This is a genomic window from Shewanella decolorationis S12 (assembly GCF_000485795.1).
Lineage (GTDB): Bacteria > Pseudomonadota > Gammaproteobacteria > Enterobacterales > Shewanellaceae > Shewanella > Shewanella decolorationis.
This window is the reverse complement of the sequence record NZ_AXZL01000060.1, coordinates 57,672-105,586: the sequence shown is the minus strand read 5'-3', so window position 1 is coordinate 105,586 and position 47,915 is coordinate 57,672. Positions and strand designations below refer to the sequence as shown.

Here is a 47,915-nt window from a genome sequence, read left to right as displayed (position 1 = left end):
CCGTGTACAAACTAAAAGAATTTATACATGGCAAACCAAGATTTTCTCAATGAAATCAATAAGCGAAGGACCTTTGCTATCATTTCGCACCCTGATGCCGCCCAGCCTTTCAACGCTTAAAACCACCTTTCATTGCACACCACAATCACATCTCTACGTACTGAATTTAAAGGCTTTTTGTCTTTTTCTCGTTTCTTTGCTTTTCAATGATGTTCAAGCGTAACCTCGGAAAATGTGTACAAACTTGAGTACAAATCGCCATATTTACCGTTTTTAGCCAAATTCCATGACACAAACCTAGCTGTAGGCCTTGTTCCTACTGGGTTTCAGCCAAAACTTGCCTATATTTTTTATGCCAAAAATCGAGAAATGATGGTAAGACGTTCGCGATTATCTCTAATTGTTTGCCGGTTGAGTTGGTTACCGGTTGCTTTCTTGCTGTCCTAAAAGTTCATTTGTATGGACCTGATCTTCTGAATAAATCATGCATCTTTCTGACCATCAACAAGTGATGAATCAGGCGATGATAGCTTTACATTGATTTTCAGGAGAATGCAGATGACAGCAGTAGCGCACCAATTAACCCCTTTTCTAACGTCTTACGAAGTGATGGCTCGTTACCACATTAGCTATACGACGCTCTGGCGAAGAATAAAAGATGGCAGCTTGCCGCAACCTCGTATCAACCGAAATACACGAAACAAGCTGTGGCACATTGAAGACTTGGAGGAGTATGAGAACAGTGAAGGTTGAGCAGGGTTTAGAGTGTTAAGGGCAAAGCACCGCCCTTAACCTCTTAACAATATTATTCGTTGATGTTGTCAGGCTTGTCGTGATTTGGATTGTTTCGGGCGTACTCCACACCATTGCGCTTGTAAATGTGTGTGTCTGGATGTTTACCTTCCTTAACTTCACGAACCAGTGTTTTTCGACTTACTTCGCCGCGCCCTGTAATTGTGTAGCTATCATTTCCACTATTTTTACCGCCATTGCCGTTGATACTTGAACCTTTCGCCATTTGGAACCCTCAATAAAATGAATCTAACTGTAGGTGCATTCAAGAACAGCAATGGAACCCAAGGTTTCACTTCCTAAAGCACTACAAAATAAATGTGGTTTCAAACTGAGAAACTCAAGAGTTCAGGCTGAAAAATAACCAGATTAAGCCCTGATGATAGCTAGGCGGCTTAAGCAAGTTTTAAAGCGACCAGTCAAAAAACAACATTGAGAAGGTTTTTGACTGGTCACAATAAGGAATTCCATCTCCCGGTAGCGGTAGCGACAAATTCTTACTGTCCGAAACGCCAGTTGAATGGAAAGCCAGTCGGCTCGATGATGGTCTCTAGCTGTTGATACCAAACGTCGTAAGCATGACGCATTTCATCCAGGTACTGATATTGATTGTAGATAGCATCCAACCCTTTTTTGCTGTGGCCAATCATCAACTCGGCAACTTCTTGCGTCGTGATGGCCGACATTCGTGTTCGCATCGTTCTGCGAAGATCATGCATAGACCAATGTTCCATCTCAATACCAAGCGACCTGCGAGCCCAGATTTTCACATTGTTAGGAATAGTGGTATCAAAGCCATTTGTGGCAAGCTCTTCTTGTCCGTTCGCGGGAAACAGGTAAGTTGATTTACTCATCTGCATCGCCAGTTCAATCAGCTCTATAGCAGGTTTAATCAATGGCCGCATGATCGGCGCTCCAATTTTCTCACCTTGTTTACGGATCTCTATAGGCACTGTCCACATTGCAGATTGCAAGTCAAAGTGATGCTTTTCAGCTTGAATGAGTTCTCCCTTGCGACCGCCCAATAGCAGAAGCAATTTTATGTAGATGCGGTTCTTCTCAGTAATTTTTGACTCGTGCAAATAGCGCCAAAGTATCCTGATCTCGTTGTCATTTAGCACCCGAGTTCGTTTGCCTTTTTTACCGCCAACCTTTTTTGCTGTGATCCCAGCGGCAGCGTTAATTTCCAAAATTTGTTCATCAATCAGCCAGTCATAGAACTTATGCAGTACAGACACTAGGCGCTCTGTGTTTGACGGAGACGATTCCGAAACCTCACGAAGACAGTTTCTTAAGGACAATTCATTGATGTCAGTTAATGGATACTTGCCAAGTCGGGGCAGCAAATATATTTCACTGCTACGTTTTTGGAAGTGCCACGTTTTCTCCTTTAGTCCTTGCTTACCGGCAGAGTCTATCCAGTCTCGAAAAATCGATTCGAAGCTTTGGTTGGCAGAATACTTAGCCCGTTCCTGCTGTAGGTAGAGCTTGGGGTTTCTGCCCTGGTCGAGTACCGCCCTTAACCTATCCAACTCATTCCTGGCTTCAGCAAGCTTCATAAGTGGGTAAGTACCTATGTCTACCCGCTGTTGCTTGCCATCGAAACGATAACGAAACTGAAAAACAATTTTGCCCTTGGGCGATACCCGAGCACTTAGCCCGTCTCGGTCGGCTTTTACTACGGTTTCTTTTGCTTCTTTATTTAACCTGGCATCGAGCCAGCTAACTGATAACGCCATGTTATAAGCCCAGCCCTAGTTTTGATTTTAAAGATTGTTTACGTGATTCTGCTTTGGGTTCTGGCGCTGTACTCATAGAAGTAACTTCACCATCTGGTGCATGGCCATCCACCGGTACAGATGTCGTGGATAGATTGGGTTGGCTCATTTGAATTAAGCCAAAGGTGGCCAGCATCCTCAGACGCTCAGCACGTTCCCGTGGCGGCGTCTTTTCCAATTCTTTGAGCAGTTCAGGGTGGCTCCCTGGGGGAATGTTGACGACAACTCTCATGATCACGCCCCATAAAACCAGAAGCCTCGGACGTTCGCCAAAACAGACTGTTCCGGCACGATGATCTTGCTTCGTGAAAAAATCTCCTTGGCCGCTTCCTTATAAGCCAAGGCTCCACCTCCGGCGATCAATACCAAGTCCGCATTGATGCTTTCGTCACGCATGGATTGGCGCATGGCTGTAAGCGCAACAGGCGCTACCTTTTTCATGGCAGCATTCAGATAAGGTGAAATATCGACTTTTTCTCCAAACAGCAGGACCTGCAAGTCGCCGGTTCTCATGGCTTTTTCAAGTCGATCCATACCTACTTTGGCACCGTGATCTTCCGAAATCAGCTGATCAATGGTTTCCAGTAGCACGGACATTGCCTGAAGACTGGTTCCTGATGAGCTGTAGCGAATTTCTCCGGCCTCAAGGGCAACCCAGTCAACAGAAAAAAAGCCGGGATCTATGACGACGACGCGACCTTCTTCAATCAAGCCCAAATCTCCACCTGTTTGAACCAGATCCATATAGGCACCGGCAGGCTGCGGCAGCACTTTGACGTCATGAACAGTGATGCTGCGCTTAGGCGTCACTTGATGGACACCTTTTAAACGCTGCACAAGGTCAGACTTACGTTGTGGTTCATGAAACTGGGAAACCGGTAATCCAGTGACAACCAAATCGATGGACTCAGTTTCAGCCATCAACAAGGCAGCATGAAAAAGCGCCTTATAGGTTTTTGTGGTCGGATATTCCGGGTGGAGCTCTCGTTCCCAGCCTTGAAGGCGTCCAGCAGGCACACCAGCGGCCCAACGCTCATTATCGACAGATACATACAAACAAGTTTCATCATCGCCACCACCGATACGCTCTGGCATACGATCCGCAGGACCGGCACCCGCAGGTAGAATAATGGTTTTCGGTTCACTGCCTGATTGGCCAATTGCCAGCTTCAGGTTTGAGTAACCGATATCTACGCCTAGTACAAACATACTTATCTCCTGTGCACTCAAAGTGCTCTAACGGTTTTCAATCAACCGCGCTGTTCACGCTTGGGCATTTCCAAGTGCTCTGGCGGTTTACTCAAATGTCATTATCAGGATTCGGTGCACTGGCGGTGGGCAGAAAGGTGACAAATCCTTTCATCTATCTGCCTATTGCATTTTCGCAAAAGTATGAGAATAGGCTCTGTTTGGCGGCTGATGACCTAGCCAAAAAAATCGAGACGCCAAACGTCGTTTGCATTCTGGCCTGAACTTGCCAAACGGTTTGTATCTTCATGGCGATACGTCTTTTTAGGTGTTTTTAAGTGAAATCGGGCTGTATCCCTTGTCAGGTATGGGATTGCGCGAGTTGATTTATATCGAGACGCCAAACAGCGATTGTTAGGGCAGTTTTACGTTTGGCGTTTCGATCCAAAAGCCAAACGGATAGTGGTTTTGGCTTTTGGGGTTAATTGGGTGAGGAAATTGGTTTGGTAGAAATCGTCAATGAACAATGGAAAGCAGAGGTATCAGATTTACTTCAGCAAGAAACGGACAGACTAAAAGCGCTGGCACGAGCTGAAGTTGATGACTTTTGGGTTACCCATTACAAGGTTCGAGAGAATGAGCCCTTTAAAGACTGGGGTCTGCTTGGTGTCCGTATCAGAGACTTTAAGTATGGCTTTGGCATAGAGTGGTACATCAACAGTTTTCACGGTCAACGAGGCAAACGCGTGGTCTTTAGCAAGGGACTGCGTATTTCAAAGACGAAGCTGAGATATTCATTTTTGGACTGCCAAGGTCTAGCCAAAGAATGGGAGCTAGCGCTGGCCATGGAGAAAGAAGAATTCTTCAGTGATGTTCGACGCCAGGTTGATAAGCTCAACATGTTGCGTCGAAGGGTTAATGCATATTGAGATCGTAATCTTCGTAATAGTTGTGAACTAATTAACTAAGATTACGACCCACAATTATGCCCAATAACTATTGCTGGATAGTAATTGGTACATTTACTACAACTGGGTTTAGTATCCAGCCATTAGTCTTTAGCAATCTCACAGCATCACTGTAAAGATTTGTTCCTTCTTTGATTGATTTTATTGTAACAAGTAAAACTGTTTTTTGAGGCGTCGCCGGATTTTGTTCTTCTGCCCTGATGGTCGATTCCATCTTGAGCTTCCATGCAGCAACTCCAGTACCTTGAGGATATCTTTTCTTGTGAGCTTTTGTAGGTGACCACTTAAAGGAGTTCTTTAGCTGGTTAATTTCATATAAGTCTTTTTTCTCAGAAGGCAAAGGCGGTACTTTTCCCTTAAATATAGTTTTTAGCTCCCCTGTTTTTTCGTCCAGAATCTCTTTTGTTTCCCCCATTGAGACGCTAATGTTTACACGACTGTATTCTGAACCAAAAGATCTATCAAAAGGAGGCGAATAAACCAGTGTCATGGCTACTTCTCCCTTAAACATTCCAGCTTCTTGAACTGAAGTTGGCAATGGAATTGGACTTCGCTCAAACTCAACTAATCCATGCCTAACATCGACTTCAAACATCAGTGTGATCTGATCATCTGTGCAATAGAGTAAGTTGTCGATATCTCCAGGCTTTCCAAACCCTGTAGAATACTCGTAACCATTGCAGCCAAGTACTGCTGAATGAATTACTAGTGCTTTTACCTTCTCTGGTGTAGCGACAATTGTTCCGTCTATTGATTTCCATGCATTTGCCGCGATAGAAGAAACTATAGGGGTAGCAAAACTAGTCCCAACAGATTCGAACATTTGGTTGTCTGGTCCACATGATAAGACTCCTATTTGTGCAAAACTTCCGCTGGGAGTGCAGTTTCCTCCATAATGGATAACTTCTGGTTTTGGAGTAAATGCAGGTCCTGGGCCGATTCTCGAAAATGGTGAACATTGGCCTGTTTCAGAAGCGGACAGAGGGTTTTCCTTATGAGCCATTGATCCAACAGTTAATGCTCTTAATGAATCTCCTGGTGAAGATACTCGACTTTCACGGAGCTTTTCTTCTTCAGGTTTGCTCGAAGTAAACGAATTATGATTTCCTGAAGCAACAACAAACAAAATACCATGCTTCTCACTGAGGTCATCAAGGAAGCATCCAAAGTCCGAAAACGTATTAAGTGGAGTTGGCTCTGACCGACCTATTGATAAATTCCAAATTTTGATCTCGGGAAACTCTTCAACTGCTTCTGAGATCATATCCATCAGATCGTCTTCGGAAGCGCTTCCTGATGTATCAAATACGGTAATATCAACTAGTTTTGCTTGCGTGTTAGGGAAACCGCTACCTTGATAATTGAGAGAGCTTGGAGAGGCAATTAACCCTCCTACCATTGTGCCATGAGATGTATCAAGCAGGTCTTCAGGTACAAAAGACTTTCGACCTACGACCCACTTATTAATCTGTATTGATTTTCGGCAAATACCCGAGTCAACAACAGCTACCACCGGATAATCAACGCCTGTTGTTGGGTCGGGTAGCAATAAATTGTCAATCGGACCAACTGGGCTTGTCGCTAATTTATAGTCAGTAGGAGTGTAGGTTGGCATTTCTTCGATAGAGCGCACAGCAACGTTATTTGCCAAGTTTTGAATAGAGAGTTTGCTCTTAGCTTTTACCGTGTGAAATCTGGTATGCGGCGAAAACTCTCTAAAAGTGATATCGAGAGATTCGTTTGCAGTTGATTCATCAAAGTAGTTCTTAACAACAGCGTTCTGGCTGTCTTTTAAGTGATCAAATAGATGAATTTTGTATTTCTGAACACCAGAATCATCGTCATCTAAACTGCTAACTTGAAGCCTATCTTCACTTGAAAATACGCTAATCTCTTCAATTGCTGCGATATCTGGTTGAACTGTTTTTGCCCTAGATTGAACTCTCTGTCTGAGTTGGCCTAACCCCTCCTCATTAGCGCTAACGAGCAAAATTCCAAAATCAGCGCTTCCAATGATAGGGCAAGTATTATCTTTAAATACATTGTCTGGTCTGTGCGATTTAGCCAATGCATTCTCTAGTAACCTGACTTTTAGAACAGCTGGCACGTTGGGATGCGATTGAAAGTGCTGTTTTAGTTCTAAAGTAGACTTATCTATATCCGATTGCAGTTTATCAACCAGCTCTTTGGTAACTTCGCGAAGTGGCTTTGGTCCGCTTTTGGGAGGTGGCGTTTCCCTGAAATCGCGTTGCGTAATTTTTACAGCTTGTATTGGGTTATTTTTATTGCTCATTTTCATCCCTATTTAGCAAGTTTGATATTTTTCCTGTAGACATTCCAAATATTTTTGAAAGCAGTCGCACTGTAAAAAGTTCTGAGTTTAGATTTTTCAACTCTACTAGTTTGTCCGTGGCTTCTTTTTCAGACTCAATTACATTTGAGTATCGAACCATTGCAATCCGATACAACAACTCTTGCTCAGTAGTCTGATTTTCATCATTCAAAATCGCTTTTCTTTTTGCTGCAACGCATATTTGAGCAATGATTGCTCCCGATAGTCCAACTGAATGCTCAACTGTTTTCTGTAGCTTAGATGGAGAAAACTCTGCTAACTCATTACGGTAAATCTGTTCTCTTGTAACAGAATCTGGAGCATTTAGTTTAATTCGAAGCTCGAAGCGTCTCCAAACAGCAGGATCCAACAATTGTTCGTGATTTGTTGCGGCAATGATTATTGTATCTTTAGGAAGTGCATCGATATTTTGAAGCAGACTGACTACCACACGTTTTAACTCTCCCAACTCATGTTGATCGTCTCTTGCTTTAGCTAAAGCATCAAACTCATCTAAAAACAAAACGCATGGCTGCTGCGATGCAAAGTCAAAAAGTGATCTTATATTCTTAGATGTTGAGCCAAGAAGCGACGATACCAAAGAATCGCAACGAGCAGTGAACAACGGTAGTTCAAGTTGTGCGGCTACATTGTGAGCAAGTAGTGTTTTACCGCAACCAGGAGGACCATACAACAATAGGGATGGGGCACTACTTAGGCCTGCATCAGCTAATTTTTCTGCTTTTAAAACAAAGGAAATAAATTCATCAACTTGAGCTTTAGTTGTTGCATCAAGAACTGCCATGCCAGAATGATTAGACCCTGGATAGGTAATATCAGCTAACGCCATATGGCTATCTTTATCAACAGGTGCTCTCAACTGCCTTGCTGGCTGTGCCGATGCTAAGTTATAGCCAGAAGCCAGAAGACTATCGGACATGGAAGTTCTTAATCGTTTGGCAATCTTATGCTCTCCATCACTTTCTAATTTGTCTGCAAGAAATTCTGTATAAGCTTTTACCTGATTGATCTTTCCAAGCACTCCACCTTCAATAATTTTTGATAACTCTCTCGCATACTTCATTTTTAGGCCTTTATGTGAACATAGGTGCTGAATTTTGAACATAATAGCACTTAATTGAGTTTTAGTGTAGGTTTTGTGAACACATTATTGTGGGACTTCGTCAGTAGTTACGTGAAAAAACTTAATTCAATCCCCCGTTACACAGAGGTGGTACGTTATGCCAACAGGGGCTTAAGCCTGAGACAAATCTTGAATCGTCACATTGTGTAGGACTTCAGCTTTTTCTGGGTATCCGTGTTCAAAAGCTCCCATGGAGATCTCTCAGTCCAGAACCCTTTTCAGTAGTAAAATCGAGTTTTTGATCATTTTTTCTTTTATGAATAGTCAATGTCTTGCGCTTGAAGTCGGCGTCCTGTTCATTCAATACACAGTTCTACACTGCATTGGACCCGGCATAAGAAATAGGTTCTAAGATGGTTAGCTTTCTCTGGCCATGGAGAAAGAAGGTTTCTTCAGTGATATTCGACGCCAGGTTGATAAGATCAACATGATGCGTCGCAGAGTGAATGCGTATTGAGTCAACTGCACTACTTCACTCGCGGTAACTGGTCCCAGCGTGTTGTGTAGGCGGGAGACAAATGCTCTCGCTTCATCGACCAATCTTTCTTCGTACCTTGTCCAGCAAAGAAAACCTTTCCGGCACCGCTTTGATTAATGGTGTCCAATACAGACATTAACTGTTGGCTATTAGAGCGGGTTGATACGTCATCGAATAGTCCTGGTTGAAACATGCCGGGATCGTAAAAGTCAGACAGCATGACGCCCGCTTTGGCATAACGAAAACCATCCTTCCAAATCCGCTTGAGTAAGTGATTGGCCAGCTCGATAAAATCCCGTGTATCGCAACTGGGGATCAGCAACTCACCTGATGCAGAGCTGCTGTATTGCGGCTCGTTGTCCTTAAAGGGGCTGGTACGTATGAACACGGTCATCACTTTGGCTTGCTGCTGTTCTTTGCGAAGCTTCTCAGTGGCGCGGGTTGCGTATTCACATACGGCCTCACGTAACAATTCAAATTGCGTTACTTTTTCGCCAAATGAACGGCTACAGACGATTTGTTTCTTAGTTGGTGGGATCTCTTCAAGTTCAATGCACGACTCACCATTGAGCTCTCTGACAGTTCTCTCTAAAACCACTGAAAACTGGTCTCTGATGGCTCTAGGAGAGGCATTGGCTAGGTCTAAGGCTGTGGTGATACCCAACGCATTTAAACGCTTAGAAAGCCGTCTACCAACGCCCCAAACATCATCAACCGGGACTAATGCGAGCAATCGACGTTGCCGATCTGGATTGGTCAGGTCTACAACGCCCTGAGTGGCGGGATATTTCTTGGCGGCATGGTTCGCCAGCTTGGCGAGTGTTTTAGTTGGTGCAATGCCTACACAGACGGTGATCCCAATCCAGTGGCCTATGCGCGCTCGCACTTGTTGTCCGAACTCGACAAGGGATATGGCAGACTCAATACCGGTTAAGTCCAAAAACGCTTCGTCAATGGAGTAAACCTCTACTCGTGGTGCCATCTCTTCCAAAGTGCGCATCACTCGACTGCTTAAATCCGCATACAGCGCGTAATTGGACGAGAATGCAAAAATACCATGACGCTGCATTTCAGCTTTGATCTGAAAGACGGGTACGCCCATTTTAATACCGAGTGACTTAGCTTCACGTGACCGTGCAACCACGCAGCCGTCGTTATTGGACAGCACCACAACCGGCGTATCTTTTAAATCAGGACGAAACAGCTTCTCACAACTGGCGTAAAAGTTGTTGCAGTCCACCAAGGCAAATACAGGCATGGGATAGTTACGACTTACGGCGCATGTTTCGCACCACATTGGTGACCACACCAAATATCTCTAACTCTGCCCCTTCAGGAATATGAATGGGCTCATACGCCTGGTTTCTTGGGATCAGCTTGACGCACGGCCTTAGTTGAAGCTCCTTTACCGTGAGTTCTCCATGGATTCCCGCGATGACAATGTCACCGTGTTCTGCTTGGACAGAGCGATCAACCACCAAAATATCATCTGGGTGAATCCCGGCATCAATCATTGAATCACCTTCAACACGCACAAAGAACGTTGCAGCCGGTCGCTTGATGCACAGCTCGTTGAGGTCGAGCGTTTGCTCAACATAATCCTGCGCTGGTGAGGGAAAACCAGCAGAAACACGTTCCATGAACAATGGAATACGAAGGCGCTTGGCTTTGATGAAAGCAAGTGCGCCGCTACGGCCTATCAGCGAGACACTCATGACGAACCTCGAAAAATTACAATTGATACTGTTTGTTTATACAGTATCTAATGCTATGCTGATTTCTACAAGTAAAATTGTAGGTAAAACTGTAGTTGTTCGAGTAAGACGTTGTGTCGTGGGTGACTTCTCTTTTGTGTTGAAAAGCTTGATGTGGGGGATCGCTCGCCCTCGTCAAAGCCTGCAAGGCTTGGACAATACTGCTTCTGCCTACTGCTCTTGTTTCTGTTACTGATCCTGTTACTGCTACTGGTTAACGCATGGGTCGAGTAACCGTCAGATAAGGCTTGTTGAACCCTTTGCAAAGGGTTTAAAAACAGTTAGTAAAATTCTGCTTCGTATTGAATTTACTGGCTTAAAGCGAAGTCAGGAGCATCATTAAAATGCTCAGTCGAACTCAGTTAAAGCCTTTTTCAACCGTTTGAAAAGGGGTTGGCTAAGCCATACGTAAAGGGTATCGGTAAGGGTTACCTAAACGGTTTAGCTAAGACTTTCTGAAAGGATTAACCAAAGCCTTCATACATGGGTTCACCCAGTAGAAAGATTAAAAAATGCTGAGGTATCCAAGGTGCATTTTGTACAAATGCGTTTATAAACGAACAGGGCACAATGAAATAACCCAAAGCGAACAATAGAATTGAAGAGGAACCATCAATGACAAGAGCCCCTACGCCATTTCCGCTAGAGCGCCTCGCGGATATCCCAGAAAGACCAGAAGATTTTAGATTGCTGGAGCGTATTCCATTAACGCGTGAGCCGCAGTCCTGGCCACTTGAACTTTCTCCTATGGTAGGCGATGAACAGCCAATGGTGCTGCTCGATACAGAGACAACTGGACTGTCTGCCGATGACGAGTCCATTATTGAGCTTGGTATGGTTAGGGTGCTTTACAGTCCCTCGGCTAAGCGGATTGTGTCGATTGTTGATGTGATCAGCTTGTATGAAGATCCCGGCAAGCCAATCCCCGAGCTGATTACCGAGTTAACCGGCATCACCGATGAGATGGTGCAAGGCCAGCACATTGATGATTCACTGGTAGCGAGTTGGTTATCCGATGATCCGCTGGTGGTTGCACACAATGCACAGTTTGATCGTCCTTTCTTTGAAAAGCGGTTTGCTGCATTAGGACATCTATCTTGGGCCTGTTCAGCCAGTGGCATAGATTGGAAGGCGCTGGGCTTTGAAAGTAGAAAACTTGAGTACCTGCTGCTTCGCTTAGGTTGGTTTTATGAAGGACACCGAGCTGCAACCGATTGTTTGGCGATGGCCTGGTTGTTTCATTTGTTGCCCGAGTCCGTTGCAAACTTGTTGTCTGAAGCAGACAGGCGAACTGTGTTAGTTCGTGCGTTTGGTGCGCCGTTTGACGTAAAGGACTATTTAAAAGAGCGTGGTTACCGCTGGCATGACGGTGTTAAAGGTGCCAACAAACATTGGTGGCGCGAAATCAGCGAAGACGAGTTGCCGCAGGAACAAACTTACCTGGATGATTTGTATCATCGTGGCTCAGAACATGCCCACTATGACTACAAAGATGCCCGCAATCGATTTAAAGCTTTGTAGCTCTTCACAAGGTAAGCCTTGCATATTTGAAAACCTCTGGAAAATGGAAAGTGAACTTACGTTATACCCAAACTACTTGGTGTTGCAGCTAGGCGGCAAGTGAGCGAGTCCCCATGAGCATAGATCTTCTATGTGATTGGGGTGAGCGAATGCAGGTAACACCGCTGCGGCTGCAAGTAGGAAGGGTATATAACCAACAAGAGGAATCTTTCCATGTACCAAGACACCTACATTGAATACTGGGGCGAAATCTTCGTCTCTGCCCGCATCATTGAATTTGGCATCACGTTCGAGCGCTTTCTTAAAGATCCATGGAAGCACTTGATGTCCTGTGGCCAAGAGTCTGCACCGGACGCGATTGCTGAAGGGATGCTGCCATTGCTACCAGCCCAGGCAGAAGTTGCCAGGCGCATTCGGGAGAGTGAGCAACGAGCCCTGATGTCTACAGAGTCGGACAAAGGGGTATCGCATCGCGGTAACATCGTGGTGCCACTGGTTCGGGTAGCGCATTGATAGCGGCTATCAGCATTGGCACAAAACAAGGTCTTCACGCTCATGACTCAGCGACAATTGTAATCCAGATCAAAAAGTTGCCGCTTAGTCTTCCCTACAAAATAATTTGTGATAGGATGATACCTAATAAAATTAATTAGGTTGAAGCCTATTCAGTGTTTTATGGCCATCTGTTCAGCTTCAACCGGTAGAGATTGATTAGCCATTGCGGATGAATAGCAGCTTTATGCCATGCCGTTCAATGTGATTACGTGATGTCTGACCGAACTTTATAAACAGAGTTTTAAGAATCTGGTTGAATTGGATAAACAAGACGCATGACAAATGATGGTCTGAAAAAAACGGTAGTGGCGAAGCCAGATAGGCTTTCGCAGATAGCGCAGTTGCCGCAAGCAACCAGGGATCGCATTGCCCATATCGATTTCACCTTGTTGTTTAAGGGAGAAGCGGTACGGGCAGACTTAGTAGATCGGTTCAGCATTGCCGCCGCACAAGCAACGAAAGACTTCACAATGTACCGAGAGCTTGCACCAGGCAACATTGAGTATGACCAAAAGCTCAAGTTGCATAAGCGCGGTGAAGCTTTTGAGCCCTTGTTCGACTATGACGTTGTGAGAACATTGGCAACTATTAGCCAAGGGTACGGTGATGGCTTCACTGGCAAGGTAAAACCACCCCTTGCTTGTGAAGCGCCTTATCACCTCAACAAGCCGAGTTTATCGATAGTGGCGAAAGTCACCGAGGCCATACACAAAGGCAAAGCCTTGCGTATCACCTATGTATCGTTATCGAGCGGTGAAACCACGCGTGAAATTGTACCGCATACGCTGGTGGACAATGGCCTGCGTTGGCATGTTCGTGGTTTTGACCGCAAGCATAGCGAGTTCCGTGACTTTGTACTGACCCGCATTAAAGCAGCGGTTGTGATTGAGGATTCGACGTTGTCTGAAACGGAGCTCGAAACCCAAGACCGGCAATGGAATCGCTTTGTAGAGCTAGAGTTAGTGCCGCATCCTCGTATTGAGCACAGCGAAGCGATAGAGTTGGACTATGGCATGAAATGTGGCGTTTTAAAGATTGAGATTAGAGCGGCAACGGCAGGCTATTTACTCAGACAATGGAATGTGGATTGTTCTTCCAACGCCACACTAAAAGATGGTGGAGCTCAATTGCATTTAAAGAACAGAGCAACACTTTATGGAGTTAAAAACATCATGCTAGCTCCAGGGATTGAAAAAGAACTTGGTAACTAATGCACAAAAACGAACTTGGCGCAGGGAATAAATTTTGATGAAAATAATCGATAACCTTAACAACCTATTAGGTGACGAGCTTCAACAGACGCTGACACCGAATACAAAGTTAAAGATTGCTGCGTCTTGCTTTTCTATTTATGCGTATGAGGCTCTCAAAAAGGAGTTAGCGAAGATAGACTCACTTGAGTTCATCTTCACATCACCTACTTTTGTCGCAGATGAAGTTACCGATAAACTCAAAAAAGAAAAACGAGAGTTCTTTATTCCCAAAGCAGGGCGTGAACGCAGCCTTTACGGAACTGACTTTGAAATACAGTTAAAGAACAAGCTCACTCAAAAGGCGATCGCCAAAGAGTGTGCAAACTGGATCAGAAAGAAAGCGACATTCAAATCAAACAAAACTGATTCTCCAATGCAGTCGTTTGTTGTGGCGGAAGCACCTAGACAGCAAACAGAGACAATGAGTGCAGTTTTTGCTCCGGTTAGCGGGTTTACGGCGGTTGATCTAGGGTATCAGCGAGGAAACGCTATTTCGAATTTTGTGCAAAAAATCGATGAGCCAAATTTCACAGCGCAGTACTTACAGTTATTCGACCAAATTTGGAAAGACCCTGCGAAGCTTCAAGATGTTACTAAAACAATTTGCGAGCATATAGAGTCTGTCTACCAGGAAAACTCGCCTGAAAAAGTCTATTTCATTATTTTGTATAACATTTTTAATGAATTCCTTGATGATATTACAGAGGATGTATTACCAAATGATCGAACCGGCTATCAGGACACCTTGATTTGGAACAAGTTATTTAACTATCAAAAAGATGCTGCGACCGGGATCATCAATAAGTTAGAGACCTATAACGGCTGCATTCTGGCTGATAGTGTTGGTCTTGGTAAAACATTTACAGCGTTAGCTGTCATCAAGTATTACGAGCTCAGAAACAAATCAGTGCTGCTTCTATGTCCGAAAAAGTTAGCGGATAACTGGCTCAACTTTAATCGAAACCTAAAAACAAATATCTTTGCTAAAGACCGTTTTAGTTACGATGTTTTGTGTCACACAGATTTGAGCCGAACCTCTGGCGAATCCTTCGGTACTCCGTTGAATAGAATCAACTGGGGTAACTATGACCTGGTCGTCATTGATGAGTCGCATAACTTTAGAAATAACGATGCAGTGAAAGATCGAGAAACTCGATATCAGAAACTGATGAATAAAGTTATTCGCGCTGGCGTGAAAACCAAAGTCCTGATGCTATCAGCTACACCAGTGAATAACAGATTTACTGACCTAAGAAACCAGCTTGCGCTAGCTTATGAAGGTGAGTCGAGCAATCTCACAAAGCATCTTAAAACCACAAAAAGCGTAGAGCAGATATTCAACCAAGCACAAGCTGCATTTAACGCTTGGTCCAAACTAGATCCAGAGACACGAACAGCTAAAGCCATACTCGATGCCTTGGATTTTGACTTTTTTGAACTGCTTGATAGCGTCACTATCGCTCGCTCACGAAAGCACATCACAACTTTCTATGACACAACAGATATTGGCCATTTCCCAGAACGTAACAAGCCAATCTCGTTTCATTGTCCGCTTACTACTCGTTCGGATGTAGTTAGCCTGAATGAGATCTTTGAACAGCTTAAGCTACTCAAACTATCTGTTTATGCGCCAGTGAGTTATATCCTCCCGAGTAGATTGAAGAAATATGAGGAGATGTATGACACGGAAGTTGAAGGCGGAAAAGGTAAATTAAAGCAAAGCGACCGTGAAAAAAGTTTGGTTGCATTGATGACAACGAACCTCCTAAAGCGTCTTGAGAGCTCCGTATACTCGTTCAGAAGCACCTTGCAATCTCTCCATGATAACCATGTTCGTGTTCTAGGTATTATCGACGAATTCTATAAGCGAGACGGGCAAACCGAAGTGAGCAGTCTCGTTGAAGCGCTAGAGTCTATTGAAGCAGATGAAGACGATATGCCTTCTTATCACGATATGGAAATCGGTAACAAAATCAAAATTAAGCTAATGGATATGGATCTTCCATCCTGGCAGCAGGATTTAGATGGCGATTTGGAGCTGATCAAAGGGTTACTAGATTCTGTTAGCAAAATTAAGCCAGAAGAAGATGCTAAGTTGCAGCATCTGAAATCACATATTGCTGCAAAAATAAATAATCCGATAAATCCTGGAAACAGGAAAATCATCGTGTTCACGGCGTTTGCTGACACCGCTCAGTATCTGTACGAGCAGTTGTCACCTGTGATGTTAAGCGAGCATAGAATCCATACTGCGATGATCACTGGTGGTGCCAGTTTACCTAAGACCACCTTAAAAACCGGACGAAAAGGTTACGACACACAAGAAGTGCTCACCTTGTTTTCTCCAGTTTCCAAGTCGAAAGCCAGTGTATTACCTGACGAACCCGCTGAAATCGATTTGTTGATTGCTACAGACTGTATCTCTGAAGGGCAGAACTTACAGGATTGCGATTACTTAATTAACTTTGATATTCATTGGAATCCAGTTCGGATTGTTCAGCGCTTTGGGCGTGTTGACCGTATTGGCTCGCCGAATAAATGTATTCAGTTAGTTAACTACTGGCCTGATATATCGCTGGATGAGTACATCAACTTAAAAGAACGTGTTGAAAGTCGAATGACGATTGTTGACGTAACAGCGACCGGTGATGACAACGTTCTAAGTAGTCAAGCGAATGATGTGTCGTACCGTAAAGAGCAGTTAAAGAAACTACAAGAAGAAGTCATCGAGCTTGAAGATTTAAAAACGGGGGTTTCTATCACCGATCTAGGTCTAAACGAATTTCGAATGGACCTGCTAAATCTAATGAAACTCTACGGCGAACCAAGAAATGCACCAAGCGGCATGCATGCGGTGGTTGAGGCTAAGCCAGAATTAGGGTTATTGCCTGGCGTGGTGTTTGCGCTGAAAAACGTTAATAACAGTATCGATAGAGATCTGCAAAACAGGCTCCACCCTTATTACCTTGTCTATGTATCGAATGAAGGTGACATCGTCGCTAATCATTTTGAGGTAAAGAGACTATTAGATTTAATCCGAAGTAGCTGTAAAGGTCAAACAGCACCGCTCAGTGAGATTTGTGCTTTATTTAATCGCTTAACGCAAGACGGTCGAGATATGCAGCGTTACTCTCACCTTCTGACAGATGCCATAAAAAGCATGGTTGAAGTTAAGGAAGAAAAAGATATTGATAGTTTGTTTAGCGGTGGCGCTACCTCAGCTTTAGTGAATACATTTGCCGAGCTGGATGACTTTGAATTGCTAGCTTTTATTGTGATTCAGCAAAAGCAGTTCATTGATAACAGTGCTCAGGATGAGGTTAGCTAGTCTATGAACTCACCTTGGATATTTCCTGACAAAGCAAAGTTCGGTCGAGTCGTACCGAAGAACAAAATATACGAACACAGTGCGGCAAGCGCTGGGTTGAAGTCACTTTTTGTACAGCAAGTTGATCAAATCCTTTGGGCTTACAAGCTATCACCTAACACACTGAATATTCCTCACACTAGTGAGATCAGTGAAATACAGGTTATCAGTGTGAAGCTTAAAGGCGACGAAGTAGACAATAGCGTACTAAAAGCGATTGATTTGGCCATACCTTTTCCCATTTTGTTTGAGGTATGGGGGGCTAGTGGTGAACAAGGCCACTATGCCGCTTGCTATAAGCGTAAGGCAGAAAATGATCAGTCCAAATGGGTTTGTAGCCACTATCTACACTCAGAAATATTCAATTCCGGTGAAGCATTAACAGTGAATTCAGAAGTTTTGGGTTTGCCTACAGCAATCGATATGGAGGAGCTGTATCAAAAGCTTCTTGCTCGCTTGTTACCCATACCCAAACGAACCGCTGAGAGTATAGAAGAGGCTATTCAACGCCTGGAGGCAATTCATGCATTGGAAAAGCAAATCGCGCAGTATAGAAAAAAGGTTCATGCTGAGAAACAGTTTAACCGAAAGGTTGAGCTCAATAAGCAGCTAAAGAATTTAAAATGTGAGATTGAAAAACTGCTCGCATAAAGAATACACAAATAGAGAATTTTAATCAGATAAATAGTGCCACATGCTTTTAATATAAGGCATCACGCAAAAGGTAAAAGACATGGATAAATTAAAGATGCATAGCCCCGATATGACGCAGCAAAACATAGCAAAAATTCAGGCGTTGTTTCCGAACTGCGTGACGGAGTCAATAGGGGTTGACGGAGAGCTAAAGCTAGCCATTGACTTTGACCAGCTTAAACAAGAACTCTCTGATTCCTTGCTTGAAGGAGATAGGGAACGATACCACCTCAATTGGCCGGGGAAAAGACAATCAATTGTATTGGCGAATTCACCAATAACTAAAACCCTAAGGCCTGATCTATCAAAAAGTGTCGACTTTGATAGTACAAGCAATATTTTCATTGAAGGTGATAACCTTGAGGCTATTAAATTACTACAAGATAGCTATCTTGGTAAGGTAAAAATGATTTTCATTGACCCGCCTTATAACACAGGCAAAGACTTTATTTACTCCGACAAGTTTAATAAAAGTTCAGAAGAATATTTCAGAGAATCTATGCAGGTCGACGAATTCGAGAACAAAATGGTATCGAATACTGAAACTAACGGACGATTCCATTCTGATTGGTTGAGCATGATGTACCCACGTTTGAAGTTATCAAGAAACTTTCTAACAGAGGACGGAGTTATCGTTGTTCATATTGATGAGAATGAATACCCAAACTTGGAAAAGATTCTTTCTGAAATTTTTGGTGAAGAAAATAATTTAGGCACAATTGTTTGGGACAAAAGAAACCCTAAAGGTGATGCAACAGGTGTTGCTCAGCAACACGAGTTGATTTCTATATACTGTAAGAATAGGGACTATTTTAAGGAAAATGTGGAATTTAAAAGGCCAAAAGAAAACGCTTCAAAAATTATTGATAAAGCTTCTGAGTTGATACAGAGAAATTCCGGTGTAGTAGACGATAAAATTAGAACTGAATTTAAAAAATGGATTTCTAAATCTCCCTTCTCTGGTGGTGAAAAAGCTTATTCGTTTATTGATGACGAAGGAAGAGTGTATAGGACTGTCTCCATGGCATGGCCCAATAAAAAGAAAGCGCCAGATGACTATTTTATTCCTCTAGTACACCCTGAAACTAAAAAGGAATGTCCAGTTCCTGAAAGAGGTTGGAGAAATCCCCCTGCAACAATGAAAAAATTGCTTGATGCAGGATTAATTGTTTTTGGAAAGGACGAAGCTACACAGCCAACAAGAAAATATTTATTAAGCGAGAACATGTATGAAAATGTTCCTTCTTTACTCTATTTTGCAGGTAGTGATGATTCGTTACTTTCATCTATGGGTATTCCATTCGACACTCCAAAATCAGTTGAAGTTACAAAGAGGGTTATAGAATCAGTTTGTAATGGTGATGATATAGTTATGGACTTTTTTGCTGGTTCTGGAACTACTGGCCATGCCGTATTTGATTTAAATAAAAAGCAAGGAAATAACCTGAGGTTTATTCTTGTTCAGGTTGATGAAAAATGTGATGAATCTATTGCAAAAAACTATAAATTTAAATCAATTTCAGATTTGTCAATCAAGAGGTTAGTTGAGGCGGGGAAACTCTTTGAAAATTTCTTGGATGACAAAGGTTTTCGTTTTTTCAAAGTTGATACTTCCAATATGGCAGATGTGTACTACGCCCCGGATCAAGTTACTCAGGGCTCGTTAGATTTATTGGTTGATAATATTAAGGCAGACCGCACTGATGAAGATTTACTTTTTCAAGTCTTACTGGATTGGGGCGTCGATTTAAGCTTACCAATTAAAAAAGAATCGATCCAAGGCAAATCAGTTTTCTTTGTTGATGATGATGCACTGGTGGCCTGTTTTGATCTGCGCATAAATGAAGCTTTGATTAAAGAGTTAGCTGCAAAAGAACCACTTCGTGTGGTGTTCCGTGATGACGGCTTTGAGTCTGATGCAGTAAAAATTAATGCCGAGCAGATTTTCAAGCAAGTGTCGCCACATACTGAAGTTAAAGCTATATAAGGAGGGAGTATGAAGTTAAAGTTCAAAGTCCAACCTTATCAAACTGTTGCCGTAGAGTCAGTTGTTGACTGCTTTGCGGGGCAACCTAACACCTCGGGAGTTACCTACCGAATCGATCCTGGTGTTGCCAAAGATAAGTTTGGTAATGCTGGTTGGGATATGAGTGACCAGGATGGTTTTAAAAATGCTGAACTCGCGATCACTGAATCGCAGTTATTGCAAAATATCCATGGTGTTCAAAGTAGACAGAACCTCCCTGTTTCAGAAACGTTAATCGGCAATGCCAGCTCAAAGATAAACCTCGATGTTGAAATGGAAACCGGTACAGGTAAGACATATTGTTACATCAAAACCATCTTTGAGATGAATAAGCGCTATGGCTGGAGCAAATTTATTATCGTAGTGCCTAGCATCGCCATTCGTGAAGGTGTTTACAAGTCGCTGCAAATAACCGGTGAGCATTTTGCCCAAAACTACGACGGTAAAAAGGCACGATTCTTTATCTATAACTCCAAGCAATTACATCAGTTAGAGAATTTTTCATCTGACAGTGGCATCAATGTGATGGTCATCAATATTCAAGCCTTTAATGCGTCAGGAAAAGACAATAGACGTATTTATGAAGAGTTGGATGACTTTCAGTCTAGGCGTCCTATTGATGTTATTAGTGCAAACCGTCCAATCCTGATTTTGGATGAGCCACAAAAGATGGAAGGCAAGAAGACATTAGATGCCTTAGCCAAATTCAAACCACTGATGGTACTTCGATACTCGGCCACGCATAAAACAACACATAATAAGGTGCATCGCTTGGATGCGCTTGACGCTTATAACAATAAGTTGGTTAAGAAAATTGCAGTTCGTGGTATATCAGTAAAGGGCTTAGCGGGCACGACAGCCTATCTATATCTGGAATCCATCGAGATCTCGAAAAAAATGCCAGTGGCTCGTATAGAGATCGAGGTTAAACAACTAAATGGCATTAAACGCATACCTAAGAAAGTCACTAAGGGCGATAATCTTTTTGATCTTAGTAATGGTCTGGATCAGTACCGTGATTTTGTGGTTACTGATGTCAACGCGATTAACGATACGGTTGAATTCAAGAATGGCCACGTTTTAAGTGCGGGCGATGCCACGGGGGATGTGACCGAAGAGACCATTCGCCGAATACAGATCCGGGAGACAATTAAAGCGCACCTTGAAAAAGAAAAAACACTTTTTAACCAAGGTATAAAGGTTCTCTCTCTCTTTTTTATTGACGAAGTCGCAAAGTATAGAGACTACTCTCAAGCGGATGAGAAAGGCGAATATGCTCGTGTCTTTGAAGAAGAGTACTCCTTGCTTGTACAGGAGTATCTTGATGAGTTGCCCCTATTGTCAAGTGAGCATACTGATGCCTATAAAGCCTATCTATCGGCCATTGAAGGCTCTAGAACGCATAATGGTTACTTCTCAATTGATAAGAAATCAAATCGTCTTCAGAATCCTGGATTTAAAGTGCGTGGTGAAGATGCCGGTCTATCAGACGATGTAGATGCTTATGATTTGATTCTAAAAGATAAGGAAAAGTTACTTTCTTTTGAAGAGCCTACTCGTTTTATCTTTTCACATTCGGCATTACGCGAGGGTTGGGATAATCCAAACGTATTTGTCATGTGTATGTTGAAACACAGCGATAATACTATCTCTCGTCGTCAAGAAGTTGGACGTGGTTTACGTCTGGCCGTCAATAAACATGGTGACAGACAAGACCATCCGGCAACTGTGCATGAAATTAATGTTTTGTCGGTGATTGCAAGTGAAAGCTATAAAGACTTTGTCACGAATCTACAAAAAGAAATCAGCGAGTCTCTCTCAGCGAGACCTAGAAAAGCAGATGAAGCTTATTTTACGGGTAAGTCAATTACAACGGCTGATGGCCCGGTAGAAGTAACACCTGTCATGGCTAAGCAAATTTATAAGTATTTGCTTAAAAATGATTATACCAATGAAGCTGACGATTCAATCGCACCATCATTCCACCAGGCTAAGGCTAATGGACAGTTAGCCCCAATGCCTGTTGAGTTAGAGCCATACCGAGAACAGATATTAACCCTGATTGACGGTATTTATAGTGAAGCACAACTTCCTGGTGTTGGTGATGATCGTAAACCCAAAAATAATCCGCTGAATGCTAATTTTGATAAGAAAGAGTTTCAGAAGCTTTGGCACAAAATCAATCGCAAAGCGGTTTATAAGGTTGATTTTGACTCATCTGAGTTGATTAAAAACTGCATTCAGGTTCTCAACAAAGAACTTAAGGTAACGCCTCTTCAATACACCATTCAAGATGGTGTTCAATTGGATGGCATTACCGACGAACAACTCAAAGCTGGACAAAGTTTCAAGGTGAAAAACACTGAGACTGAAACTCATCAATCGAGCATTCATTCTGCTGTTCGTTATGATTTGATTGGTAAGCTGGCTGAAAATTGTGTGCTGACTCGCAAAACAGTCGCTGAAATTCTGATGGGTATAGAACCTGTTGTATTTGCACAATTTAAGCAGAACCCTGAGCATTTTCTGGCTGAGGCTTCACGCCTTGTGAAAGAACAAAAGGCATCTGTAATTATCGAGAAGCTATCATATGATCCAACTAACGAATCTTATGATGTTGATATATTCACGGCTGAGCAAAAGATTACAGATATGACAAAAGCCGTCAGTGGCGTTAATAAGCATATTTATGATTATGTTGTCGTTGATTCACAAGGCATTGAGCGGGACTTTGTTACCGAGCTCGATACAAGCAAAGAAGTCGTGGTTTATGCAAAACTGCCTCGTGGTTTTCTGATACCGACGCCTGTTGGCGACTACAACCCTGATTGGGCTATTTCTTTCAAAGAAGGAAGTGTTAAACACATTTACTTTATTGCTGAGACTAAAGGAACGATGTCTTCGCTTGAATTGCGTGGCATAGAAGATCGCAAGATTGAATGTGCTAGGAAATTCTTTGAAAAAATTAATGCAGAAATCACGAGTGAAAACGTCAAATATGATGTTGTAACGAGTTACTCGAAATTGATGGAAGTCGTAAACGGTTAGATATTAATGTCACCAATATGGGCTGCTCTTTCTAGGATGGGAAGCCCATTTTTGATTTTGGATGGGATCTTTTATGGTTACTTTTGACCAGCTGATGCAGCCACTCATCATCGCCCTGAACAATCTTGGCGGCTCAGGCAGTATTGATGAAATATACGAGGAGGTCGTGGAGCTAGAAAAGTTTGATGAGCAGACTTTAGCCGTGTTGCATAACCCCGAAAAGAGCAGCCAAACGGAGGTTGGTTATCGATTGGCTTGGGCGAGAACCTACCTCAAAAAAGCAGGATATCTTGAGAATTCATCAAGAGGCGTTTGGGCTTTGACTGATAAAGCCAAGCAAAATGCTAAGCTGGATAGTCGAGAGATTGTGAACTTTGTCAGAGAACTTGACCGAAAGCCTGGGGGGTCAAAAAGTTCTTCTTCAGAGCCAGAGCTTTCGTCTGATGATTCACCAGAAGAAGCTATGGCTTGGCGTGAAAAGTTACACCATGTACTCATTGAAGAAATGAGCCCTGATGCTTTTGAGCGGTTAACACAGAGGTTATTGAGAGAATCAGGCTTCATTCATGTTGAAGTGACTGGTCGCACGGGGGATGGTGGTATCGATGGCAAAGGAATTGCCCGAATCAATGGTTTGATGAGTTTTCATATTGCCTTTCAGTGTAAAAAATACAAAGGCTCAGTTGGGGCACCAGAAATCCGAGATTTCAGAGGGGCAACAGTAGGACGTGCAGATCGTGGGATGTTTATAACAACTGGCAGCTTTACAAAAGCAGCCATTGAAGAAGCCAACCGTGATGGTGTTGCTCCGATTGACTTGGTTGATGGTGATCAGTTAGCCGATAAGCTCAAAGAACTTAGTTTAGGTGTTAAAACAGAGTTGGTTGAAAAAGTAACAGTTGAACCAGACTGGTTTTTAAGTCTTTAGCTCTATCATCGCTACAGATAAGTGCAAGTTTCTTGCGACTATCTAACAACCTAATTGTTAGTGAACCTTCACACTATCGTGTCGGAGGTTCACTATGTTCAAAAACCTATTTTTTCAAGCCAAAGCATTACCAGAGCTGTCATCTCAACTAGATGCAGAAATTCCACGCTACCCGCCATTCCTGAAGGGGTTGCCAGCTGCGTCACCTGAGGATTTGCAGTCCACACAAGACGAGCTAATTGCCAAACTGCGCCAGGTACTTAGCTTTAACCAGCGTGACTTTCAAAGGCTGATTCAACCCTGCATTGATCATCTGGCGTCCTATGTTCACTTGTTGCCAGCTTCTGAGCATCATCATCACAGTGGTGCTGGTGGTTTATTACGTCATTCGTTGGAAGTTGCTTTCTGGGCGGCACAAGCTGCTGAAGGGATCATCTTTGTTGCCAGTGGCACACCGGTTGAGAAAAAAGAGCTAGAGCCAAGGTGGCGTGTTGCAGCGGCTCTTGGCGGTTTGTTCCATGATATTGGTAAGCCTGTTTCAGACTTGTCCATCACAGACGAAGATGGACGCTATCAGTGGAACCCTTTTTTAGAAACCTTATCCCAGTGGACCACAAATAACAGCATTGAACGCTATTTCATTCGCTGGCGCGACGGACGGTGCAAACGGCACGAGCAATTCTCAATTCTGGTTTTAAACCGGGTGATGACGCCTGAGTTGCTCGCCTGGTTAACACAACCTGGCCCTGAAATTTTGCAAGCCATGCTGGAAGCAATTGGCAATACCGATCCAGAGCATGTCCTGTCTAAACTGGTCATTGAAGCTGACCAAACCAGTGTACAGCGAGACCTGAAAGCTCAACGAATTTCCGTTGACGACAATGCCCTTGGTGTCCCAGTCGAACGCTATCTACTTGATGCTATGAGGCGATTGCTTGCCAGTTCCCAGTGGTTGGTCAATCAGCGAGATGCCAGAGTTTGGATACGAAAATCGAATCAATCAACCAATCTTTACCTGGTTTGGAAAAGCGCGGCTAAGGAAATCATTGAGCTGTTGGCCAAAGACAAGATACCTGGCATTCCAAGAGATCCCGATACCCTTGCGGACATCCTCATTGAGCGAGGATTGGCCACTAAATCCGCCTCAAATGAGCGATATGAAAGCTTTGCCCCTGAAGTGCTGATCAAAGACGGCAAGCCAATCTGGCTACCCATGCTGCATATATCTGAGGCCGATTTATTGTTCAGCTCGAATGTACCAAGTGGTGTGACACTGTTTAACAAATCTGAGTGGGAAGCAACGCAGCAAACACAAGCAGAACCTCAGAGTCGTTCCAGTGAACATCCAGACTTACCTGAAGCGTCATCATCAATTGAACTCAGTAATTCGACTGAGTCGCCATCGACAAAACCGTCCGAAAAAGATGATGAACTTCGTCATGCCAGTGATGTTAGTACCCCCCAGGCAACTGAAAATGCCCCAGGTGATGAATGCGAAAAGCCTAACAATTCATATGATGGCGCCATCTCAAATAACGTAAACCAGCAAGATGCAGAGGCATTGAATCTCCCTGAATCTTTGGCGTGGTTCCCAGAGGCCAGCAGTGCGTTGATTATGGTTGGTGAACAGCTTCTGATCCGCTATCCCGATGCCGTAAGACCTTGGTGTGCACCCCGAAAACTGCTTGCTGAACTCAGTCGGTTAGATTGGCTTGAACTAGATCCGGCAAACCCGACGCGTAAAGCCAGAACTGTGACTACAAATGATGGAGTTCAGGAGCAAGGGTTACTGCTGAAGGTATCGATTTCTAAAGGGCTAACTGCACTGATAGACCTTTCCAAACAAGACGCAGAATCAGTGACAGCAATTCAGAACAAAGAGGCTTCACAGCGTCCGAGTCGAATTAATATAACCAATGCCCAAGCAAAAGAGCCCGCCACAAGAGCGGAGCGTAAGCAAAAGCCGATTGCGGCCAATGCGAACTCAAGTACAGACCCCAAACACGCGCAGCGGCAACAGATGGTTAATTTTGTGAAAGATTTGCCCATCTTACTGACCGATGGCGATTACCCAGACGTGGATCATAGTGCCGATGGTATTCGCGTCACAATTCAAACCTTACGCCAAGTCGCCAAGGAGCATGGCATTCCAGCCGGGCAATTGCTTCGGGGGATCTCGGCCAGTGACGAATGCCAGTTTGATGAGGGGGAAACGGTTCTGTTTACCGCTCACGCTAAACGTTAATCCATTTGAAATTAAGTGGATTGCAAACGGTTATTTTGCGGAGCATGAATGAAAGAAAACGCATATGAGATGCCCTGGCGCACGAACTATGAAGCCATGGCAGCAGCAGGCTGGCTGGTTGGGGCAACTGGGGCAATTGCCGCAGAAATGCTGACTGAGCTACCACCTGAGCCATTTTGGTGGATGACAGGGATTTCCTCGGGCATGGCGTTGTATCGCCTGCCTGAGGCTTACCGTCTTTATAAGTTGCAGAAGGGGCTAAAAGGCAAACCTTTGGCTTTTATGGCGCTGTCGCATTTGCAAAAAGTGATGGCAAAACATCCTGATGAATTGTGGTTAGGGTATGGCTTTGAGTGGGACCAGCGTCATGCTCAACGTGCTTATGAAATCCTAAAGCGGGATAAGCAAACCTTGCTTAACCAAGGTCACGGCAAACAAATGGGTTCGACCTGGATTCATGGTGTCGAGCCCAAAGAAGAAGATGTGTACCAGCCAGTTGGTCACACCGAGGGGCATACCTTAATTGTCGGCACAACCGGTGCCGGAAAAACCCGTTGCTTTGATACGATGATCACTCAGGCCATTTTGCGCAATGAAGCCGTGATTATTATTGATCCTAAGGGAGACAAGGAACTTAAGGATAATGCGCAGCGAGCCTGTATTGCCGCCGGTAGTCCTGAACGCTTTGTGTATTTTCATCCGGGTTTTCCAGAGCATTCAGTACGTCTTAATCCCCTGAGAAACTTTAATAGGGGCACTGAAATTGCCAGTCGTATTGCGGCATTAATCCCATCTGAAACCGGTGCTGATCCATTTAAAGCCTTTGGCCAAATGGCACTGAATAACATCGTGCAAGGTTTGTTGCTTACGTCACAACGCCCTGATCTGAAAACACTGAGACGATTCTTGGAAGGTGGCCCAGAAGGTTTGGTAGTAAAAGCAGTCACAGCCTGGGGGGAGCAGGTATATCCGAACTTTAGTGTGGAGATTAAGCGCTTTACCGAAAAGGCCAATACCTTGGCTAAACAAGCCATGGCGATGCTGCTTTTTTACTACGAACGCATTCAGCCCGTTGCCGCCAATACTGATTTAGAGGGGCTATTGAGCATGTTTGAGCATGACAGAACCCACTATTCCAAGATGGTGGCCTCATTGATGCCGGTACTCAATATGCTCACTTCAAGTGAATTAGGCCCACTGTTATCACCCATTGCAAACGATGTGGATGACAGCCGGTTAATTACGGATTCTGGCCGTATTATCAACAATGCCCAAGTGGCCTATATCGGGTTGGATTCATTGACCGACGCCATGGTTGGCAGCGCCATTGGTTCGTTGCTTTTATCGGATCTCACTGCTGTGGCCGGTGACCGCTATAACTATGGTGTTGAAAATCGTCCCGTAAATATCTTCATCGATGAGGCTGCTGAAGTCGTTAACGATCCCTTCATTCAACTGCTCAACAAAGGCCGTGGCGCAAAAATGCGTTGTGTGATTGCTACTCAGACCTTTGCTGATTTTTCAGCTCGTACAGGCAGTGAAGCTAAAGCTCGCCAGGTGTTAGGTAACATCAACAACTTGATAGCTCTTCGGGTGATGGACGCCGAAACGCAGCAGTACATTACCGACAATCTGCCTAAGACTCGGTTGCAGTACATCATGCAAACTCAAGGTATGTCGTCCAACTCGGACAGCCCCGCGTTATTTACCGGCAATCATGGCGAGCGCTTGATGGAGGAAGAAGGCGATATGTTTCCACCGCAGTTATTAGGCCAGCTTCCCAACCTGGAGTACATCGCCAAGCTTTCAGGTGGCCGCGTGATCAAAGGCCGCATTCCTATTTTAACCAGCTCTACACAGGCAGCTTAAGGAGTCTGTATGCATCATTCTGTTTGTCTGAAAATGACAACACTTACCAGTAAAGAAATGCTCGCTCAGTGGCAGCAACATAACCCTCAGTTCAAGGAAGCTTTAAGACTGCTTGAAACCGACTGGCCTCATGCTTTGGCTTCAGTACACTGTTTGGCGGACTATTTAACGGATGCGCTCACGTTAGATGGCCATTCCATCTTTGATTTGTGTCTGTGCAATGGCTTGGGTAGTTATGAAGAAGTCAGTTGTGATGATGACAGTGTTCGCCTTTGGCATTTCATTGAGGCACTGACCTGGACTGCCGCCAGTGCTTTAACGGGTATTCGCCTGCGTGATCCTGACCATTTCGAGTGGGCCGCCGTGGATGGTGTGTATTTCTACACCTGGATTCGTAATCGTCCAAATCGGATGACGTATTTGGCTGAAGGACGCATCGAGGTGCGTTATGTCAGTGGTCATACGACGACAAAGCGGCTTCAACAAGTGATTAAAGCCCGGATTATGACGCCAACCGTTGCAGCCATGCTGGCACGAGTAGAAGAGGATGTTTGGCATGAGCAAGCATAAGTCGGTTTGGCTACTGTGTCTGGCACTGATGCTGGAGATTATTGCCATTGGCGTATTAGTGCCCGGTGATTGGACTGGCCGAGTCATTAGTAAAGAGAAGCAGATGATCCAAAATCAATTGGGCGCACAAACAAGCTATTGGATTGGTCAAACTAGCCATCGCTGGTATCAGTCATGGGTTGTGGATACGCAGATGGAGCAATCTGTGCGTGATTTTCTAATCCCCACTGAAGAGCAGCGACTGCGCTCTAAAGGGATGGAGAACATGGGAGGCTTTTGGTTTGTCTGGGTAGAAGACCGTATTCAGGCATTTTTTGATGTGTTGTACCAAGTGTTCACTCGATTTGCGTTGCTGATGGTCTGGTTGCCCTTTGCGCTTATTCTCATGTTACCGGCGCTGTGGGACGGCTTGATGACCTGGAAAATTAAGAAAACAACCTTTGATTTTTCGAGCCCTATCATTCACCGCTACAGCATGATTATCCTGGGCTCAGGCGTCATTTTGCTGTTTATGGGATTGTTCGCCCCGCTGGCTATTCCACCGGTGGTGCTACCGTCGCTGATCATCGGCTTGGCATTGATGGCAGGGTTGGCGTTAAGTCACTTGCAGAAGAAGATATGAGGCCAGTTAGGCCTCATCTTGTAGAGCTAAAACCTTACGCCAACGGTATTGCCATTCTCGTCTTCCGCTGGCAAATGATAAGTATCAATAAGATGACCTTGAAGCCAAATATATTGCGGCATCCAAAACGAGTACTGTCGTATAAGAGCCAATACTTCTTTCAGCGGTTTGTTTGCATGAGGCTCGGCAAGGCGAAAGTACATGAATGAGCAATCATCTCGAAAGTACTCCTGAAGCTCTGAATCTGATAGCGTTTCTTTTAGCGGCCTGTTTTGTTCGTCGTCCTCATCATGGGAGTTGGCATAAATTTCAAATAGCTGCTTTTCAGTGAGCATCTCCAAGAAATGGTCTTCAATTAAAACCCCATCACTGGTATCGACATCCATACCATCTTTGACATCAAAAGCCATGACACATCCAGAAGATAACGCCACCTCTGATGGCTTCAGTACGTCATTGGCTTGTACAACCTGATGCCAATGATTAAAGCCAACAGAGATTGCAATTTCATCGAGTGCTTGAGTGTGTGTAATGGATTTTTCACGTTTAAGCTTTCGTGCTTTTTGCTTTAAACGTTCAACCGTGTCAGAGGAAATGATTTTAGTAATTTGCATTGAGTTTCTCCTATTAGCGAATACGGTGCCCACTGCCGAGGTCGCAGAAAAAACCTAAGCAAAAAATAAATTTGATTTGCATGTCGTCCCGTCCGGGTTTGCTAAAGTGGGCAGCTGGTCTCGACACGACCAATATCCTCATCATATCAACCGCATCAAAAAGATCAATTGTTAGTATTGTCTGAATAGAACCCTCAAAACATTCAAGAATTCGGCATCTAGCTGACCACTGAACCTGCCAATCCCAAGGCATTCTTCACTTCTCAATTCAAACAACGAGGAGTGACTATGGAACCTGTGAGTATTCCATCCTATATCGATGACCCGCCGCACTTCCTGCTTTGGAGTGCCGATGAGATGGCTCCCATTCTGTTGGGGCTAGTGATCGGCATTTTTACCGGTAATGCCTTGGTTTTATGCCTGTTGGGGTTGGTGACAACCAAGCTCTATCGGCGTTTTCGTGATGGTCGCCCTGATGGTTTTATTCTTCACGCCATCTACTGGGCTGGGCTGTTGCCAACCAAAGCCAAGACGATCCCTAACCCATTTATCAGGAGCTATCTGCCGTGAAGTTCGACGTGTTTTTAAAATCATGGCAAGGCACGCAATTAGAGAACCGATGGCAACGGTTTCTGATTGCAGTGCTGGTGCTATCTAACTTGCTGCTTGCGGTTGCGGCATTTTCTCGCAATACCGTGGTAGCCATTCAACCACCAACTTTGTCTGAAACGGCTGAAGTGTCACGAAACCAGGCCACTCAGCCTTACCTTGAATCCTGGGGACTCTACCTGGCTGAGCTTATGGGCAACGTGACGCCGGGTAATGTGTCTTTCATCCGAGTTGCTATCGAGCCGCTGCTTTCTCCAGCGGTGTACCAGCAAGTGGTCGATGCACTGGAGATTCAGGCAAGGCAAATCCGCGAAGACCGAGTCACGCTCAAATTCCAACCCAGACAAGTGGAGTATGAGTATGAAACCGGCCATGTCTTTGTGACCGGTTATTCCTTGGTCTCTGGGCCATCTGGAGATGAACAGCGCCAAACTCGCACCTATGAGTTTGACATCGATATTGAGCAATACCGTCCAAAGCTCAGTTGGATGGATACGTATGAGGGGCAAGCTAGAACGAAGGGAGTTCGTGAAAAGTTGACCCAAGAGCAAAACCGGAGGGTGAATGATGCGAACCAAAATTAGTCGATGGATAACACCAAGCTTAATCGCAATGAGCTTGAGTGGCGTCCTGTTATCTCAAGCGTCGTATGCAGACGTGGAATTGCCGATTGTGCCAGCCAGTGTGATGAAGCAGTCTGCTACTGCAAATCCACCGGTTCAAAGCAATTCGGTTGCAGCGGATACGCCAACAACGCTACTGATGACACCGGGGGTTAATGAACTGATCCCTGTAGCACTTGGTCATCTGAATCGAATTGTGACGCCGTTTGAATCGCCTCAGGTGAGAACAACCAGTGATGCTCAGACGCAAATCAAGGGGAATGTTGTATATGTGGCCACGGACAAAGAATCACCGGTTTCACTTTACATCACTCCGCCTGGTCTGGAAGCACCCGCGTTATCTGTCACCTTAGTACCTCGTCGTATTCCACCGCGTGAAATCACCTTAGCTATTGATGGTCAGCAGTGGCCTATTAAGGGCGTCGTGAACCGAAAAGCCGCCACTTGGGAAACGGCTCAGCCATACGTCGATAACCTACGTGACTTACTCAGACGCCTTGCACTAAATGAGTTACCACAAGGCTATGACATCCGTTTAGCTGGCCAAACTGACACAAGCCCAAAATGTTTTCAGCCGGGCTTAAAGTTTGGTTTTAAGCAGGGGCAAATTGTGACGGGACATTACTTCACCGTCTATGTAGGACTGGTTGAAAGCTTTGCTGATGAGCCGATAGAAGCCAGTGAAATAGCTTGTCATTCACCAGATATAGTGGCAAGCGCCTACTGGCCTCGCAATATCTTGTTGCCGGGTGAAAAGACTGAGTTGTATGTGGTTGTTCGCAATCATCGTGAAGAAGCGGTGGAAAGTCAGCGACCTTCGCTTCTTGTGGGAGGTGAATAACGATGAAAGCACAATGGGAACAAATGAGCCCGAACATGAAGCGGGGCCTATCGGTTGCAGGTATTGCTGGTGGTCTCATCCTTATGGTGATGGTGTTTTCACCTAATCCTGACGATGGCTCAAGTAGTCGGAACCGACAGGAAACGATCCGGCACATTCTTACGGATACCAATACTCGTGATGTTGGGGTCGATAGTTTGGCTGCGAACGTAAAACTACTCAGTGAGCGCAATGAACAGTTACGTCGTGAAGTTGAGCGCTTGCGTCGTGACGTCGATTCAGGACGGCTAAGCCCAGGTTCGCCTTCTATACCAAGTGAGGTCAACGCGGAGTTGGCTCGCCTTCGAGCGGAACTTGATGATGTTCGCGCTGGAGGTGATGCAGCAGTTGAAGGCACAAATAGCCGTTTCGAAGTGCCTTTATCTGCCATGGAATTGCCTAAAGACGAAAAGCCATTGCCGTCTAACCCAGACGACTATTTTGCCAATGCGCCGCTGCCTGATCCGCTCTATCAGCAGCCAGCCAATGGCCAAGGCACACGAGCACGGGATGTTCCATTGCCGCCAATCACGATTCGTATGATTGAGCCTGAAGTGGTTGCTGAACCAGAGGTTGTTGTGCAAGAAGCGCCGCCTTTGTATCTACCGGCAGGCAGCATTATCTCGGGTACTTTGATCACGGGTTTGGATGCTCCTACTCATGAGTCCGCAAGACGTGAGCCTTTTCCTGCATTGCTGAGGATTCAAAAGGAAGCCATTTTACCCAACCGATTTAGAGCGGATATCAAAGAGTGTTTCTTGATCGCCGCAGGTTACGGTGATTTGAGCTCTGAGCGTGCTTATTTGCGAGGCGAGACCATTTCATGTGTGAGAGAAGATGGTGGCGTCATTGAAACACGACTGGATTCTTATGCCGTGGGTGAAGACGGCAAAGCCGGTATTCGTGGCCGATTGGTGTCGAAACAAGGCCAGCTGGTGGCCAAATCGATGATGGCCGGATTCCTTCAGGGCTTGGCTGGCGCATTTGATGTAAATCCTGTTCCGACGATTCAGACGGGTAATGCCGGTGATACTCAGCTGTACCAGCAAGTCATGAGCCAAGAAGCATTACAAGGCGCTGCGATTAAAGGCACCGGTAAAGCATTGGATCGAGTGGCCAAGTTCTATTTGGACATGGCTGAAAATATGTTCCCAGTCATAGAGGTAGACGCTGCAAGGAAAATTGAAGTCATAGTCACTCGTGGTGCCTCGTTGTCGTTGGCCACTTCGCAAGGGGGAGGTGCAAGAAGATGAAAAAATCCTGCATGTTGCTAACCGATCGAAGTCCGTTTCAGACAATAAGATGTGTATCCAGAGGAGAGTTAACCATGACGACATCAATGCAGAACAACCCAAAGCACCAGTCAAAACAGTGGTCTAAAGCTGGATTACTTTTATTGGCAGTCGGCTCAACCTTATTGTCTGGCTGTAGTTCATTGGGTCTTGGGAGTAGTGAATATGGATGCCCAGGTATGCCTGACGGTGTGCGCTGTTTATCCGCTCGTGAAGTCTATGAGCTTACCAGTAATGGCGCTACACCTAAGACGATTGATGCTGTGGCGACTCGAATTGGTTCTCCCTCTGGGTATTCACAATCTGATTTAGAAACAGGACTACTGAGCCATCCAGCATTACCTGAGACGCAGCAATCTGCACCTATTCGCATTCCTTCAAGGGTGATGCGGATTTGGATTGCGCCTTGGGAGGATGACCGTGGAGATCTGAATTTATCCAGCTACGTGTTTACCGAAATTGAACCGCGCCGGTGGGATATTGGGGTGTCAGCACCTCGAACTGTTTCGCCAGTGCTACGTCCACTTCAGACTCAAAGCGATTCAGCCTCAGCGGGAGCTGATGGTAAGCGCGATAACTTGAGTATCTACGGAGAAACTAACGAATGACAAATGCAGTTCGCAGCATTCAAACTCAGCGCCTAATGACCATTGGTGCGCTTGGTTTGATGGCGTTAATGATTTCGGAGCCCTCATTTGCGGGCACCGGTGGTGATGCTTTCACCGATGTGTGGGATACCCTAAAAGACTGGACCCAAGGTACTTTGGGACGGATCGTAGCGGGAGCCATGGTTCTGGTGGGTATTGTGGGCGGTATCGCTCGCCAAAGCTTGATGGCTTTTGCCTTGGGCATTGGTGGCGGTATGGGTCTCTACAACACACCAACAGTCGTAGAAAGCGTTATGTCTGCAACCTTACCTTACGGCCTGAGTGCATCAGAAATCGAGCAGGTGATGACAATCATCAACAGAGTAATTTAACAGTGAGGCAATAGTTGTAGCCACAGCCTTAAATGAAGTAACCTTATCGTCTGTTTAGGACGATAAGGTTCAATTATGGATTATTACAAAACGAATGCGATTTATGAAAATCTCGATGGAAGTGAAGATTATTATTGGGTTGTTGGGAATGCGTGGATATTAGTCTATGGAGATCATGGTTCTAACCCAAAACTAATTGTATTTGCTCATGGAAAATCATGGCAAGTTGACCAGAATATAATTCATATAGTTTCAAATTTATCCAAAGAAACCGGTATCCCCGCCATAAGAATTGAATTTGAAGACTCAAGTTCAGAGATTGATAGCGTCGATATACATAAGGGATCCGGTGAGAAAATTACTGTTGGGCTAGATAGTTTAAAATCTCTATATCAGAAATATGGAGTTCCAGTTAATAATAAGCCCTGCCAGAAGTCAGTGAATGATGCTACTAGTAGTGCTTATCATAATTGGCAGCGAGCATCTCTTGGCTCCATAACAGTTAGCGATATTGATTTGTTTTATCTTGGTAGAAATCGAGAGAAGTCAATAATTGAGCTTAAGAGGTCTTACATTCCTCTGGAAAATTGGTCTCCTTATAGAGATGACTTCCCCAACTTTATGCTTTTATCTAATTTATGCTCTTCGGGAGGATATGATTTTTTGATCTCCTACAATGTGAGGCATAAGTCCCCATTTCGCGATGACCCATCAATGATAAAACTTTTTTACTATGATGATGCATTTCAGAGTCAAGGAACAATAACGCTTAATTTCGAAGAGTTTGCATCAGCTAAATACTGATAAATTGTTTTTAATATGATTGATAAAGTTTGGATTTCTTACACGCCAAAGGTCAATACTCGAAAAATGTTGGAGTGAAGACAGCCGCTAGTGTAGAAAGACAACAAAATCTTCAATCTATCTAACCGAGTCCACATAGGACAACTGCATAGACTGGAGCCTCGATTTACATTAACGAGGACTCCTCATGCGAAAACTATCTCCAATTATTCTGGCGCTTGCGCTGTCTCCTTTGGTTCAAGCTGAACCTGTGTCTGAAGTGTCGCCCGTTGGCAAAATTGACGGCATGGTTTCTTTGCCTGTCACGGGTATGAAAGCGGTCGAAAGCAATGGCCGTATTGTTTTCATGTCAGACAGTGGCCGGTTCGTCATTGATGGCACGCTCTATGATGCCTGGTCCAAAAAGCCGCTTACCAGCCTTGAAGAAATTCGTGAAGCGGGGAACACGCTGGACTTAAGTCGTCTTGGCCTAAAAATGGATGATTTGAATCCACTGACGCTGGGTGAAGGCAAAAAGAAAGTGGTGGTCTTTGTTGACCCACGATGCCCGCACTGCCATGAGCTTTTGAAACAAGCTTTACCGTTAACCAAAGAATACACCTTCCAAATACTCCCTGTGCCAGTGCTTGGTCCTGATTCAGAGCGTCAGGTTCGCCAGCTTGGCTGTGCGCGTGACAAAAAAGCGGCCACCGATGCATTGCTGAATGGCCGGATTGGTAACCTAGAACAGGATGATGCCTGCAACTTAGAACCAATGCAGCGTACCTTGGTGACGGCTCAAATCCTGGGCATTCAAGGTGTGCCTTTCATCGTCGCCAATGATGGTCGCATCAGCCGAGGCCGTCCTTATGATCTTTCTGCTTGGTTGGAGGGGCGTTAATGAAAGCCTCTCTGTATTCAGGGCAACGCGCTTCAGAGCTCTTGCCAGTATTGGCCTATTCCGACGATGAGCAACTGTTTTTCATGGAAGACCAGAGTGTTGGCTTTGGTTTTCTATGTGACCCATTGCCGGGTGGTGATGAGTCTGTTGCAGACAGGGTTAATGTTCTACTCAACAACGACTGGCCAAAAGACACTTTGCTGCAATTTGGCCTGTACGCATCCCCTGATATTCAAACCGACCTTCAGCGCATGATGGGCTTACGGCATCGTCAATCCGATCCATTGCTTAGGGCGTCGATACGCAAACGTGCGGATTTTCTCGATGGGGGCACGGTTCAACCGATAGAAGAATCGACCCAGACTCAGGTACGCAACTTTCAACTGATCGTCACCTGCAAATTGCCTTTGGAAAGTCCTATACCGACGGAGCGTGAGTTGAGTCGAGCATCCGCGCTTCGGGCTTCTTTCTCGCAAGCGCTGGCAACGGTTGGTTTTCGCGTCACGGAGATGACTGACCGAAACTGGCTCGCGGCATTAAGTGCGCAGCTTAACTGGGGAGAAGATGCTTCTTGGCGCAATCCATCACCAATCCGCAGTGAGGCAGATAAACCACTTAGGGAGCAAGTGTTGGATTATGACCGAGCTATCAAGGTGGATAGCCAAGGTCTGATGCTGGGTGATTACCGAGTTAAAACCTTATCATTTAAGCGCTTGCCTGAGCGGATCTGGTTTGGTCATGCCGCAAGTTTTGCGGGCGATATGATGACGGGCAGTCGAGGTTTACGCGGAAGCTTTTTGCTGAATGTCACCATTCACTTTCCTTCAGCTGAGGCCATGCGATCTCGTTTAGAGACGAAGCGTCAATGGGCGGTCAATCAGGCCTATGGCCCGATGCTCAAGTTTGTGCCGGTGCTTGCAGCCAAGAAAAAGGGATTTGATGTTCTTTTTGAAGCCTTGCAAGAAGGTGATCGTCCTATTCGGGCAAATATGACTTTGACGCTGTTTTCACCAACGGAAGAAGCGTCCATCAGCTCTGTTTCAAATGCCCGAACTTACTTCAAAGAACTTGGATTTGAGCTGATGGAAGACAAGTATTTCTGTTTGCCCATTTTCCTGAATGCCTTGCCATTTGGTGCTGATCGCCAGGCGATGAACGACTTGTTTCGATTCAAGACTATGGCGACACGGCATGTGATCCCTTTGTTGCCTTTGTTTGCGGATTGGAAAGGTACAGGCACGCCAGTGATTAACTTTGTTTCCCGTAATGGCCAGATCATGAGTGTATCCCTTTATGACTCGGGCAGTAATTACAACTGTTGCATCGCGGCGCAATCGGGATCGGGTAAGTCATTCCTGGTGAACGAAATCATCTCTTCCTACTTATCTGAAGGTGGGCAATGCTGGGTGATTGATGTTGGCCGCTCTTATGAAAAGCTGTGTGAAGTCTATGACGGTGAGTTCTTACAGTTCGGGCGGGACAGTGGCATTTGCTTAAATCCGTTTGAAATCGTTGAGGACTATGACGAAGAAGCGGATGTACTGGTTGGGTTATTGGCCGCAATGGCCGCACCTACGCAGTCATTAACCGATTTTCAGATGGCCAACCTAAAGCGTCAGACCCGTGAACTGTGGGAGAAAAAAGGTCGTGCCATGTTGGTTGATGATGTGGCAGAGGCCTTGAAAAATCACGAAGACCGACGTGTGCAAGACGTGGGTGAGCAGCTCTATCCGTTTACGACACAGGGCGAATATGGCCGCTTCTTTAATGGTCACAACAATATTCGCTTCAAAAACCGTTTCACCGTTCTGGAGTTAGAAGAGCTCAAGGGGCGTAAGCATCTACAACAAGTAGTGTTGCTTCAGCTTATCTACCAAATCCAACAAGAGATGTACTTAGGTGAGCGGGATCGTCGCAAGATTGTGTTCATTGACGAAGCCTGGGATCTGCTGACTCAAGGTGATGTCGGTAAGTTCATCGAGACGGGTTACCGGCGATTTCGAAAATATGGCGGCAGTGCTGTAACGGTAACGCAGTCGGTCAACGATTTGTATGACAGTCCTACAGGTAAAGCCATCGCTGAAAACTCGGCCAATATGTACCTGCTTGGCCAAAAAGCTGAAACCATCAACGCACTCAAAAAAGAAGGTCGCTTGCCACTAGGTGAAGGCGGCTACGAATACCTGAAAACCGTTCATACCGTCACGGGTGTCTATTCCGAAATTTTCTTTATTACCGAAATGGGCACCGGGATTGGCCGCCTTATCGTCGATCCGTTTCACAAGCTGTTGTACTCGTCCCGTGCAGAAGATGTAAACGCGATTAAGCAGTTAACGCGCAAAGGCCTTTCTGTTGCTGATGCCATCTCTCAGTTGTTGAAGGAGCGAGGCTATGAATAAGTCCACGCTTTGGCCATTTATGGCCTCTATTACTTTGTCTATTGCTGGTAGCGGTTTAATGACCAGCTGGCTCTTAATGAAAACACTCGAACCCATCCACAGCCAGTTGGCGTTAAGTACGCCCATTGCAGTCGTGGATTTTGGGGATGCGGTGTTGTCACTGGGTCCTAATGCCAGCGAACAAGACATCGAATCCAGGTTGCTTCAGACCAATCAGCAAATTGAAAAGTTAAAAGCAGCCGGTTTTATCGTGCTGGATGCCCAAGCGGTGGTTGGCGCTGATGATTCTGTTTTCGTGCCAGTAGGCTCAAAGGAGGTGTCTCATGCAGATACTCCGTAAAAGAATGCCTTGGCGGCCATATCTCATTCGGTTGACCGTTCTTGCGTTAATCATGGCCTTGGTAGGCACCTACGCCCTGATGCGCTACCGAATAGGTATTGATACCCAGCAAGAGCGCTGTCTGCCTGATACCACGGTGTATCTGATTGACTTATGGAATAAAGAGCCCGTTAAGGATGGTTTGTATGCCTTCCACTCAAAAGGACTCGCTCCGTTATATAACGACGGTACTCGGATGCTGAAACGCCTAACAGGGATGCCAGGGGATGAAGTCAATGTGACGCCTGAGCATGTGCTGGTGAACGGTGCTGAAGTCTCTACCGGCATGGCATTAGCCCAGCGTCTTGGTGTGGCTGAAACAGAATTTAGCCGCTCATTGACGCTGCAAGAAAACGAGTATTGGTTTTCTGGTGAGGCCGCAACGAGTTTCGACTCCCGTTATTGGAATGCCGTTAAGCGCGAGCAGATTGTCGGTCGCGCTTGGCCGCTTTGGTAGGAGGTGGATGATGAGAAGACTATGCCTCTTATTTTTGTTGGTTGCTCCATTGGCTTGGGTGCAAGTGTCCTGGGCACAAGAGCCTTATCCGTTGTCTGACGAGGACAAAAAGATCGTCGAAATGAGCCGCAACATTTTACAAAGTGCTGTGGATGGTTCATCTGAATTTATCGAGCCTTTTTCACCGATTGAACAACCTGAGTCGCTCAAACACGACGATGAATGGTTGATATTTGCGTCGTCCTCACTGGGAGATTCCTCACTGAAGCAGCTATTTAAAGAGGCCAGTTCTACCGGCGCTATTGTGTTGTTTCGGGGAATTCCTGAAGGAAAGACCTTGGGGGCAGCTATCCGTGATTGGCATACCCTGATGACGGGGCTTGATCCTGTTCCTCAGGTTCGAATCGACCCGAAAGCCTTTGTGCACTGGCGGGTGACTAGCGTGCCTGCCATTTTCCGCATAGAAGATGACAAGGTGACTGCAAGTGCACTAGGGGTTTACAGCAAGGACTGGTTGCAGCGTCAAATTGAAACAGGCAATACCGGTTCATTGGGTCAACGTGGTCCGATTCATTCCATTTTAGAACCGGATTTGATGCAAGTGGCGATGCAGCGTTTACAGTCGATTGACTTGGGCGCGTTAAAGAAAAAAGCCATTGAGCGATTCTGGTCTCGCCAAACTTTCACTGAGTTACCCAAAGCCACGCAGTATCGGATAAGAATGGTTGATCCAACCATCGTCATGCAGCGGTCACTATTGGATGCCAATGGCCGAACATTGATCCCAGCAGGAACGCGTATTAACCCGCTAAAAGCCTTGCCGTTTACTCAGCAGCTTGTGGTGTTTAATGCGTCGAACGCTGAAGAAGTGGACGCAGTAGCGCATTGGCTTGAGACGCAAGATAGGACACTGCGCCGCATTACGCTTATCACCACGCAGCTCGACCGTGCCCAAGGCTGGAATCGCCTCAATGCACTCGAAAAGACATTGGATAGTCCGGTTTACCTTCTCAATGCCTCGCTAAAGCAGCGCTTTGATCTGCAAGTCACCCCATCGTTTGTTCAAGCAAAGGGGCTCGCGTTTGAAATAGAAGAAATTCCAGTAAAGGAGCTTGTTCATGAAAAAGCTCAATAATACGTATCGTCTGTTGCGGACTCTCGTTGTCATGTTTGTCCTTGGCGCATCTATTCCTGCAAAAGCCGAACTGACCTGCCCAGACGCGGGTTTATTGTCGGGTAAGTTGCTGACGGATGTTTGCTGGTCATGCATTTTTCCTATCCGAGTTGCGGGTCTTCCTCTTGGCTCTGGCAGTGTCCCAAGCGGCGCATCAAACAAGTCATTTTGCTTATGTGAAGATAACTTAGGCGTGCCAAGGCCAGGTATTGTTACCAGCATGTGGGAGCCAGCGCGTTTGATTGAACTGGTCAGAACGCCGGGTTGCTCGCCTTCCCTGGGAGGGATTCGTTTACCGTTAGGTGATAGGCGACTGCAAGGTGGTCATGGCGAGGGTGAATACGATACCGGTGATCTCGCTTTCTACCATTACCATTATTACGCCTTTCCGCTTTTGGTCATGCTCGATTTGTTCATGGATGGCAATTGCAATGCCGATGGTTACATGGACTTTGACTTGATGTATTTGTCCGAATTGGACCCCACATGGATGAACGATGAACTGGCCTTTTTTACTCAGCCTGAAGCTGCTGCCGTTGCCAATCCATTGGCTATATCTGCTTGTACCGCTGACGCTGCCTCATCAACGCTTGGTAAACCCATCGATCAGTTGTTTTGGTGTGCTGGCAGTTGGGGCCATCTCTACCCGTTATCTGGCCACACCTTAGCCTTTGGCTCATTAGCAGAAAACACCAGCCATTTAGCGGCGCGTGCAATCGCGGCTCAACACAGGCGTGGTCTTGCAAGGCGAACAATGGGGAACAGTGCGCTATGCCGACCTGTTATCGAACCCATGCTGCCGAAATCCCAATACAAGATGAGTATGTTCTTCCCTGTACCGGAAACTGAAAGTGCACATGTCATCGGTGAAAGCACCATGAAATGGGGAGAGTGGCGAACGATCCCCGGTGCCGGTGAAGATGCGCTCTACATTTTGTGGCGCTGGCAAGACTGCTGTAACTCGGGAGGTTAACTATGAAACCAACACTTTTTACCCGAGTTTTAGCGGGTGTTTTATCAATCACTATGGCGTGCTTGCCCTTACATGGTGTGGCCGCTGATGTGCAGCGCCAATCCGGCCTAAGCGGACAACAAGAAGGTAAGCAATTACTGCAAAACTGGACGATGCCCGCACTCAATGGCAATACATTGTCGGTGCCGACTGGAAGTGGTAATGAGACGATTAACTTGCAAGAGCTTTTCCCTGGTATGGATCAAGGCTCATTGGATGTCTTAACGGGCGTTTATGGCTCTGATGCCAGCATGAATCAATTGGGGACGCAGCGCCAAGAGAGCATGGCATCCGAAAGTAGCGCTACGGGTGAGGCGTTTCGCTCGCTACAGCAAATCAAAGACAGGTCTCGGCCAGATATGGTCAATGATCCGCTTTGGGCATTAACTGATGCGGTTCAAACTGACCCCAATCTATTAACCCAAAGCTTCCCAGGCTGTGAGTCTCAAGGTGAAGGTAGCCCAAATTACCAGCAATGCGACAGGCTCAATACAGCGGTTAACAGCTGCACTATTACTCACGATTACACGGCAGGCATTATTGAGCATGTTTCAGGACCAATGAACCTTCGCTCTTGTGGTGAGGGATGTCTTGAAGTTTGGATTGGACGAATAGGCGACAACTACTGGAGTGGCCGTTGTAAAGTGTTTGAACAGGCCATCACACTCAAAGTCGTGAACCCCGATGCGATTACCTCAGCCGTTCTTGAGTACGCCAAATGGGATGACTACATGCAGGTGTGGCTTGGCGATCAGAAAGTCTGGTCTGGGCCGAACAATAACTTTCCACCAGAAACGGCAGGTCGCTGCGAGCTCAGTACCAGTTGGGAACGCAATCCTAATACTGACCTCACCGCCAAGCTAAAAGCGGTAGAGCCCGGTTTAGAAGTGCCGGTAAAAATTCGCGTATCGGTAACGGGTAGTGGTGAGGGCTATGCACGCATCAAGGTGCGCTTTGATCCAACCAAGGTGGTGATGAATGATAGTTGGTCACCAGAGTCCTGTATCGAACAAGCAGCGGATATCCCGACGAAGTTTTCAGACTACAGCATTCAATGCACGGATCAGCCTTCTTCAACCAACGGATGTACGGTGGTCAATGGTGTTTCAGTCTGTGAATCCTACTTTGCCCCTAGCCCTGTGGCTGGCATATCGCCTTTGTGTCGGCGTGTACAAGTTAGTGTGGATGACGAAAGCTATAAAGGGATTGAAAATCAGGCCTGCCAAGTGCTTGAAACGAATCCTTCCTGTGGATTCATGTCGTCAGAATGTGCCGAAACCAATGATAAAGATGAATGTATTCGTTTTACCGATACCTATGACTGTGGATTGCAAACCAGCGATCCAAAGTGTGTGGTATCCAATCTTATGCCGAGTAGTTTTGAGGCCTGTGAGTCTACTCAGACGATTACGCCATTTACTGAAACCAAGCATGTACCGGATTACCAGGTGTGCGAGAAGATCAGCACGCTTACTCAGTGTCAGTTAGAGCGACGTGTATCCGCTGAAACCCATCAACAAAGCTGGTCCATTGAGCGTGGTTGCTTTAGCTCCGAAACGCTCAGTTTTGTTCCACAGCACAGCAGTACTATGCAAACTGGAAACGCGACGCTGAGGATTTTTGATAATCAAAATACTGAGATAAAAGTCACCGAGTCGCCATCCAAGGCAAATGGTTGGAAAACGACACTCTCACTGACGGGCAATAAGGAAACGGTGACTGAGACGAAACCGTCGATTAAGTACCCTGAAATGACCTGTCCAAAAGGAACCTTGGTTGGCTCATTGTGCAAGGTCGTTAATGGGTCGATTATTTCGTGGCATGAACCTCAGGAAATCACTCGTTCCAGATGCGAGTCCGGCTGGAACAAAGTCGATTTCGATACTTGCAGCCGAGAAGTTCAGAAGTGCTTGGCTCCTGCGAAACTGAGCGCTTCATTGACCTTCTCCGGCAAGTACTTAGAACAGGACGTTGTTCATCAATCAAGTGATCCGGGCATAGACCAATGCTTGATGCAAACGGATCAGTTCACTGCGGTGCAGTGGCAGTGTTTGGATACGGGCACAAAACGAATTGAAGGGTTAACGGTTGGTAGTGGCGAGTTGGCCAATCTTGGAAGCCTTTATCCGGCGGTTGTTTCGTCTCCTGCTCATTTAACCAGTCGCGGCAGCTCTGATGGATTAGGGCTCTCATGCTGGAGGGCAAGAGCGACCTACAATGCTTCGACTTCTCATCCAGAGTTCAACATGGGCAGCTCAGATAGCTGGGTAGATGCCAATGGTAATACACAAACCATCGTCAATAACGGACAAAACACGACCACCAATACGTGTGCCGCGCTAGAGCAAAACCCGGCCTGTCAGTATGTCAGAACCGAATGCACTGAAGGCGGGGCTGGTCATGAAGGCTTCTGTTATATCCAAAATTTGGTGTATGACTGCGGACAAAACGTTGAAGTGCAAAATGCACGAATGGAAACTCAATACAACTGTGAGGGGCCAGTTCGCTGTATGGGCACAGATTGTTTAGAGCCAGAGTCAATCAAGCAGGCTAATTTTGCAGAAGCCGCAGCGATGCTTAATGCGGCGCAGTTTATGACCAATGATATGTCATGCACGGGAGCTGATGGCCAAGACAATGTCGAGTGTACGGTCTTTAAAGGTAATGCTGGCCAGTGTAAAAAAGCCGTTGGCGGCATAGTAGATTGCTGTGAAAAGCCAAGTGGCGTGTCGTTATCGGACTACATCACGATGATAGTGGCGGTTAACAAACTTGATACGGCAGTCATGGCCATGAATCCGTCTTCGGCAATCTATGGTTCGTGGAATACGCTTAGGGAACCGATAACGAGTACCTGGAGTGCGGTTAAAGAGCCTTTTGTGTCTGCATGGGACTCTCTCATGGGGGCTGGACCATCAACGGCTGCTGGCGCGGGAGCGGAGCAAGCTGCGACAGGCTTCATGCAGGTGCTAACTAACAAAACGGCTGAATGGGTAGGCACTACCTTTGGTTCGGGGGCGCAATCGGCACTGTTTAGTAACGTTGGTGGTGCGGTTGGAGCTGATGGTGTCGTTTCTGGCGGCAACTTTGCCCTAGGGGGCGCTGCGGGCGCTGTTCTGAGTACGGTTATGACGGCCTACATGATTTATTCAGTCACCATGATCCTCATTCAGCTTATCTGGAAATGTGAGCAGAGTGAGTTTGAGATGAACGCCAAGCGGGTATTGAAGAGTTGCCACTATGTAGGCTCTTATTGCAAGTCTAAGTTCTTAGGTGCCTGTGTTGAAAAGCGGCAGTCATATTGCTGCTTTACTTCGCCACTTTCACGGATCATTCAAGAACAAGTACGTCCTCAATTGGGCTTTGGTTGGGGCAGTGCCAAGTCACCAAACTGTGAAGGTTTGACCGCGAGTCAGTTAAACCAGGTAGATTGGAGCCAAGTCAATCTGGATGAATGGATAGGTATCTTATCGATAACAGGCAACCTACCCGAAGTACCGTCACTGGATCTGGAACGACTCACAGGCTCAGGAAGTACGCTAAACGTTGATGGAAACCGTCAAAGTGCCGCAGATAGAGCCATTGAACGGCTAAACGGAATGGATGTACAGAAACTGCGTCAGGAGGCGACGGAAGAAATCTCAGGGAATAATTGAGCACGTCCTTCTAAAATAGCTGCGTCAACAATGTTCCATGTTGGTTACTTTAATGAGCATAATGCGCCTTAAGGTAACCATTTTAGCACTTTGTGGTTGCTATGACTTTTCTTCTAGGATGTTTCAATACTTGATGCGGATATGATTTTTTAAGTGCAAATATCAGCGACTAGAATCCCTAGCAAAATATTTATGTTGAGAAATGATGTTATTCTCACAATGCTCTAGATCTTTGTTGTCTAAAACGGAAACTCCTAATGCTGCATCGTTAAGCTTTTTATAAATAATTGAATCCGTACGAACCATTCTTGCTAGTTGACTTGACCAGACTGTGCAAAGCTTCTTGTATAGCAAAGGGTCACTTTTTGTAAATGTTAATACTAGACCAAGATAGCCAAGCCAATCAGGAAATACGCAGTTTTTTGAAATCTTTACTAGGTCGGCAGTTATGCAGATATCAACTATTTTACGCTGTTGTTCTGGAGTAAAAGTATAGGGAAATTGCCCAATTTTAACTGAATAATTTGATTGTGCTCTTTTCACCACCCAATTATGATCAAAAGGGTGTTTTCCTTGAGTTAGTTCAACTAGACCAAATCGAAAATGAAGTTGACCACAGGTAGTACAGTTTAAATTCCAGCACCATTTTTCTTGTGAAGCTAGCTCGCTCATTGCTTCAAACGCATTCATAAATGCCTCTTAACTTTTTACAATAAAACGAATTTTCTGATCCGTATAAGCTGGCTTTAGTAATTTAAAACTTTTTAAGTAAGCTAGAAATTTCTCACCATGGTATTCAGACAACGTTTTAGTCCCTACAGCGTTACTGCCTCCAAACTGACTACAGAAACGGTATGATTGACCATTAATTGAATACTCTTTGACCCAATACCGTTCATGATAATTTTTGGACGCTTCCGTTGAAATCATGATCAACGGAAAAGATATACCAAAGTGTTCTTTGCACCAGTCAAGGTTTTTCAATAACTCCAAATGATCAGCTGTTTGACTGCAAAACCCGATAATGGCATCAATGTGTTCTTTAACTAATTTTCCAACGCGTAGCTCTACCATATCTACTTCCCCTTCATGTTTTAACAATCTAAAAGCTTCAATATCAGGCTTTTCTGTTGTTAATGTTAATCTAACGATTCCTTTATTTTTCCAGCCTCTCAAGGCTCCAGACCAAATATTGGATTTAAGGTTCGAATGCTCTCCAAATTGTTGAGCAGACCATTCTTCAGTTGAGACTCGGCCATCAGCATATTGAAAAACCTTCCAAGCTTGCTTTTGATTTATCAAGCATTGCCTAAATTCATCTTCACTTGGAATAAATACTAATTCTGGTTTTTCAGTCACCGTTCTGGATTCATAGAAATCAAGAAGCCTACAGATCACGTTATCCGGTGTCTCAAATCCTATTACGTGTTTACCAAGGCGAAGGTAAGTTTCTTGCGATAGTTCAATTTGCATTGCTGACACTCATAAGTAATGTTACTTACAATTATAGTAATGATCATTACATTTTAAGTCAACTGTAATTACACTTGAGAAGTAACAGAGAGTTTTGGGATACTATCTGAATTGAAAAAGCCCCTTCGAGAGGGGCTGGTTGAGGGGAGCCTAGTTGGCTAGTTGGCGGGGTTATCTGTTTCCTCTTCAGTGATATCGTCATCGGTTGAAGGCACCGCTTGCTCAACTTCTGCTTCTTTACCCTTAGCTTGGGCTGATTTTCGTGCTCGAATTTCGATATCAATAATGCGCCTAGCCAGTTTGATAATGCGCTGTTGCCATGCGTAGTTGCCATCAACACGTTGTTTGTTGCTAAGCACGCTAGATAACCAAAGTGTGTCCATTGAGATCATCAACGCATCGAGTTTGCGAACTAAGCCGACAAACTGGCCAACCTGGGGCGAGCTGATTTTTGCGTTGAAGGTAATCGGGTCGGTGTAGTCAGGTACTTCATCGATGCCGTTGGACTCCATCAGTTTGTCCAAACGAGCTTGTTCGCTGTCTACTGCCTTAGCGCAATCTTCGATCAACTGGCTAATGATCTGTTCCACTTCATCAATTTCGTTCTCATCGCCAATGATGCGTAGGATGACATCGATTCCGTAAAGCGCACTGACCGTCCGTCTAAAAACACGGTCAACGACACGTTGCGCCTGTAAGCTATTAATTGTGAATGATTGTTCAAAGATGGGTTTCGAGTAATTGGGTTTTGCTTGGGCCATAAGTTTGCTCCTGATATGACAATAATCAGTCCCTAGCCTAATCCTTTGTGAGGTTATGGCCTTTCAGCTAGGTGGAAGAATTGAGCATCTTTCTAACTATCCTGTCCGGATAAGACGGTTACACTGACTATCAAATATTGCTGATCTGTTTCAGTGATATCTGCGCCGGAGAGCATGAGCTCAAAGGAAGCCCGCCGCTGAGTATTCTCAGTGGTACTAAGAGGTAGCTAGCCTCCTTAAACAAATAGCCTGCATGTTTTTACATGCTCAACCATGCGTTCCTTGCGGTTCGCCTTTTCACCACCCAACTGGGGGAGTTTTCCCCAGTTGGGGGTGACTCCTTCAAAACCAACATAAGGAGTCACCCATGGAATATATCTTCGGATTTATTATCCAAATCGCAGGCATTATGTTGCTTGCAAAACTGAGCTGGTCGCTTTTGCGATTGCTTGCTCGTCAAAGCGTGCGCCCGTTTCGATTTGTACTTACTCAAATCAAGCGATTGCTCACACCAACACCAAAACGTCGTCCAATGGCAGTGCCTAACGCTCCTGGTATGCCCCGTTTGACATCTGCGTTTTACAAAGAGCCACATCAGTACGACATGGCTTTACTCGAAATACCAACCTATCTGCGCCGTCAGTCTTCTTTGCCCAGCCGGGTAGAAGCGACTGTGTGCACAGAGTTCAACTAAGACGAGGAGAACATCATGAAAAACCAAGTAACACTCATAGGCTACGTTGGCGCTGAGCCAGAGACGCGAGCCTATCCATCAGGTGATTTGGTGACCAG

At 45.3% G+C, this 47,915-nt stretch carries 43 protein-coding genes (1 of these 43 only partly in view); 31 read left to right on the top strand and 12 right to left on the bottom strand.

Annotated elements, in window-relative coordinates:
* Positions 1–223 (top strand): hypothetical protein (locus SHD_RS22280; RefSeq protein WP_023266710.1); only part of this gene is annotated, 223 nt, incomplete at its 5' end.
* A gap of 335 nt (positions 224–558) precedes the next feature.
* Positions 559–753: a helix-turn-helix transcriptional regulator gene (locus SHD_RS08385; protein WP_039977895.1), complete on the top strand. Its 195-nt coding sequence runs from the start codon at positions 559–561 to the stop codon at positions 751–753.
* 52 nt (positions 754–805) lie between these two features.
* Here the strand turns inward: SHD_RS08385 and SHD_RS08380 are convergent, their stop codons facing one another.
* From SHD_RS08380 to SHD_RS08365, 4 genes are all read right to left on the bottom strand, one after another.
* Entirely contained in the window at positions 806–1,018 is a 213-nt protein-coding gene (locus SHD_RS08380; protein WP_023266709.1) for a hypothetical protein, read from the bottom strand.
* A 271-nt stretch (positions 1,019–1,289) separates the two neighbouring features.
* On the bottom strand, positions 1,290–2,531 hold the full coding sequence (locus SHD_RS08375) for a tyrosine-type recombinase/integrase (protein WP_012368404.1): 1,242 nt from the start codon (positions 2,529–2,531) through the stop codon (positions 1,290–1,292).
* Between the two features lies 1 nt (position 2,532).
* Positions 2,533–2,802: a hypothetical protein gene (locus SHD_RS22035; RefSeq protein WP_023266708.1), complete on the bottom strand. Its 270-nt coding sequence runs from the start codon at positions 2,800–2,802 to the stop codon at positions 2,533–2,535.
* Between the two features lie 2 nt (positions 2,803–2,804).
* On the bottom strand, positions 2,805–3,779 hold the full coding sequence (locus SHD_RS08365) for a ParM/StbA family protein (RefSeq protein WP_023266707.1): 975 nt from the start codon (positions 3,777–3,779) through the stop codon (positions 2,805–2,807).
* 482 nt (positions 3,780–4,261) lie between these two features.
* Between SHD_RS08365 and mobI the strand changes: the two genes are divergently transcribed.
* Positions 4,262–4,687, top strand: a complete 426-nt coding sequence (gene mobI / locus SHD_RS08360; RefSeq protein ID WP_022609790.1) for a conjugative transfer protein MobI(A/C) — start codon at positions 4,262–4,264, stop codon at positions 4,685–4,687.
* Between the two features lie 67 nt (positions 4,688–4,754).
* Here the strand turns inward: mobI and iteS are convergent, their stop codons facing one another.
* From iteS to umuD, 4 genes are all read right to left on the bottom strand, one after another.
* The gene (gene iteS, locus SHD_RS08355) at positions 4,755–7,019 is read right to left on the bottom strand and encodes a S8 family anti-phage peptidase IteS (RefSeq protein ID WP_039977889.1); all 2,265 of its coding nucleotides are present in this window, start codon (positions 7,017–7,019) and stop codon (positions 4,755–4,757) included.
* Positions 7,009–8,142: an AAA family ATPase gene (locus SHD_RS08350; protein ID WP_023266703.1), complete on the bottom strand. Its 1,134-nt coding sequence runs from the start codon at positions 8,140–8,142 to the stop codon at positions 7,009–7,011. Before SHD_RS08350 ends, iteS begins: the two co-directional genes overlap by 11 nt.
* A 527-nt stretch (positions 8,143–8,669) precedes the next feature.
* Positions 8,670–9,938, bottom strand: coding sequence for a translesion error-prone DNA polymerase V subunit UmuC (umuC, locus tag SHD_RS08345; RefSeq protein ID WP_023266702.1), 1,269 nt, complete (start codon positions 9,936–9,938; stop codon positions 8,670–8,672).
* A 7-nt stretch (positions 9,939–9,945) separates the two neighbouring features.
* Entirely contained in the window at positions 9,946–10,395 is a 450-nt protein-coding gene (gene umuD, locus SHD_RS08340; RefSeq protein ID WP_000116661.1) for a translesion error-prone DNA polymerase V autoproteolytic subunit, read from the bottom strand.
* Between the two features lie 654 nt (positions 10,396–11,049).
* Here umuD and SHD_RS08335 point away from each other — a divergent pair.
* From SHD_RS08335 to SHD_RS08280, 12 genes are all read left to right on the top strand, one after another.
* Entirely contained in the window at positions 11,050–11,955 is a 906-nt protein-coding gene (locus SHD_RS08335) for a 3'-5' exonuclease (RefSeq protein WP_023266701.1), read from the top strand.
* 213 nt (positions 11,956–12,168) lie between these two features.
* Positions 12,169–12,468, top strand: coding sequence for a hypothetical protein (locus SHD_RS08330; RefSeq protein WP_014703148.1), 300 nt, complete (start codon positions 12,169–12,171; stop codon positions 12,466–12,468).
* A gap of 317 nt (positions 12,469–12,785) precedes the next feature.
* Positions 12,786–13,721, top strand: a complete 936-nt coding sequence (locus SHD_RS08325; RefSeq protein WP_023266700.1) for a WYL domain-containing protein — start codon at positions 12,786–12,788, stop codon at positions 13,719–13,721.
* 37 nt (positions 13,722–13,758) lie between these two features.
* Positions 13,759–17,091: a helicase-related protein gene (locus SHD_RS08320; protein ID WP_023266699.1), complete on the top strand. Its 3,333-nt coding sequence runs from the start codon at positions 13,759–13,761 to the stop codon at positions 17,089–17,091.
* 3 nt (positions 17,092–17,094) lie between these two features.
* Positions 17,095–17,781, top strand: coding sequence for a DUF4391 domain-containing protein (locus SHD_RS08315; protein WP_023266698.1), 687 nt, complete (start codon positions 17,095–17,097; stop codon positions 17,779–17,781).
* 82 nt (positions 17,782–17,863) lie between these two features.
* On the top strand, positions 17,864–19,810 hold the full coding sequence (locus SHD_RS08310) for a site-specific DNA-methyltransferase (RefSeq protein ID WP_023266697.1): 1,947 nt from the start codon (positions 17,864–17,866) through the stop codon (positions 19,808–19,810).
* Positions 19,811–19,819: 9 nt separating this feature from the next.
* Positions 19,820–22,897, top strand: a complete 3,078-nt coding sequence (locus SHD_RS08305; RefSeq protein WP_023266696.1) for a type III restriction-modification system endonuclease — start codon at positions 19,820–19,822, stop codon at positions 22,895–22,897.
* Between the two features lie 73 nt (positions 22,898–22,970).
* Positions 22,971–23,825: a restriction endonuclease gene (locus tag SHD_RS08300; RefSeq protein WP_024024115.1), complete on the top strand. Its 855-nt coding sequence runs from the start codon at positions 22,971–22,973 to the stop codon at positions 23,823–23,825.
* 94 nt (positions 23,826–23,919) lie between these two features.
* On the top strand, positions 23,920–26,070 hold the full coding sequence (gene mobH, locus SHD_RS08295) for a MobH family relaxase (RefSeq protein ID WP_023266694.1): 2,151 nt from the start codon (positions 23,920–23,922) through the stop codon (positions 26,068–26,070).
* A gap of 48 nt (positions 26,071–26,118) precedes the next feature.
* Positions 26,119–27,939 carry a conjugative transfer system coupling protein TraD gene (gene traD, locus SHD_RS08290; RefSeq protein ID WP_023266693.1) on the top strand — a complete coding sequence of 607 codons (1,821 nt, stop codon included), beginning with the start codon at positions 26,119–26,121 and terminating at the stop codon, positions 27,937–27,939.
* A 9-nt stretch (positions 27,940–27,948) separates the two neighbouring features.
* On the top strand, positions 27,949–28,509 hold the full coding sequence (locus SHD_RS08285; protein WP_023266692.1) for a hypothetical protein: 561 nt from the start codon (positions 27,949–27,951) through the stop codon (positions 28,507–28,509).
* Positions 28,496–29,131: a DUF4400 domain-containing protein gene (locus tag SHD_RS08280; RefSeq protein ID WP_032481061.1), complete on the top strand. Its 636-nt coding sequence runs from the start codon at positions 28,496–28,498 to the stop codon at positions 29,129–29,131. Before SHD_RS08285 ends, SHD_RS08280 begins: the two co-directional genes overlap by 14 nt.
* A 26-nt stretch (positions 29,132–29,157) precedes the next feature.
* Here the strand turns inward: SHD_RS08280 and SHD_RS08275 are convergent, their stop codons facing one another.
* Positions 29,158–29,745: a hypothetical protein gene (locus tag SHD_RS08275; RefSeq protein WP_023266690.1), complete on the bottom strand. Its 588-nt coding sequence runs from the start codon at positions 29,743–29,745 to the stop codon at positions 29,158–29,160.
* Between the two features lie 288 nt (positions 29,746–30,033).
* Here SHD_RS08275 and traL point away from each other — a divergent pair, with 288 nt between their 5' ends.
* The 14 genes from traL (at position 30,034) to traN (ending at position 44,889) form a co-directional block, all read left to right on the top strand.
* Positions 30,034–30,315 carry a type IV conjugative transfer system protein TraL gene (gene traL, locus SHD_RS08265; protein WP_000433891.1) on the top strand — a complete coding sequence of 94 codons (282 nt, stop codon included), beginning with the start codon at positions 30,034–30,036 and terminating at the stop codon, positions 30,313–30,315.
* Positions 30,312–30,938, top strand: coding sequence for a TraE/TraK family type IV conjugative transfer system protein (locus SHD_RS08260; RefSeq protein WP_023266689.1), 627 nt, complete (start codon positions 30,312–30,314; stop codon positions 30,936–30,938). Before traL ends, SHD_RS08260 begins: the two co-directional genes overlap by 4 nt.
* Positions 30,922–31,818 carry a TraK domain-containing protein gene (locus tag SHD_RS08255; protein WP_039977901.1) on the top strand — a complete coding sequence of 299 codons (897 nt, stop codon included), beginning with the start codon at positions 30,922–30,924 and terminating at the stop codon, positions 31,816–31,818. The genes SHD_RS08260 and SHD_RS08255 overlap by 17 nt, the downstream gene beginning before the upstream one ends.
* Positions 31,819–31,820: 2 nt before the next feature.
* Positions 31,821–33,110 carry a TraB/VirB10 family protein gene (locus SHD_RS08250; protein ID WP_023266687.1) on the top strand — a complete coding sequence of 430 codons (1,290 nt, stop codon included), beginning with the start codon at positions 31,821–31,823 and terminating at the stop codon, positions 33,108–33,110.
* A 74-nt stretch (positions 33,111–33,184) separates the two neighbouring features.
* On the top strand, positions 33,185–33,757 hold the full coding sequence (traV, locus tag SHD_RS08245; protein WP_023266686.1) for a type IV conjugative transfer system lipoprotein TraV: 573 nt from the start codon (positions 33,185–33,187) through the stop codon (positions 33,755–33,757).
* Positions 33,754–34,128 (top strand): TraA family conjugative transfer protein, encoded by a 375-nt coding sequence (gene traA, locus SHD_RS08240; protein ID WP_023266685.1) that lies wholly within the window; start codon positions 33,754–33,756, stop codon positions 34,126–34,128. Before traV ends, traA begins: the two co-directional genes overlap by 4 nt.
* Before the next feature lie 75 nt (positions 34,129–34,203).
* Entirely contained in the window at positions 34,204–34,932 is a 729-nt protein-coding gene (locus tag SHD_RS08235) for a hypothetical protein (RefSeq protein WP_023266684.1), read from the top strand.
* A gap of 187 nt (positions 34,933–35,119) precedes the next feature.
* Positions 35,120–35,812: a DsbC family protein gene (locus tag SHD_RS08230; RefSeq protein WP_001228924.1), complete on the top strand. Its 693-nt coding sequence runs from the start codon at positions 35,120–35,122 to the stop codon at positions 35,810–35,812.
* A complete protein-coding gene (traC, locus tag SHD_RS08225) occupies positions 35,812–38,211 on the top strand; it encodes a type IV secretion system protein TraC (RefSeq protein WP_023266683.1) in 2,400 nt (799 codons plus the stop codon). The genes SHD_RS08230 and traC overlap by 1 nt, the downstream gene beginning before the upstream one ends.
* A complete protein-coding gene (locus SHD_RS08220) occupies positions 38,204–38,551 on the top strand; it encodes a hypothetical protein (RefSeq protein ID WP_007105003.1) in 348 nt (115 codons plus the stop codon). Before traC ends, SHD_RS08220 begins: the two co-directional genes overlap by 8 nt.
* Complete coding sequence (locus SHD_RS08215) at positions 38,535–39,047, top strand: S26 family signal peptidase (RefSeq protein WP_200862646.1); 513 nt, start codon at positions 38,535–38,537, stop codon at positions 39,045–39,047. The genes SHD_RS08220 and SHD_RS08215 overlap by 17 nt, the downstream gene beginning before the upstream one ends.
* A gap of 10 nt (positions 39,048–39,057) precedes the next feature.
* Positions 39,058–40,182: a TrbC family F-type conjugative pilus assembly protein gene (locus SHD_RS08210; protein WP_039977872.1), complete on the top strand. Its 1,125-nt coding sequence runs from the start codon at positions 39,058–39,060 to the stop codon at positions 40,180–40,182.
* Entirely contained in the window at positions 40,166–41,194 is a 1,029-nt protein-coding gene (locus tag SHD_RS08205; RefSeq protein ID WP_023266680.1) for a TraU family protein, read from the top strand. The genes SHD_RS08210 and SHD_RS08205 overlap by 17 nt, the downstream gene beginning before the upstream one ends.
* A gap of 2 nt (positions 41,195–41,196) precedes the next feature.
* Complete coding sequence (gene traN, locus SHD_RS08200; protein ID WP_023266679.1) at positions 41,197–44,889, top strand: conjugal transfer protein TraN; 3,693 nt, start codon at positions 41,197–41,199, stop codon at positions 44,887–44,889.
* A 162-nt stretch (positions 44,890–45,051) separates the two neighbouring features.
* On the opposite strand, the gene SHD_RS08195 is transcribed toward traN, so the two are convergent.
* From SHD_RS08195 to SHD_RS08185, 3 genes are all read right to left on the bottom strand, one after another.
* Entirely contained in the window at positions 45,052–45,579 is a 528-nt protein-coding gene (locus SHD_RS08195) for a hypothetical protein (protein WP_023266678.1), read from the bottom strand.
* Positions 45,580–45,588: 9 nt separating this feature from the next.
* The gene (locus SHD_RS21430; RefSeq protein ID WP_023266677.1) at positions 45,589–46,362 is read right to left on the bottom strand and encodes a hypothetical protein; all 774 of its coding nucleotides are present in this window, start codon (positions 46,360–46,362) and stop codon (positions 45,589–45,591) included.
* Positions 46,363–46,520: 158 nt separating this feature from the next.
* Positions 46,521–47,123 carry a hypothetical protein gene (locus SHD_RS08185; RefSeq protein WP_023266676.1) on the bottom strand — a complete coding sequence of 201 codons (603 nt, stop codon included), beginning with the start codon at positions 47,121–47,123 and terminating at the stop codon, positions 46,521–46,523.
* A gap of 367 nt (positions 47,124–47,490) precedes the next feature.
* Between SHD_RS08185 and SHD_RS08180 the strand changes: the two genes are divergently transcribed.
* On the top strand, positions 47,491–47,817 hold the full coding sequence (locus SHD_RS08180; protein ID WP_023266675.1) for a hypothetical protein: 327 nt from the start codon (positions 47,491–47,493) through the stop codon (positions 47,815–47,817).
* 15 nt (positions 47,818–47,832) lie between these two features.
* Positions 47,833–47,915, top strand: partial view of a single-stranded DNA-binding protein gene (locus SHD_RS08175; protein WP_023266674.1) — the beginning only. The gene runs 337 nt beyond the window's last position; only the first 83 of its 420 coding nucleotides appear in the window; its start codon is at positions 47,833–47,835; the stop codon falls past the right edge of the window.

Bases quoted from the DNA above. Each gene is read 5' to 3' on its own strand.
- SHD_RS08275 (WP_023266690.1), bottom strand. From the start codon at position 29,745: ATGCAAATTACTAAAATCATTTCCTCTGACACGGTTGAACGTTTAAAG.
- SHD_RS08310 (WP_023266697.1), top strand. From the start codon at position 17,864: ATGGATAAATTAAAGATGCATAGCCCCGATATGACGCAGCAAAACATA.
- traA (WP_023266685.1), top strand. From the start codon at position 33,754: ATGACAAATGCAGTTCGCAGCATTCAAACTCAGCGCCTAATGACCATT.
- traC (WP_023266683.1), top strand. From the start codon at position 35,812: ATGAAAGCCTCTCTGTATTCAGGGCAACGCGCTTCAGAGCTCTTGCCA.
- SHD_RS08280 (WP_032481061.1), top strand. From the start codon at position 28,496: ATGAGCAAGCATAAGTCGGTTTGGCTACTGTGTCTGGCACTGATGCTG.
- SHD_RS08210 (WP_039977872.1), top strand. From the start codon at position 39,058: ATGAGAAGACTATGCCTCTTATTTTTGTTGGTTGCTCCATTGGCTTGG.
- SHD_RS08185 (WP_023266676.1), bottom strand. From the start codon at position 47,123: ATGGCCCAAGCAAAACCCAATTACTCGAAACCCATCTTTGAACAATCA.
- SHD_RS08215 (WP_200862646.1), top strand. From the start codon at position 38,535: ATGCAGATACTCCGTAAAAGAATGCCTTGGCGGCCATATCTCATTCGG.
- SHD_RS08315 (WP_023266698.1), top strand. From the start codon at position 17,095: ATGAACTCACCTTGGATATTTCCTGACAAAGCAAAGTTCGGTCGAGTC.
- mobH (WP_023266694.1), top strand. From the start codon at position 23,920: ATGTTCAAAAACCTATTTTTTCAAGCCAAAGCATTACCAGAGCTGTCA.
- SHD_RS08375 (WP_012368404.1), bottom strand. From the start codon at position 2,531: ATGGCGTTATCAGTTAGCTGGCTCGATGCCAGGTTAAATAAAGAAGCA.
- iteS (WP_039977889.1), bottom strand. From the start codon at position 7,019: ATGAGCAATAAAAATAACCCAATACAAGCTGTAAAAATTACGCAACGC.
- SHD_RS08385 (WP_039977895.1), top strand. From the start codon at position 559: ATGACAGCAGTAGCGCACCAATTAACCCCTTTTCTAACGTCTTACGAA.
- umuC (WP_023266702.1), bottom strand. From the start codon at position 9,938: ATGCCTGTATTTGCCTTGGTGGACTGCAACAACTTTTACGCCAGTTGT.
- SHD_RS08335 (WP_023266701.1), top strand. From the start codon at position 11,050: ATGACAAGAGCCCCTACGCCATTTCCGCTAGAGCGCCTCGCGGATATC.
- SHD_RS21430 (WP_023266677.1), bottom strand. From the start codon at position 46,362: ATGCAAATTGAACTATCGCAAGAAACTTACCTTCGCCTTGGTAAACAC.
- SHD_RS08320 (WP_023266699.1), top strand. From the start codon at position 13,759: ATGAAAATAATCGATAACCTTAACAACCTATTAGGTGACGAGCTTCAA.
- SHD_RS08180 (WP_023266675.1), top strand. From the start codon at position 47,491: ATGGAATATATCTTCGGATTTATTATCCAAATCGCAGGCATTATGTTG.
- SHD_RS08325 (WP_023266700.1), top strand. From the start codon at position 12,786: ATGACAAATGATGGTCTGAAAAAAACGGTAGTGGCGAAGCCAGATAGG.
- SHD_RS08255 (WP_039977901.1), top strand. From the start codon at position 30,922: ATGCGAACCAAAATTAGTCGATGGATAACACCAAGCTTAATCGCAATG.
- SHD_RS08350 (WP_023266703.1), bottom strand. From the start codon at position 8,142: ATGAAGTATGCGAGAGAGTTATCAAAAATTATTGAAGGTGGAGTGCTT.
- SHD_RS08380 (WP_023266709.1), bottom strand. From the start codon at position 1,018: ATGGCGAAAGGTTCAAGTATCAACGGCAATGGCGGTAAAAATAGTGGA.
- traD (WP_023266693.1), top strand. From the start codon at position 26,119: ATGAAAGAAAACGCATATGAGATGCCCTGGCGCACGAACTATGAAGCC.
- SHD_RS08220 (WP_007105003.1), top strand. From the start codon at position 38,204: ATGAATAAGTCCACGCTTTGGCCATTTATGGCCTCTATTACTTTGTCT.
- SHD_RS08300 (WP_024024115.1), top strand. From the start codon at position 22,971: ATGGTTACTTTTGACCAGCTGATGCAGCCACTCATCATCGCCCTGAAC.
- SHD_RS08195 (WP_023266678.1), bottom strand. From the start codon at position 45,579: ATGAATGCGTTTGAAGCAATGAGCGAGCTAGCTTCACAAGAAAAATGG.
- traV (WP_023266686.1), top strand. From the start codon at position 33,185: ATGACGACATCAATGCAGAACAACCCAAAGCACCAGTCAAAACAGTGG.
- SHD_RS08330 (WP_014703148.1), top strand. From the start codon at position 12,169: ATGTACCAAGACACCTACATTGAATACTGGGGCGAAATCTTCGTCTCT.
- traL (WP_000433891.1), top strand. From the start codon at position 30,034: ATGGAACCTGTGAGTATTCCATCCTATATCGATGACCCGCCGCACTTC.
- SHD_RS08235 (WP_023266684.1), top strand. From the start codon at position 34,204: ATGGATTATTACAAAACGAATGCGATTTATGAAAATCTCGATGGAAGT.
- SHD_RS22035 (WP_023266708.1), bottom strand. From the start codon at position 2,802: ATGAGAGTTGTCGTCAACATTCCCCCAGGGAGCCACCCTGAACTGCTC.
- traN (WP_023266679.1), top strand. From the start codon at position 41,197: ATGAAACCAACACTTTTTACCCGAGTTTTAGCGGGTGTTTTATCAATC.
- SHD_RS08365 (WP_023266707.1), bottom strand. From the start codon at position 3,779: ATGTTTGTACTAGGCGTAGATATCGGTTACTCAAACCTGAAGCTGGCA.
- SHD_RS08285 (WP_023266692.1), top strand. From the start codon at position 27,949: ATGCATCATTCTGTTTGTCTGAAAATGACAACACTTACCAGTAAAGAA.
- SHD_RS08205 (WP_023266680.1), top strand. From the start codon at position 40,166: ATGAAAAAGCTCAATAATACGTATCGTCTGTTGCGGACTCTCGTTGTC.
- umuD (WP_000116661.1), bottom strand. From the start codon at position 10,395: ATGAGTGTCTCGCTGATAGGCCGTAGCGGCGCACTTGCTTTCATCAAA.
- SHD_RS08250 (WP_023266687.1), top strand. From the start codon at position 31,821: ATGAAAGCACAATGGGAACAAATGAGCCCGAACATGAAGCGGGGCCTA.
- SHD_RS08305 (WP_023266696.1), top strand. From the start codon at position 19,820: ATGAAGTTAAAGTTCAAAGTCCAACCTTATCAAACTGTTGCCGTAGAG.
- SHD_RS08230 (WP_001228924.1), top strand. From the start codon at position 35,120: ATGCGAAAACTATCTCCAATTATTCTGGCGCTTGCGCTGTCTCCTTTG.